At 64.9% G+C, this 57415-nt stretch carries 54 protein-coding genes and 3 tRNA genes (1 of these 57 cut by a window edge); 21 read left to right on the top strand and 36 right to left on the bottom strand.

What is annotated here, in order from left to right:
- The 4 genes in view from mycP to A5707_RS11400 are tightly spaced (at most 39 nt apart) and all read left to right on the top strand, a layout consistent with a single transcriptional unit that may run on beyond the window.
- Nucleotides 1-190 carry the end of a type VII secretion-associated serine protease mycosin gene (gene mycP, locus A5707_RS11415; protein ID WP_419866420.1) on the top strand. The gene continues 1139 nt to the left of window position 1, outside the view, so only the last 190 of its 1329 coding nucleotides appear in the window; its start codon lies off the left edge, out of view; it ends in the stop codon at nt 188-190.
- Entirely contained in the window at nt 187-1575 is a 1389-nt protein-coding gene (gene eccE / locus A5707_RS11410) for a type VII secretion protein EccE (protein WP_065014580.1), read from the top strand. Before mycP ends, eccE begins: the two co-directional genes overlap by 4 nt.
- Nucleotides 1576-1614: 39 nt before the next feature.
- On the top strand, nt 1615-3186 hold the full coding sequence (locus A5707_RS24760; RefSeq protein ID WP_065014579.1) for a PPE domain-containing protein: 1572 nt from the start codon (nt 1615-1617) through the stop codon (nt 3184-3186).
- The gene (locus A5707_RS11400) at nt 3183-3527 is read left to right on the top strand and encodes a YbaB/EbfC family nucleoid-associated protein (protein ID WP_269455149.1); all 345 of its coding nucleotides are present in this window, start codon (nt 3183-3185) and stop codon (nt 3525-3527) included. Before A5707_RS24760 ends, A5707_RS11400 begins: the two co-directional genes overlap by 4 nt.
- Nucleotides 3528-3545: 18 nt before the next feature.
- On the opposite strand, the gene A5707_RS23270 is transcribed toward A5707_RS11400, so the two are convergent.
- A complete protein-coding gene (locus A5707_RS23270) occupies nt 3546-4397 on the bottom strand; it encodes a secretion protein EccK (RefSeq protein ID WP_156657804.1) in 852 nt (283 codons plus the stop codon).
- Between the two features lie 31 nt (nt 4398-4428).
- Between A5707_RS23270 and A5707_RS23265 the strand changes: the two genes are divergently transcribed.
- Nucleotides 4429-5148 carry a hypothetical protein gene (locus A5707_RS23265; RefSeq protein ID WP_156657802.1) on the top strand — a complete coding sequence of 240 codons (720 nt, stop codon included), beginning with the start codon at nt 4429-4431 and terminating at the stop codon, nt 5146-5148.
- A 656-nt stretch (nt 5149-5804) separates the two neighbouring features.
- Here the strand turns inward: A5707_RS23265 and A5707_RS23260 are convergent.
- From A5707_RS23260 to A5707_RS11300, 19 genes are all read right to left on the bottom strand, one after another.
- Nucleotides 5805-6734: a hypothetical protein gene (locus A5707_RS23260; RefSeq protein WP_232000703.1), complete on the bottom strand. Its 930-nt coding sequence runs from the start codon at nt 6732-6734 to the stop codon at nt 5805-5807.
- A 1053-nt stretch (nt 6735-7787) separates the two neighbouring features.
- A complete protein-coding gene (locus tag A5707_RS11385) occupies nt 7788-8408 on the bottom strand; it encodes a hypothetical protein (RefSeq protein ID WP_065014578.1) in 621 nt (206 codons plus the stop codon).
- Entirely contained in the window at nt 8405-8587 is a 183-nt protein-coding gene (locus tag A5707_RS11380; RefSeq protein ID WP_065014577.1) for a hypothetical protein, read from the bottom strand. The genes A5707_RS11385 and A5707_RS11380 overlap by 4 nt, the downstream gene beginning before the upstream one ends.
- A gap of 119 nt (nt 8588-8706) precedes the next feature.
- Nucleotides 8707-9171 carry a hypothetical protein gene (locus tag A5707_RS11375; RefSeq protein ID WP_065014576.1) on the bottom strand — a complete coding sequence of 155 codons (465 nt, stop codon included), beginning with the start codon at nt 9169-9171 and terminating at the stop codon, nt 8707-8709.
- A gap of 97 nt (nt 9172-9268) precedes the next feature.
- Complete coding sequence (locus tag A5707_RS11370) at nt 9269-11152, bottom strand: alpha/beta hydrolase (protein WP_065014575.1); 1884 nt, start codon at nt 11150-11152, stop codon at nt 9269-9271.
- Between the two features lie 77 nt (nt 11153-11229).
- Entirely contained in the window at nt 11230-11541 is a 312-nt protein-coding gene (locus A5707_RS11365; protein ID WP_065014574.1) for a type VII secretion target, read from the bottom strand.
- A 46-nt stretch (nt 11542-11587) separates the two neighbouring features.
- Nucleotides 11588-13120, bottom strand: a complete 1533-nt coding sequence (eccD, locus tag A5707_RS11360; RefSeq protein ID WP_082969404.1) for a type VII secretion integral membrane protein EccD — start codon at nt 13118-13120, stop codon at nt 11588-11590.
- Nucleotides 13117-14505 carry a MinD/ParA family ATP-binding protein gene (locus tag A5707_RS11355; protein WP_065014572.1) on the bottom strand — a complete coding sequence of 463 codons (1389 nt, stop codon included), beginning with the start codon at nt 14503-14505 and terminating at the stop codon, nt 13117-13119. Before A5707_RS11355 ends, eccD begins: the two co-directional genes overlap by 4 nt.
- Nucleotides 14506-14592: 87 nt before the next feature.
- Nucleotides 14593-14883, bottom strand: a complete 291-nt coding sequence (locus A5707_RS11350) for a WXG100 family type VII secretion target (RefSeq protein WP_065014571.1) — start codon at nt 14881-14883, stop codon at nt 14593-14595.
- Between the two features lie 28 nt (nt 14884-14911).
- Nucleotides 14912-15217, bottom strand: coding sequence for a WXG100 family type VII secretion target (locus A5707_RS11345; RefSeq protein WP_065014570.1), 306 nt, complete (start codon nt 15215-15217; stop codon nt 14912-14914).
- Nucleotides 15218-15298: 81 nt separating this feature from the next.
- A complete protein-coding gene (locus A5707_RS11340) occupies nt 15299-16642 on the bottom strand; it encodes a PPE family protein (protein ID WP_065014569.1) in 1344 nt (447 codons plus the stop codon).
- 44 nt (nt 16643-16686) lie between these two features.
- Nucleotides 16687-16983: a PE domain-containing protein gene (locus tag A5707_RS11335; RefSeq protein WP_065014568.1), complete on the bottom strand. Its 297-nt coding sequence runs from the start codon at nt 16981-16983 to the stop codon at nt 16687-16689.
- A 132-nt stretch (nt 16984-17115) separates the two neighbouring features.
- Nucleotides 17116-18891 (bottom strand): type VII secretion protein EccCb, encoded by a 1776-nt coding sequence (eccCb, locus tag A5707_RS11330; RefSeq protein WP_065014567.1) that lies wholly within the window; start codon nt 18889-18891, stop codon nt 17116-17118.
- 43 nt (nt 18892-18934) lie between these two features.
- Nucleotides 18935-21169, bottom strand: coding sequence for a type VII secretion protein EccCa (gene eccCa / locus A5707_RS11325; RefSeq protein ID WP_065014566.1), 2235 nt, complete (start codon nt 21167-21169; stop codon nt 18935-18937).
- Nucleotides 21169-22611 carry a type VII secretion protein EccB gene (gene eccB / locus A5707_RS11320; RefSeq protein WP_065014565.1) on the bottom strand — a complete coding sequence of 481 codons (1443 nt, stop codon included), beginning with the start codon at nt 22609-22611 and terminating at the stop codon, nt 21169-21171. The genes eccCa and eccB overlap by 1 nt, the downstream gene beginning before the upstream one ends.
- Before the next feature lie 3 nt (nt 22612-22614).
- On the bottom strand, nt 22615-24336 hold the full coding sequence (gene eccA / locus A5707_RS11315; RefSeq protein ID WP_065014564.1) for a type VII secretion AAA-ATPase EccA: 1722 nt from the start codon (nt 24334-24336) through the stop codon (nt 22615-22617).
- Nucleotides 24329-24862, bottom strand: coding sequence for a secretion protein EspD (locus tag A5707_RS11310; RefSeq protein WP_065014563.1), 534 nt, complete (start codon nt 24860-24862; stop codon nt 24329-24331). The genes eccA and A5707_RS11310 overlap by 8 nt, the downstream gene beginning before the upstream one ends.
- A 22-nt stretch (nt 24863-24884) precedes the next feature.
- Entirely contained in the window at nt 24885-25727 is an 843-nt protein-coding gene (locus A5707_RS11305; protein WP_065014562.1) for an ESX secretion-associated protein EspG, read from the bottom strand.
- Nucleotides 25728-26079: 352 nt separating this feature from the next.
- The gene (locus A5707_RS11300) at nt 26080-27171 is read right to left on the bottom strand and encodes an FHA domain-containing protein (RefSeq protein ID WP_065014561.1); all 1092 of its coding nucleotides are present in this window, start codon (nt 27169-27171) and stop codon (nt 26080-26082) included.
- A 513-nt stretch (nt 27172-27684) separates the two neighbouring features.
- Here A5707_RS11300 and A5707_RS23255 point away from each other — a divergent pair.
- A complete protein-coding gene (locus A5707_RS23255) occupies nt 27685-27975 on the top strand; it encodes a WhiB family transcriptional regulator (protein WP_082969402.1) in 291 nt (96 codons plus the stop codon).
- A 125-nt stretch (nt 27976-28100) separates the two neighbouring features.
- Here A5707_RS23255 and A5707_RS23250 read toward each other — a convergent pair whose 3' ends face one another.
- Complete coding sequence (locus A5707_RS23250; protein ID WP_232000700.1) at nt 28101-28994, bottom strand: DUF1942 domain-containing protein; 894 nt, start codon at nt 28992-28994, stop codon at nt 28101-28103.
- On the opposite strand from A5707_RS23250, the gene A5707_RS24465 reads away from it, so the two are divergent.
- Complete coding sequence (locus tag A5707_RS24465; protein WP_232000699.1) at nt 28978-29241, top strand: hypothetical protein; 264 nt, start codon at nt 28978-28980, stop codon at nt 29239-29241. The two genes, A5707_RS23250 and A5707_RS24465, sit on opposite strands and share 17 nt — an antisense overlap.
- Before the next feature lie 104 nt (nt 29242-29345).
- Here the strand turns inward: A5707_RS24465 and A5707_RS11295 are convergent, their stop codons facing one another.
- A complete protein-coding gene (locus A5707_RS11295; RefSeq protein ID WP_065014560.1) occupies nt 29346-31235 on the bottom strand; it encodes a serine/threonine-protein kinase in 1890 nt (629 codons plus the stop codon).
- A 270-nt stretch (nt 31236-31505) separates the two neighbouring features.
- Nucleotides 31506-32372: a hypothetical protein gene (locus tag A5707_RS11290; RefSeq protein WP_082969412.1), complete on the bottom strand. Its 867-nt coding sequence runs from the start codon at nt 32370-32372 to the stop codon at nt 31506-31508.
- 895 nt (nt 32373-33267) lie between these two features.
- Here A5707_RS11290 and A5707_RS24125 point away from each other — a divergent pair.
- Nucleotides 33268-33849 (top strand): sensor domain-containing protein, encoded by a 582-nt coding sequence (locus tag A5707_RS24125; protein WP_065014559.1) that lies wholly within the window; start codon nt 33268-33270, stop codon nt 33847-33849.
- A gap of 15 nt (nt 33850-33864) precedes the next feature.
- On the opposite strand, the gene A5707_RS11280 is transcribed toward A5707_RS24125, so the two are convergent.
- The 4 genes from A5707_RS11280 to A5707_RS11265 all read right to left on the bottom strand — a co-directional run bounded on the left by A5707_RS11280 (nt 33865) and on the right by A5707_RS11265 (nt 38789).
- A complete protein-coding gene (locus tag A5707_RS11280) occupies nt 33865-35889 on the bottom strand; it encodes a serine/threonine-protein kinase (protein ID WP_065014558.1) in 2025 nt (674 codons plus the stop codon).
- Between the two features lie 9 nt (nt 35890-35898).
- Nucleotides 35899-37119, bottom strand: a complete 1221-nt coding sequence (locus A5707_RS11275; protein ID WP_065014557.1) for a DUF7373 family lipoprotein — start codon at nt 37117-37119, stop codon at nt 35899-35901.
- A 255-nt stretch (nt 37120-37374) separates the two neighbouring features.
- The gene (locus A5707_RS24950; RefSeq protein WP_419866419.1) at nt 37375-37779 is read right to left on the bottom strand and encodes a J domain-containing protein; all 405 of its coding nucleotides are present in this window, start codon (nt 37777-37779) and stop codon (nt 37375-37377) included.
- A gap of 587 nt (nt 37780-38366) precedes the next feature.
- On the bottom strand, nt 38367-38789 hold the full coding sequence (locus tag A5707_RS11265) for an Hsp20/alpha crystallin family protein (RefSeq protein WP_065014606.1): 423 nt from the start codon (nt 38787-38789) through the stop codon (nt 38367-38369).
- 113 nt (nt 38790-38902) lie between these two features.
- Between A5707_RS11265 and A5707_RS11260 the strand changes: the two genes are divergently transcribed.
- Both A5707_RS11260 and A5707_RS11255 read left to right on the top strand, forming a co-directional pair.
- Complete coding sequence (locus A5707_RS11260) at nt 38903-39349, top strand: MerR family transcriptional regulator (RefSeq protein WP_082969398.1); 447 nt, start codon at nt 38903-38905, stop codon at nt 39347-39349.
- On the top strand, nt 39339-39548 hold the full coding sequence (locus A5707_RS11255; RefSeq protein WP_065014554.1) for a hypothetical protein: 210 nt from the start codon (nt 39339-39341) through the stop codon (nt 39546-39548). The genes A5707_RS11260 and A5707_RS11255 overlap by 11 nt, the downstream gene beginning before the upstream one ends.
- A 152-nt stretch (nt 39549-39700) precedes the next feature.
- Here A5707_RS11255 and A5707_RS11250 read toward each other — a convergent pair.
- A tRNA-Leu gene (locus tag A5707_RS11250) sits at nt 39701-39783 on the bottom strand.
- Between the two features lie 258 nt (nt 39784-40041).
- Between A5707_RS11250 and A5707_RS11245 the strand changes: the two genes are divergently transcribed.
- The 7 genes from A5707_RS11245 to pknB all read left to right on the top strand — a co-directional run bounded on the left by A5707_RS11245 (nt 40042) and on the right by pknB (nt 49849).
- Nucleotides 40042-41652: a DUF3662 and FHA domain-containing protein gene (locus A5707_RS11245; protein WP_065014553.1), complete on the top strand. Its 1611-nt coding sequence runs from the start codon at nt 40042-40044 to the stop codon at nt 41650-41652.
- A gap of 126 nt (nt 41653-41778) precedes the next feature.
- Complete coding sequence (locus A5707_RS11240; protein ID WP_065014552.1) at nt 41779-42246, top strand: FHA domain-containing protein FhaB/FipA; 468 nt, start codon at nt 41779-41781, stop codon at nt 42244-42246.
- The gene (locus tag A5707_RS11235; protein ID WP_065014551.1) at nt 42243-43715 is read left to right on the top strand and encodes a protein phosphatase 2C domain-containing protein; all 1473 of its coding nucleotides are present in this window, start codon (nt 42243-42245) and stop codon (nt 43713-43715) included. Before A5707_RS11240 ends, A5707_RS11235 begins: the two co-directional genes overlap by 4 nt.
- 74 nt (nt 43716-43789) lie before the next feature.
- Complete coding sequence (locus tag A5707_RS11230) at nt 43790-45193, top strand: FtsW/RodA/SpoVE family cell cycle protein (protein WP_065014605.1); 1404 nt, start codon at nt 43790-43792, stop codon at nt 45191-45193.
- Nucleotides 45190-46665, top strand: a complete 1476-nt coding sequence (gene pbpA, locus A5707_RS11225) for a D,D-transpeptidase PbpA (protein WP_065014550.1) — start codon at nt 45190-45192, stop codon at nt 46663-46665. The genes A5707_RS11230 and pbpA overlap by 4 nt, the downstream gene beginning before the upstream one ends.
- Nucleotides 46662-47972: a serine/threonine-protein kinase gene (locus tag A5707_RS11220; RefSeq protein ID WP_082969397.1), complete on the top strand. Its 1311-nt coding sequence runs from the start codon at nt 46662-46664 to the stop codon at nt 47970-47972. Before pbpA ends, A5707_RS11220 begins: the two co-directional genes overlap by 4 nt.
- On the top strand, nt 47969-49849 hold the full coding sequence (gene pknB, locus A5707_RS11215; protein ID WP_065014549.1) for a Stk1 family PASTA domain-containing Ser/Thr kinase: 1881 nt from the start codon (nt 47969-47971) through the stop codon (nt 49847-49849). Before A5707_RS11220 ends, pknB begins: the two co-directional genes overlap by 4 nt.
- Here pknB and A5707_RS11210 read toward each other — a convergent pair.
- The gene (locus A5707_RS11210) at nt 49827-50498 is read right to left on the bottom strand and encodes an aminodeoxychorismate/anthranilate synthase component II (protein ID WP_065014548.1); all 672 of its coding nucleotides are present in this window, start codon (nt 50496-50498) and stop codon (nt 49827-49829) included. The two genes, pknB and A5707_RS11210, sit on opposite strands and share 23 nt — an antisense overlap.
- Before the next feature lie 33 nt (nt 50499-50531).
- Nucleotides 50532-51281, bottom strand: coding sequence for a DUF881 domain-containing protein (locus A5707_RS11205; RefSeq protein WP_065014547.1), 750 nt, complete (start codon nt 51279-51281; stop codon nt 50532-50534).
- Nucleotides 51282-51385: 104 nt separating this feature from the next.
- Between A5707_RS11205 and crgA the strand changes: the two genes are divergently transcribed.
- Nucleotides 51386-51667: a cell division protein CrgA gene (gene crgA, locus A5707_RS11200; protein WP_065014546.1), complete on the top strand. Its 282-nt coding sequence runs from the start codon at nt 51386-51388 to the stop codon at nt 51665-51667.
- A gap of 154 nt (nt 51668-51821) precedes the next feature.
- Complete coding sequence (locus A5707_RS11195; RefSeq protein WP_065014545.1) at nt 51822-52238, top strand: PH domain-containing protein; 417 nt, start codon at nt 51822-51824, stop codon at nt 52236-52238.
- A gap of 10 nt (nt 52239-52248) precedes the next feature.
- On the opposite strand, the gene A5707_RS11190 is transcribed toward A5707_RS11195, so the two are convergent.
- The gene (locus A5707_RS11190) at nt 52249-52797 is read right to left on the bottom strand and encodes a peptidylprolyl isomerase (protein WP_065014544.1); all 549 of its coding nucleotides are present in this window, start codon (nt 52795-52797) and stop codon (nt 52249-52251) included.
- A 129-nt stretch (nt 52798-52926) separates the two neighbouring features.
- On the opposite strand from A5707_RS11190, the gene cwsA reads away from it, so the two are divergent.
- Nucleotides 52927-53352 carry a cell wall synthesis protein CwsA gene (gene cwsA, locus A5707_RS11185; protein WP_065014543.1) on the top strand — a complete coding sequence of 142 codons (426 nt, stop codon included), beginning with the start codon at nt 52927-52929 and terminating at the stop codon, nt 53350-53352.
- 180 nt (nt 53353-53532) lie between these two features.
- Here the strand turns inward: cwsA and A5707_RS11180 are convergent, their stop codons facing one another.
- Complete coding sequence (locus A5707_RS11180) at nt 53533-54450, bottom strand: NAD-dependent epimerase/dehydratase family protein (RefSeq protein ID WP_065014542.1); 918 nt, start codon at nt 54448-54450, stop codon at nt 53533-53535.
- A 173-nt stretch (nt 54451-54623) separates the two neighbouring features.
- On the opposite strand from A5707_RS11180, the gene A5707_RS24945 reads away from it, so the two are divergent.
- A complete protein-coding gene (locus tag A5707_RS24945; RefSeq protein WP_419866418.1) occupies nt 54624-55043 on the top strand; it encodes an NAD(P)H-binding protein in 420 nt (139 codons plus the stop codon).
- Between the two features lie 77 nt (nt 55044-55120).
- On the opposite strand, the gene A5707_RS11170 is transcribed toward A5707_RS24945, so the two are convergent.
- The 4 genes from A5707_RS11170 to A5707_RS11155 all read right to left on the bottom strand — a co-directional run.
- Nucleotides 55121-55191: transfer RNA gene (locus tag A5707_RS11170), tRNA-Ala, on the bottom strand.
- A gap of 182 nt (nt 55192-55373) precedes the next feature.
- Nucleotides 55374-56855 carry an IS607 family element RNA-guided endonuclease TnpB gene (tnpB, locus tag A5707_RS11165; protein ID WP_232000697.1) on the bottom strand — a complete coding sequence of 494 codons (1482 nt, stop codon included), beginning with the start codon at nt 56853-56855 and terminating at the stop codon, nt 55374-55376.
- A 251-nt stretch (nt 56856-57106) separates the two neighbouring features.
- Nucleotides 57107-57180 (bottom strand) — tRNA-Ile (locus A5707_RS11160).
- Between the two features lie 51 nt (nt 57181-57231).
- The coding region (locus A5707_RS11155; protein WP_197495311.1) for a DUF3566 domain-containing protein at nt 57232-57415 on the bottom strand (184 nt) is incomplete at its 5' end.

Here is a 57415-nt window from a genome sequence, read left to right as displayed (position 1 = left end):
CGCCGCGCTGACGTGGGATGTACCGGCCGGTGCCAAGACAGCTCCCTACAACGTGAAGCCGATCCCGCCGCCGGTGTACATCCCGCCGCCGGACCGTGGCCCGATCACGATCGTGGTCGTGGGGGCTGCGGCGCTGGCGCTGATCATGGGGCTCGGCGCGCTGACCCGACGAGCGTTGAAGCGCCGATGAGCAGCGCAGTGTCTTTGCGGTTCACCAGCGGCCACGCCTTGGTGGCAGCGGCGCTGGCGCCGGCCTGCATTGCGGCATTCATGAGCCTGGGCTACCTGTGGGCCGGAGTAGCGCTGGCCGTGCTGGTGGTGCTCGCGGCGGTGGTCACGATCCGTGGCAGGCGCATAACCGGCTGGATCGCGGCGCTGAACTCATGGCGGCGCCGACACCGCAGCGCTCCGAATCCGCCGTCAGAGCCTGCGGTCGGTGCCACGGTGATGCCCGGAGATCACGTGGCTGTGCGGTGGCAGGATGACCACCTGGTATCGGTCATCGAGTTGATCCCGCGGCCATTCACGCCCACGGTCATCCTCAACGGCGAGGCCAAAACCGACGACGTGGTGGACACCGAGTTGGTGGAGCAACTGGTGGCCGCGCACTGCCCCGACCTGGAGGCCGACGTGGTCTCCGCGGGATACCGAGTCGGCAAGACCGCTCCGGCCAACGTGGTGGGTCTGTACCAGCAAGTGATCGGCCCCTATCCGGCTCCGGCAAACCGTCGGACCTGGATCGTGCTGCGCGCCGATCCCGAGACGACTCGCAGGTCCGCGCAGCGCCGCGCGGCCGGTCTCGCGGGCCTGGCCCGGTATCTGGTCGCATCGACGACGCGGATCGCCGATCAACTGGCGAGCCATGGCATCGACGCGCGATGCGCACGCAGTTTCGACAGCTTCGACCAAGCCACCGAGATCAGCTTCGAACGCGAAACGTGGTCGGCGATCAAGGGGCGCAGCGCGTTCACCGCGGCCTACACCGCGCCGGGTGGGCCAGATGTGTGGTGGTCGGCGCGCGCCGACCACACCATCACCCGGGTCCGTTTGGTTCCGGGCATGGCGCCGCAGTCGACCGTCTTGCTGACCACGTTGGCCAATCCCAAGACACCGCGCGGCTTTTCGTGCCTGTTCGGTGGGCAACGCGCCGCGATCCTGGGCCAGACCCCGGTTAGCGACAAGCACTACCAACTGCCGATCGGGTCGGCGGGTGTCCTAGTCGGCGAGACGACCGAGCGTTACCCGGTTTACATGCCGTTCGACGACGTCGACGTGAGCATCAACCTCGGCGATGCGCGACTTTTCACCCAATTCGTGGTGCGCTCGGCCGCGGCCGGGGCGGTCGTCACCCTCGAACCGCGGTTTCGCGAGTTCGCCGGCTACGTCAACGGACGGATCGGTTCGGTGAACAAGGTGGTGTGGCCCAACGCGACGACCTACCTTGGCCCGCAGCGGGGTTTGAGCAGGATCATTCTTCGCCACAACTTCATCGGGACACCGCGCCACCGCCAATTGCCGATCCGGTTGATTCACCCGCGCGAGGAAAGTCGCTTCCAGACCGCGCTGGAGAGTTAGCTACCGGGCGTGCTGGACGGCGCATTCTGAGGAGGAAGTATGGGAGAAGAACTCAGAGTCGATACGAATGACCTGCGGGGCAAAGCCAACGACATCAACGGAATCGACTGGGCCAACCCGTCAGGTCAGCCGCCGATCACGCCGCCATCTACGCTGAAAACCTCCTTGGACGCGACCGCCAATCTCGTCCATAGCGCACAGTCGTTGTGGGAATACCAGAACTGGGGCGTCATCGAAGGTAAGCGCCTCGCGGAGTCGCTGTATCACGTGGCGAAGGCCTACGACGAAACCGATCTACGGGCTACCAGTGAGATCAACGCGGGTAAGCCGATATCTAGCGGTGCGGTCAAGCCCGACGACTGCTCGATCCCGGCGCCGCCGCATCCGACCGCACCGGGAATGCCGACCAAAGCCGGCCACGCCCATGGTGATCCGGAAGAAATAGAGAACGACCTGGCAAACGGCGATCAAGGGGCTGCCCTCCGCGCGGTGGCCGCCCATTGGCGCACTATCGCGACAAATCTTCAAACGGCAGCTCAACATTTTCACGTCAAGATCCGCGATTGGGAGGGCGCCGCTGCCGAGGTCGCCTACGGGCGTTTCAACGAATTCGGCGGGTGGCTAAGCGGTCTCGCCGGCTCCTGGCAGGAACTGGCGGCGGAGGCCGACAAGATCGCCGACGCCCACACCACAGCGCGTGCCGCGCACACACCGATCGCCGAAGAGTGGAAGCAGCTCAAAAAGCAGATGGAATCGTCGGATACCCCCGACGAGCAGAAGAAGGCGATCGGAGCGAGACTCCTCAAGCTATACATGGATTCCGAACACGTGCGGGCGCAATACGAGAGCGCGGCGACCATCGATAAAGTTTCCCCGCCAGAACCTCGCGACGGAGCCCTTCCCTCCACCCCCGTCTACACCAACGGTGACCCGCGTCGACGGGCTGTGCCGGCTGGCGACGACGAGCAGCAGCCCGGCGCGGGTGGGTCGTCTCCCGGGGGTGGCGGAGGCGCGCCCGGCGGCGGAGGTGCCCCTGGCGGTGGTGCACCGTCGCCGATGGGTCAGCCGGTTGCTCCACAACAGCCGGCAGCCGCACGCACCGGAGGCGCACCCGGCGGTATGCCCGGCGGCGGCCAAGGTGCCGGCCAAGGTGGCGGGAAGCCTGGCGGCGGCATGCCGGGCGGCCTGCCCGGGGGCATGCCAGGCGGGATGCCGGCCGCGGCGAAGGCCACCCCGCACCTGCCGAAGGGTCCGGCTGTCAAACCGGCCGCCCATGGAGGCGGCGGCGCGGGAGGCGGCGGGGGCGGCGCACCGCGCTCGCCGCTGCAGCCTGCGGTAGGCGCTAACGCCGTGGCGCCCGCGAATGCTGCCGAAGCCGGGCCGGGAGCGCAAGCAGCCCAAGGCATGCCGGGCGGCGCCATGGGCGGCGGGATGGGGGGTATGCCGATGGGAGGCCATGGCCAGGGCCAAGGCAAGGAACGGCGCCGCACCCCGGGGCTTGCTCCCGACGAGGAGCTCTACAAAGAAGATCGGTCTTGGACTGAAGGCGTCATCGGGGCTCGTCGTCGTAAGGACGTGCCGGACGCCAAGGACGGCAAGGAGTCGAAGTGACCTCGGAAATGCATCCGCACGTGGCGGCGGTGCTGAAGCAGGCGCAACGGTTGCAGTCGGCGCTGGACGAGCAGCTGCACAAGATGGAGACCGAAAAGTTCACGGCCACAGATGAATCCGAGACTGTCGAAGTGACGCTCAACGGACATCACTGGCTCACCGATGTTTTCATCAAAGATGGGTCGCTGCGACTGGGGTCGAAAACCGTCGAGCAACGGGTGAACGAGGCGCTGCAAAACGCGACCACGCAAGCGGTCGCATCCATCGAAGCCGACCGGGAACGTCTTGACGCGGTGCTCATCGACATCACTGACGAGCTGAGCGACACTGCCGAAAACTGACCGATCGCTCTAAAGCGTTTAGGGCGCTGCGGATCCGGCGAGCGCGTCGGCGACCAGGATGCTCAGCTGTTGCCAGTACAGCCAGTCGGCGACGGCTTTGCGTTGCTCGATCGCGTGCACCGCGGTGTGGGCCTTATGCAGAGCCAGCTCCTGGGCATGGGCGGCGTAGGTGACGAACGCCTGCAAATGGTGCACCCCTCGATCGGGATCGCTGCTCATCAGATGCTTCATCACTTCAAACCACAGCGTGCCGCGCTGGTCGGCCGGCGGGTTGGTGTCCACCGGGGCAGGCGGCAGCATGTCGATCAACCCGAGGTCGCTGACGCCGGCGAGCTGCGCCGCCTGGCCGGGCGCGACCACCTCTAGCCGGGACCGGCCGGCCATCCTGCCGCTGGACGGGATGTCCTCCTCGCGCAGTACCTCCCGGTAGACGCCCGGGTCGAACTCGCGGAATTGCGCCTCGGTGGCGATCACGGCCCGCAGCGTGGTGTCGTGGGCCGCCGCCCAACCTTGGATGGCCAACATCGGGTAGGTGGCCCACCGGGCCCGTTCGGCGGCCGGGACGGCGGGGTCGACCGAGACCAACTGAACGCCGTCGGGCAGGGTCACCGGCTCGGGGATGTATCCCATTCCGTAGCTGTTGGCGACGACGATCTGGCCATCATTGGTCACCGCGGTGATCCAGAAGAATTGGAAATCGCCCTGGTTGAGCAAGTCTGGGGCGTTGAGTGCCGCGCCGAGGCGGCGGGCCGCCCGCAACGCATCACCGCCGCCACGGCGGTTCGTGGCATCGGCGATCGCGTCCTTTTGGGCGCGTGCCGAGGACACCGGGATCGGCGCCGGCGCCGCATCGGCGTGCGACGAGGTCATCGATCCACCGACGCCACCCTGGGAGGTGCTGGTGGTGGACGCCGGGTGCACACCTGGCCCGCCGGGTGCGCCGGGCGTGCCGCTACCGGGTGCGCCTGGGGTGCCGCCACCCGCAGACACGGGTGCTGCCGGCGACGGAGTGGCCGGCGGCAGCAACGGCATCGGTGCTGAACCGCTCCCCCCTGAGCCTGACGACATCGATGGCATGCTGACTCCACCACCACCGCCGGTGAACCCGCCGCCTCCGCCGCTGTCGACGGTGTGGCCGCGAGCACCCGACACCCCGCCCCCGGTGTGTTCCACCGGCGCCGAGGGGGCCACGGGTGTCGCACCGGCGGCGCTAGCTGCCGATGCCGCGGCGGCAGCCGTGGACGCCGCGCCTGCGGATGCGGGCAACACCGCCGGAGACGCCGACCCCGCCGCGGCAGCGGCCGCTGCAATCCCGGAGTCGGGCCTGCCTGCCGCGGGTTGGGTCGGCGGGCCGCCCGAACCCGCCTGCGACTGTGAAGTATCCGACATTCCCTGCGGAGCACCGGACGCCGTCGTCGGCGCCGCACTTTGCGCGCCTCCGGAACCAGGTGCCCCCATCCACTGCGAACCACCCGTCGACCCGGAGGAAGAACCGCTGGCGCTCGTACCGGGCGAAGTTAACATCGACGGCCGCGGCACTGCTGCTCCTGGCGAGATGCCGGACTGGCCCGGTGGCGGCGCAGGTGCGGCATTAGGACCGGTTGCGCCCACGGCGCCTTGATTGCTCACAAGTTGGCTTGCAGGAACCACAGCAGGAGTCTTACCCCCCGGGGGACCACCTACGGCGCCTTGATTGCTCACAAGTTGGCTTGCAGGAGCCAGAGCAGGAGTCTCGTCGACGGGCGTCCCGGCGCCCGGTTCCCCGGGAGCGGCTGTGGCCGGCATTTCGGGCATCACTAATTTGAAACCCAATTTAGAGCCTTGACTGGAGACGGTCTCCGAATTCTCCTTCCACGCTGCTGCGATTTCACTTTGTATTTTCGCGTCGCGGTCCTGGTCGTCGTCCGTAATCCGTCCGATTGCGTCTTGATGGTTATGGACAGTTTCGGCGATCTCGTTCTTAGCATCACGTATCGTGTCGTGCGCATCGTGATACCACTTCGCGACGGCATCAATCTTATTCCGCATCTCTTGCATTAGGTTAAGTCGTCGCTGCAGCACACTTTCGGCGGCGCTGGCTGCGCCGCCCGACCAGACACCGTCATGAAAAATCATGTGATGCTCGCGCGCCCAGTTATCAATAACCTTGCCTAGCTGCGCACTAGCCTGTTCGAATACCTCGGCACGGGCCTGTAACTGGTCTTCGTCAGCTTCCGGCCACAATCCCGAAATCATCTGTGAGGCATAATCGCCTGTGGGCGGAGCAATCGCCATAATCTAATCCTCAACAGCCTGGCATGCCTTCATGATTACCCACTCCGTAGCGTTAGCTGTAGCCGCTAGGTGGGCATCGGAAGGAACATAGGTGGGTATCCCTTTAACATAGGCGCGGGTGTACTGCGCGCTCAGTACCGCGAAGTCTTGAATAATGGGATTTTTGCTACGCTGGCCCAATTGCTCGATGTCGTCGGCGTAGGCGGACATTACTGGCGTTACCGCATCGTAGACGGCCTTTTGCTCGGGCGTCCATTCGCTCGCCGGTTTTTGCGGGTCCATGCTGCCCCACGCAGAAGCGTCAGTGCTATACCGCTGCCATCGAGCCTTCCAGTCGTTGCAGATCGGGTCGCGGGCGGTGAGGAAACGCTGCGGATCGGCGGGATCACTCGGCACGGCGATGTGAGCCGGCGGCGCCGCAGTTGGTACTGACGGACCCCACATGCTCGCCGAACCCTCTGAAATTGCGTTGCAGATGGAATATATAGCCGACGATGCATTCGTAGCGACAGTTGCTAACTGATCGTCAGACGGCGTGTACGTGGGAATACTGGCGGCGTAGGTCCGTGCGTAGACGATAAATTGTTCGTAGAGCTCACGCATCACTCGATGGGGGGTCTGCTTTGCAAGCGGGACGAACTGGTCTGCAGCGTTGCGCATCGCGGTGCCCATCGCGGTGTATTGCGCGCGCTGATCCGGCGTCCAGTCCGTCGCAGGAATCGAGGGATCGCGGTCATTCCACCCATTTTTGCCTTGATCAGCATAACCATTGTTGATCGGAGTGAATTTATCGCAGGTCGGTTCTTCGGTGATGACTGCAACTGGGTCTGTGTCATTTGCGCTAGCAATCGTCGATGTCTTACCTGAATTGCCCCCGTTGGCTGGGCCCCTGCCGTCTGACCCGCTGCGAGTGAGAGCCAGCGTCACTGCCACAGCGATTGCTACGACTGCAATCAGAGTGATCGCGCCCAATGCCCACTTCAAGGCATTGCTCTTTTTCGCTGGACCAGGAAGTGGCCAACCTGGATACTGGCCGGGCGGTGGACCATACGGCACGCCCTGCGGGGGCTGACCGGGCGGTTGGCCGGGTGCAGGCGGCCGTGGGTGCCAAGGACCCTGCGGGGGCGGGGGCATAGTCAATACACATACCTCCAGGTCACGTCCACTCACCCCTCAAGATTGAGGCGGCTTCGGCTGCAGTCTTGCACCTACCCGAACACTGTTCTCTACAAGGTTAAGCGACAAGTCGACCGGCCTCCTGCACCAAAGCTGTCACTCGCACCGCCACACGCTGAGTGGCATCATCCACGTCTCGATGCCGAAACTGCATAATCCGCGGGGTATGAAGGCGGCAACCGCTGGCGGCGCCAGACTAGCCGCGAACCCAGCAATCAACTGCGAAGCGTAATCCCGAAGGGTGGACCAAAAACACCCGTCAGCTGCTTTGCACGCCTCGACAACAACCGCCTCAACGGCGGTGTCCGCGGCAGCTAAAAGCTATTGGCCGGAGCATACGCATTCATCCGTAAAGACTGCGACCGGCCCGGCGCCATTAGCACTCGCGATCCCCGATGTCGGATGCGAACCGCTGCCAATGCTCTCCCCGCCGCCCGCTCCCCCATCACTGAAAATCAACGTCAGCACCACAGCCACCGCGACAATCGCAATCAGAGCCACCGCTGCCAATGCCCACTTCAGGGCATTGCTCTTCTTGGGCCGCCCATGCGGTGGCCAATTTGGATACGGCCCCGCCAGCGGACCATCAGGCTGGTTCTGGGGAAACTGCCAGGGCGGCGATGACGGCGGCTGACCGGGCCTGGGCGGCCCAGGTTGCCATGAATCCTGCGGTGGCGGGGGCACACTCACGACACACACCTCCAGGTCACGCCAACTCACGCCTATTCAGGCGGCCTCACAGACAGCCTTTCCTGCACTGAACTTAATGGCGACAGCCTTAAGCAAGTGAAAATTAACCAAGCCAAGCGATCAGAGATCGATCTCCGAACCGGGCCTGGCAGGCCGACCAGGCGCCGGAGTGACCGGAACAGTCGGACTTCCCGGCTGACCACCGGCTGCACCGCCGCCGAGAGAGTCGGGAATGGGCTCCAGCCGCTCTCGCTGCGGTCCGGCGGCTTGGTGCTTCGGCTCGGCCGGTTCGCTCGGCTTCTCCTCGGCCTTGTCGTCCTTGTCCTCCGGCTTGTCCGGTTGGGCCTGATCCGCAGGCACGTCGCCCGGCTGCCCATCCGGGCCGTGCTGGCCCAATTGGCCAGAGTGGCCCATCATGCCCTGCAGACCCTGCATGCTCTGCATAACGGTCTGCGGAAGCGCTCCGACCATGCCCAACATCTGCATCGGCATCTGCACGGCTTGGCCGGCCATCTCCATCGGCATGCCGAGCATCTGACCCATTTGACCCATCATCTGGCTCGCCGGGTCGCCCCCCGACCCCACGGCGCCACCCGACTGCCCCTGGCCGCCGTTCGCGTCGAACTGCTGCTGGTTGATTTTGTTTCCCAGCGCCTCATCGGTCTGCGCGTAGTGTTGGGCCGCTTGGGCGACGTTAGCGGCGTCCCGTTGCGCGTCGGCCTTGAGTTGGTCCAGAGTCATGGCCCGACTACCGGTGCTTCCAGCTTGGGCACGTGCGCGGCGATCGCCGCCGACAGCGGGTCACTGCCTGACACGGTGAAGCCCGGCGGAATCACCGGAATTTCGTCGGCATGGGCGCCTAACTTCGCCGCGGCCTGCGCCAGCCGCTCTGGATCTACTTTCAGCGTCTCTTGCGCCATCGCTACAACCCCCACGCTGCGTCTACGTAAAACAAAGCATAACCGCTCTGTTGGCACGTCGCGTGCACGAAGTTTGCCGCCGCCGACGATCTCGGATGGCGGCCGGTCAAGACGTGCCGTCAGCCCCCAGCCAGTTCGCTGGTGATGCGTTGGAAGCCGTTGTCAGTGTGGTGATCCTGCATGTTGCGGCACTCGCCGAAAAGCCGGATAGACCCGTGATGCCCCACTGTGCCGCTCTCCCCGATGATCACCATGACCCCGTCTTTGTGGACCGCAGCGCCGAACGGACGCATACCCGGTGGCGGGCCGGCGGTCCAGCCGGATTGTTTGGCCATGGTTGCGGCGATCTGCTGGAAGTAGGCCTGGCGGTCCACGCCGGTAGGCACGGTGAACAACATGTCCACCCTGCCGCGATAGGGCGGATCTCCTTGGTCGTTGCACGACTCCCACTGGAAAGTCCCGGACAGATCCGCCAAGTCGTTCACCGTGGCGATCTGTTTGGCCGGGTCGATCACCTGGGTCTTGGCCTGCTCATCGGATAACGGCTCGGGAGGTGGGGCTGCGCGGTGTTGCGACGGAAACATCAGCGAACAACCTCCTAGGACAAGAGCCACGACCGCGATAAGCGGGGCGACGGCCAGCAATGCCGATCGTCGCCGCAAGTGGCTATCTCTACGGTTATTAAAAGCCATGGTCATCAGTCACAGAGGCACCCGGGCGGTTCCATTCCGGGTCGGTCCACGGGAGATCGATGTGAGGCAGCGGAACGTTGCCGATGCCTGGAACATGCACCTCGGTCGGGGTGACGGGATAGGGGACGTCGACCCGCTGCCCGGCCAGCAGTCCATCGCTTGCCAGGTTGTCGGCATGGCCGCTGACGATGTCGGTCATGCTGCGCAGCGACTCGCTGCCCACGTGGTAGTAGTACGAATGGTCTTCTCTGCGGATGAATTCCGAGCCCGGAACCTCGGCACGAAATCGCGTTGCACCAAAGCCCTCGTGGGCCGGATCGGTGCCCAAGCCCGCTGCCGCCCCAACAGGATTGCCTAACGCATCATTGAGCGCATTGGGCACCCCGCCTGCTTCACCGAGCCAACCGACGAAGTCAGTGGAAGCGTCGCCGACGTAGACGTGTCCGCCATTGAGGTTGAAATCGGCAGCAGTGCGCGCCGCATCAGTCCCCGGACACCCCAGTAGCACAGCATCATTGGCGTGCATGCCGCTGCGGGCGAACGCGTCGGCCACCGTCGTCGAACCATACGAATGCCCGATGACGGTGACGTGCTCCCCTACCCCGTCTTGGTGGGTAACGCCCAGGCTGTTGACATCCCACGCGAGTAAATCCCCGCCGGTTTGGGCAAGGCCCGGGTTTCCGACGTTGAGATCGTTAAAGCTTGAGGGGGTGTCGTATCCCATCCATGCGATCACCGCCGTGGGGTGGTTTGGATCGGCCGGTGCTGATTGATCGTAAAGATTGATCGCATCATTGTGGCCGTCGGATAGCCATCCCGACTTCACGCTGGCGCCTGTACCCGGCACGATGACAGCGGTGTTCGGCGACTGGTCCGGGTTCCCAATCGCGATTGCTGCCTTGCCTTTACCGTTGAACGCCAGCGGGTCATAGGCCCACAGCATTGCCGGTCGCAGCGTGGACATGTCCAGGTTGTGGTCTTTGGCATATTGGGCAAGACCTTTGTAGTCGCCGTGGTAGTCGTCAATCCCCATGTCATGGTAAAGACCACGCTGCGTATTCTTGGCGTTTTGATACCGGGTAACGTCGTCGGCCGAAAGTCCGTATGCCCCTGGGTTTTTGACTACATCATCGGCCGAGACATGGTTTCGGGTAGCGATGTCCTCCACGCGATGAATGTCGTCGTCCATCACCTGCACGTTGACTTGGTCGCGGGCGTCGGCCGGGATGCCGCCGAGGTTGCCCAACAGCGGCGGGTGCTGCGCGATGAGTGCTTGCCGCTGCTCGTCGCTGAGCGAATCCCACCACCTCTTGACGTCTTCCGGACTGGTGTCGGGCGATGGAATCTGAATGTGTTTGCCCGCCACGTTGACCGGAGGATTAGGGATCGACGGGCCACACGCTTGCGCAATCGCGGCAGCAGTGGCTTGATCGACTTCGTCGAAGGTCTTCAGCAGTTGCTGGAGGACAGTCGTCAGCTTCTCCGCCACACCGTTCAGAAATCTTCCGACCAGCCACTGGTGTGGGGTGACCACGCCGTCATCGCTGACCGAGAAACCCAGCTTCGCCAACGTGTGGACCATTTCCACGATCGCTTTGCGCAGAGCGCCGAGTTGCTCTCCACCATTGTTCAGCGCGGATTTCAGTTCCTGCAGCCTGAGATGAAACCGCTCCTGTTTGCCCAGCTTTCGCAAGCCCGCGGCCAGCGCCGCGGTTGCGGCCTCGCCCTGCCAGGACTGCTGCAGGTATGCCAAGTCCTCGCGTTCGCCGGCCATGATCGTTTCCAAGGTGGTGATCTTGCCGGAAACCTGCTCGGCGGCGTCGGTGAGCTTCTCAGGGTGCGACCCCTCCACCGTCGAGACCGAAACACCCATGCAGCCATGCCTTTCGAACGGCCGATTTCAAAACCGTACCACCGCGATTAGCGGTGTCGGTGCATCAACTAGACCGGCTACTTGCCCAATTTGACTTTGTGAATCGCTTCGCCGGCCGTGCGGTCGGTGTTGCGGTATTCGGCCGCGGCGGTTTTCAGTTTTCCGCCGTATTCGTCGGTTTCCTTCGCCAACGCCGCGGTCTGAGCAGCGATGGCCGACTGCGCCTTCCGGCAAGCAGCCGCCGTAGCCAATTGCGATCCAACCCCGGCCGCATCGCCCAGGGGAGCGTCAGCTTGGAGTGCGGCCAGTTCGCCGCCGGCCTCAGTAAAAGTGCTGCCAACTTTTCCGAGTGCGTCGGCGTCGACGGCCAGGTCCTGTCCCCCGCTCACGGGCCGAATTCCGGTGTGGGAAGCACTTTTAGGGCGAACATCCGCGTTATCCCCGAATATTGCGGATCAGGTCGTAGACGCTGGCGATCCACAACAGCAACGGGATGACGGCGGCGATCGCAGCGCCATCGGCCAATTCGAGAAGCCGTTTGGTCACCGGCGAGACACGACGGCCACTTGCGGTTGCGCCGATCGAAATCACGGCGACGACCACTCCCGCCAGGTAGATGCTCAATACCAGCCATGCGCTGGCCGGATACCACAAACTCACCTTCACCATCACACCTGTGGGGATGGCGACGACGGCGGTCAGCAGCGCCCATGCGCACCAGCGTTCGGCGTACAGCCGTGACCGGAACCCGCAGATCACCGTGACCAATGCGGCCGCCACGATGCTGTGAATGAAGAAGTGTCCGCGCACCACTACCGCGATGGCACCGACCGCGAGCACCAGGGTGCCGGCCGACAGAAAGCCGATGAGCAGCTGCCTGGCCAGCCGGCTGCGTTCAGTCAGCCGCGCCGCGGAGTCGGGCACCGACGCCAGGATGGCCTGCCAGGTCGCCGACTCCTCGTCGGTGTCTTCGGGGGCCTCGACGGCGTCGAGCAGCTCTTCGTTGCCAACGGTCTCGCCGGGAGCAGGGATCGGCGGCAGCGCGATCCGCGCGACCGCGACCGTCAGCTTGGCCGCATTGGTCATCACGAACAGCCCGAAACCAATTGCGCCGGCCGGCACCCAGTACTGCCAGCCATAGCCGTACGCAATGGCCGCGGCCATCACCGCGATAGCCGAGACGGTGATAAACGAAGCCAGCTCGGCGCGCCGACGTGGGCCACCCCGCGTCGCCAACGTCAATAGCAGGATGGCCACCGCGCTGGCCGCCAGCTGCGGCGCGCCCAGCGAGTCGCTGCCGCGCGGCAGCGGGATCGCGAGCGCTACTGCTGCCGCGACTACCGGATACGCCGCGACGAGCAGGCTTTCCGACATCTTCAGGTTCTGATACCGGCTTCTGGCAACGACGCTGCCGACCAGCAGACCGACGGCCAAAACGCCCAGCGCCGGGGCCCACCACAGCAGATGCCCGGTGTTACTCCAGGCCAGCGCCGACGCCACCGACAATGCCAGTGCGACCACCGGAATAGCCACGACCACAAAGCGATTCAGGGCTCGCCGATCGAACTGTGGTGATTCGTCGAGGACCGCGATGGCGTCGATGACATCCTCGACCAGCGGTCGATACCGCTCCGTGCGGCTGACCGACACCAGCGTCAACAACGACCCATCGACGACTCCGGCGTCGTCGAGCGACTTGTCGAGCTTCAGCGGCGGAGCACCCGGACGAGCGAACGCCCACACACCGCCAGCCGAAAAATCGAAGCCGGCCAAGACATCAGCCGGCGTGTCTTCGAGCAGGTCGGCCAGCACCGAGACGGTCTCGTCGATATAGGTCTCTATCGGGGTCGACGAGGGCAGCACCAAGTCCGTCATCCGCTTACCGGTAAGGATCGTCACGCGGGTGGTCGACGGCCTGCTCGGCGTCGTGCCCGAAGTCGCCGACGCTGCGGCAGCGGGGGCGCTCAATGCCGTTCGAGCCGGTCGAAGTCGTCGGACAGCGCCGCGGCCAACTCCAAGATCCTGCGCTGGTAGGTAGAGCCCAGCAGATCGAGTTGAATCTCGGTTCCTGACGCGACGTGCTTATCCCACGGCAGCACGATGACCCGACCCGGCTGCAGATGGCGTTCGAACTGCTGCACCAGATCATCGACATCCAGATTCGGCTTGCCCGGCACGACGTGGTTGATCACCACACAGGCGCGGGACAGCAGATCCTGGTAACCGTTTTGGCGCAGCCAGTCCATGGCGATCGCAGCTTGCCGCGCGCCGTCGATTGATGCGCTCGCCACGATGACGATGCCGGAAACCGTCGACAGCACAGCTTTGGCCGACGAATCGAACAACCCGGGTCCGCAGTCGGCCAGCACCAGGTTGTAGTACCGCGACACGATCTCGGTGGCACCCTGCCAGTCCTCGTCGTTGAACGCGCGGCGCGCCACGCTGTACTCCTCGGACGAGAGCACTTCGAGGTTGGCGGCGTTCATGCTGGTGTGCGCGCGGATATCGTTGTATCGCGACAACGACTTGTCGGCGAGCAGGTCCGCAATGCTGGCCGCCGACTGCCGCCCCGCGCGATCGGCGAGGTTGCCGGCACCCGGATCGGCGTCGATGGCCAGGATTCGGTCCCCGCGCACTTTGGCCAGAGCCGAGCCCAACGCGACAGTCACAGCGGTCTTCCCGACGCCGCCCTTTAAGCCCAAGATGCCGATCTGATACGAGTCGCGGGCGTTGCGCCGAACCCGCATCTGCAGGTCCAATTCGTAAAGCTCGTCAGGAGACAGACCCAGGTTCATCCTGGTCAGCAAGTACAGCCAATGACGCCAGCCGTGTTGCGACGGCATCTTGACCGCGGACTTGACGCCGACGTGTGACAACGCGTCGATAGCGCGGTGATTGCCAATGGTGGCCGCGGACGTCTGCGGCTGGCTCGGCGGCGGGGGGGCTGCCCGCCAGCCGCCTGCCTCTTGTTGGGAATCGGCGAAATGTTGGCTTGGCGCCGGCGCTGGTTGCATCGGCGGCGGCTGCGGCGGTGGCGTACGCGGGCGTTCGTATTGCGCGCCGGTAGTTCCGGTGGTGGGCATGGGCGCCGCGGTGCTGCCATTCGGCGCCGGCGGCGCGGGGGTATCCGAGCGCGGTGCCGGTGGCGGCGCGGCCTGAGCTTGCCACGACGGAGGCGGCGGCTGCGGCCCACCGATCGGCATCGGCGGGGTAGGCGCGTCGTGGGATGCAGGTGGGCTCGCCGGCATCGGAGGCGGCTGGAACCGTCGGACGGCCTCCAGATCTACCTGCGCAGTCGCGTCCCCGGGCTCGTCCTCGGGGGCGTTGAAGAGCCGGTCATAGTCGGCCGACATGAGCACCTCTCAAGACTTCGTCGGTTGCGGCGGGACACGAGGTGGGCGAGATCAACAACTCGAACTCGCCCCCTCGTGCGCGCCGGGCTAGAAAAATCTAGCCGTGTTGGCGGCCTCGGTTTGACCCATTGTCGCACCGGCCTCGTGAATCGCCTGCGCCAGGTTCTGCAACGCCAGGTTCAGTTCACTGGCCGTCTGGTCCCAACGCATCATGAGGGTGTTGTAGGCGCCTTGGGCGTCGCCTTGCCACGCTCCGGCCAGCCTCGCAAGCGAGCCCTTGCCTTCGTCGAGCAAACCGGCTTGGATGCCAACCGCTCCGTGGATAGCGGTTGCGTGGCCCTCGATGCCGGCGAAGTTGTAAGTGATTGGCTGTCCCATGTGATACTCCGTTTCTCTCGAGTCGGGGTCAGAAGTTCATGGCAGCGGCAACGCCGGCGGCCTGATCCTCGTCAGTGCTGGTGTAGTGGATGTTCGACTGCTGCAGGTTCTCTGTGACATCGTCCAGTTCTTTCACCTGCGCGAGGGCGGCTTCGTTGTAACGCGCAAGCGCCGCCTGAGCAGCGTTGCCGGCACTGCCCTGCAACTGCGGCATCAACTCTTGTGCCGTTCCCTCGACCCGGGCCATCACACCCTTGATCTCTCCTGCGATCCGCTCGAAGTTGCTGGCCTCTGTGGCGAGGACAGCCGGATCGGCTTCCATTGGTGCACCCATGCTGATCTCTTTCTTTTCCCGTTGTCCTCGCCACAGGGCGAGTCTTCCGGCCCCGATGGCCGGGAAGTCTTTGGTGGACGGCTACCAGTCGTCGCCGTCGTCTTCGCCCAGGTCTTGGGCGAGCGGCGCGGGCGCCTTCAGCCCGCCTTTGGTGCCGCCCGATTTTCCGCGTTGCCCGGTCGGACCCATTGCGCCCGTCCCGCCGCTGCCGGCACCGACCGGCGCTGTTCCGCCGGTGGCCGATGCTCCCGCCGCTGCACCGACGGGCTCGACGGCGGCCGGCGACACCGGGCCGGTCTTGTCGATCAGACTCGCCATCAGGGGCGTACGCGGCGCCGAACCGCCCATGCCGGGCAGTGATGCCGCCCGCACCAGGCCGGCACCGGTGCTGGCCCCCGACCCGCCGGCCAGCGGATGGTTCGAGAACGGACTGGCCCCCATCAGACCGAGCTGCATGCCGTGGTCGCTGGATCCCATGCTGCTGCCGAGTTGACTGAACATCGATGTCACTTGCTGCATCGGTGACGCCATCTGCTGCATCGGGCTTTGAAGCAGCTGCCCGAGCTGCTGCGGGATCTGGGCGGCCTGCGACCCGATCTGGGTGACCATCTGCATGCCCGACTGCATGAACTGCTGCGGGCCTTGGGTCAACTCGTTCTGCTCGGACGGGCGCGTGTTCTGGGCGTGGCTGGCCTGGCCCTCCCCCAGCGTTGCCGCCTGGCTGCCGGCGCCCACTGCCTCGCCCGCCTTCAAACCGACCGATTCGGCCATACCCTGCGCGGTCGCCCGGGCGAACACCGCGTCGCGGTAGACGGCGCCCGGCGCATTTGCGGCCAACTGACCCAGCGCCGCGCCCGCCGCTACCTCGGCGACCCCGGGGATGACAATCGGCTTCGCCGGTAACACCGGCTCGAACATCACGTTGGTGGTGGTCTCCGCCAGATACGCGTACATCGTGGCGGCAGCCAGGTCCCACATGCGGATGTAGTCCGCCTCGTTGACCGCGATCGGCACGGTGTTGACGCCGAGGAAGTTGGTGGCGTTCAGAACGAAGTTGGTGATGTGGTTTTCCGCGATCTCGGGCAGCTGCGGGGTGGTTGTCGCCGCGGCGGTGTACGACGCTGCCTGGGCCGCTGCCTGCATAGCGCGCTTCTGCGCCTGCAACGCCAGCGTCTGCAGCCAAGCCACCATCGGCATCGTCGCAGCCACCGCACGTTCGCTGGCCATGCCGGACCACGCTCCACTGAGCGCGGACATGCTCGCAGCCAGCTCCAATGCTTGAGTCTCCAGAGAAATTGCCCACGCCTCCCAGCCGGCGGCGGCCTGCAGCATCGGCTCTGCGCCGGCTCCGGCCTGCAGCCGGAACGTGTTGATCTCCGGCAGCAGCGCGGCGAAATCGATGCCTAACGGCGGCAACCCAACCATGGCGGACTAACTCTGGTCTCGAGGTGACTGCTTCGCCCGACGCGCTAAATCAGCGTGCCTGCGGCGCCTTCGTCGACCGCGGCATAGATCGCGGCGGCTTCGGCGTAGGCTGCGCCGGCTCGTGCGAGCTCTTCCTGCGCAAAGCTGTTCAGAGCAAGGGTTTGCACGCCCTCTGACGCGAATGCCATCGCGGCCTGCGCCGAGACTTCGTCGATACCAGCGGGCATCAGGCTGGTCACCGCCGCTGAGGCTGTGGTGCCGGCGGCCACTCCGCGGGTGCCGTTCGCGACGACCTGGGTACCGATCGCGGCGATAGCGGGGTCGACTGCTAAGGGTTGCATTTCAAATCTCTCCTCATCTTGTAGCGGACATCCACATTCACCGTTATGGACGACCGCGCACCATTTCAGGCTGGGATTTGGCACCCCTCGCGCATCAGCACGTCCTCCGGCGATGAAGTTGTCGAATCGATCCTAACCGCCGTTAGAGGGTGGTGCAGACACTTCTTCTGGAGGATCGATATAGACCGCTTGGATGACTTCTTTGGCGTCCGGCGCAACCAAAAATGCCTGGCCAGGGGGCCTTTTTTTGACTTTAATCTCACTGGACGGGAACTCTTGTTTGTCACCGGAGAGAAATAGGGTGGGCGAACCCGCCCCGTATGCAACGCCGACAAACCTGTCCATCGTTGCTCGGGCGGCCTGGCTCATTTGACACGTGACAATTATGTGCAGGCCAATATCGGCGGCCGCTGGTAATAGCGGGCCCAGCGGCGTCATTGGCGGAACGCCACCGGCAGCTGCCACGATCATGTGCCAGTCGTCGACCAACAGCACAATGTCAGGTCCGCTCCACCACGACCGCGAACGCAGCTGCGCGGCAGTCAAGTCGACGGGCGGCAGTCGCTTCCGCAGATTGATCGCCATCGCTTTGATGTTCTCGTCAAGAGACGCGGCGTTGCGGTTGATGGCCCCCGCGTCGAGCAGATGAGAATCCGGTACCGCGTCCAGCAGTCCTGAGCGGTAGTCGGCCACCATGAAGCGCACCTGGTCAGGACTGTTGCGGGCACAGATGGCCCGCGCGACGGCGTGGGCGATGCGCGTCTTACCCGACTTCGCGGCACCGAAGATCAGCAAGTGCGGGGTGACCTGCATGTTGTTGTAGGCCACCGACAGGTCGGACTCGCGCAACCCCAGCGGAATCATCCACCGGGTGCGGTAATCCGCATCGGGCCCCGGTGGGTTGGGATCCAGCTGGTGCAGGTGGATGCGTTCGGGCAGCACCCTGACCTCGGGCGCCTGCTCGGTGTGAACGGTCGCGATTTGTTGGACCGCCGCCGACATCGCCTCGACCAGGTTCTCGGCGCTGTGCACGCCGTCGATCCGGGGCACCCCGATCATCAGGTGGTGCTTCTCCATCGAGATCGCCCGCCCGGGACGGTTAGCCGGGATCTCGCGCGTTATGCGGTCGATCTGGGTTTCGTTGGTGTCCCCTAGCCGGAACTCCACTTTGGTGCCGAGATAGTCGCGCACCCGGGCCTTCAGCTCAGTCCAACGTGGCGTGGAGATCACGGTGTGGATGCCGAAGGCCAACCCTTGACCGGCCAGATCTTGCACCATCGGCTCGAGGTCGGGAAATTCCCCGACGAAAGCCGGCCACCCGTCGATGACCAGGAACACGTCGCCGAAGGGATCCGCCGCGGCGGGATGGTTCGGGTCGTCGCGCATCTGGCGATACGCCGCAATCGAGCCCACCCGATATTGCTTGAAGATGGCTTCCCGTTGGCGCAGCACGGCTTTCATTTCGGCAACCATGCGGTTGACCCGGTCCGGCTCGGATCGGGTCGCCACCCCGCCGACATGCGGCAGGTCTTCAAGGTAGATCAGCCCACCGCCACCGAGGTCGATGCAATAGAACTGAACGTGGCGCGGAGAGTGGGTGGCCGCAGCCGACAAGATCAGAGTCTGCAGAAATGTCGACTTTCCTGTTTGCGGCGCGCCGCCGACGGCGATGTTGCCGCTCGCCGCGGAAACGTCGATGCCCCACACCTCCTGACGATGCCGGCGCGGCTCGTCCATGATTCCCAGACCGAATCGCAGCGGTTGCCGGATGTCACGCTCGACAAGCTCATTGACCGGAGTCGGATCCATCAACGGCGGCAACCACATTCGGTACGCAATGGCTTCGCCGGTGCCCAGCTGGTCCAGCACCACCTCGCGCAGTACCCGCGGCTCGTGTTCGATGCTCATCGGCGCCGCTCCTTATTGCTTCGCATTGCACCGCCAGCGCCGTTCATGACGTCATCACCGGATCGAAGATCGGTGCCGCGGTGAACCGGTGGATGCGCACATCTCGCTTGCGCTGCGGGACGCCGGGCGCTTCACCGTTTACTTCCCCATCAGTTTCCATGGTGGGGACGTAAGGCGTACCGGTGTAGACGCTCTTGAATTTCACCGGGTCCTCCATACCAACCCGAAGGAAGCCGACACCGCTTTCCTTGTTGGTGATGTACTGCGCTTCGGGAGTTCCGATCACCTGCTTGGATTCCGCAGAGCTGGTGGTACGCAACGCGATCCGGTAAGTCAGGTTGGGCTCCAGTTTGTCGATGCGCGCCCCGCCGGTGTTCAGGGACTGGGTCGCCAGTAGCAGGTGCACCCGCAGTGACCGACCGACGCGACAGATCCGGTCGAACAACGCGATGAAATCCGGGTGGTTGGCCAGCAGCTCGGCAAACTCGTCGACCACGACGAAAAGCGTTGGCAGAGGCCGTAAGTCAGCGCCACGCTCGCGGTGTTTTTCGTACTCGGCCACACCGGATAGCGCGCCCGCTGCCCCCACCTGCATGCCGGCCTGGCGCAGTATCGATTGCCGTCGGTCGAGTTCACCGGTCAGCACCTCACCCATGCGACTGACCAACTCGGCCTCTTCTTCCATGTTGGTGACAACCGCCGCAGTGTGCGGGAGCCGTTCCATACCCAGGAACGTCGAGCCACCCTTGAAGTCAGTCAACAGCAGGTTGACCTGGTCGGGATGATGCGTGGCGGCCAGCGACAGGATGAGGGTGCGCAAGAACTCCGACTTGCCCGACCCGGTAGTACCGATGAGCATGCCGTGCGGTCCGGCCCCGAATTCCGCGCCCTCTTTGATGTCGAGGTGCATGACGTCGCCGGTCCTGAGTTCGTGACCGAAGGGGATTCGTAGCCGGTCCTGGTCAGTGTCGGCGAACATCCGCCAACGGTTCGGCAGCACCTCCTCGACGGCCTGGGCGCCGACGAGCTGGTGCCATTCCGTCGACACCTTCTTTTGGACCCGGGTGGTCTTGTCGATGATGGTGCCGGTGATGGACCACCCGGCCAGCTTTCGGGCGACCCGGGTGGCTTGTGCCGGAGTCATCCGGTCAGTCACCGAGGTCACCTGACGGAACGTCTGGTTAGGGAGGCGGTCGTCGGCGGTGCCGTCCTTGTCGACCCGGATCCGGTAGGCCGACCGGTGATTACCCAGCGTGATGACCGTGACGCCGGCTCGGCCGTCCACCGGGAAGCCCGCGGTTCCTCCGGTCAAGTCGATGACGACGACGTAGGGTCCGCCCGGCCCCGCATCCGGTGTGTGCGGGCCCCGGGCGGTCAAATCGCTGAGACCGTCTGGCCGAGTGAAGATCAGCCGCGTGGTGCCGGCAGCGTCGGTGTCGGTCTGGTGCTGGAGATGTGGGAGCCATTTCACCCAGGACCACTCCGGATCCTCGGGGTCCTCGGTGAGCACCCGGATTTGCAGCAGGTCCGGCGGGTGGAATACCGCGAGGTGGCAGATGATCGCTCTCAGCAATCCGGCCGCGCCTTCTGGATCGCCGCCGATCGCGACGGTTGGAAATGTGCGCAGCTGCACCAGTTTCGGGCAATCGTGAACAAGCCCGTGAGTGCGCAGGAACTTCAGCACCCACATGTGGCTTACCGGTTCAAGGTGCGGCTGGGGCGCGGCGTCGGGGCCCGCCAGCTCACCGCCGAGAGCGGGTTTCAACAGCCGGTCCACCGCCGGTTCGGAGCCGAGTCCGATCCGGGTGGCCGCGTAGAAGTCGGCATTAGCCGGGCGTGACCACTGCCGGTGTGTGCCAACAAGCGACAGTAGGTCGTCGGGATGTGGTGCGTGGTAGCCGAAAAACGTCACCTGCGCGCTGGCCGATGAGGTCACGCGGGTTCGCAGTCCGGCCAGGTAACGCAGATACTCCCTACGGTCGGCGTTGATTTCAGGAACCTTCTTGCCGCCCGGGCCGCCGCCGGCCATGAATCCCACCGTCGTCATGATCATCATCAACGGCATCATCAACATGTACGGTGACAGCTGCCGGACACCGGTGAAGACCATGATCGCGATCATGCCCAGCATGCCGCCACCCATCACGTACGGCAGCATCTTCTGGATGCCCGATGCCGGAATCTCAATGCCAAGGTCTTCCGGTGGCGTGACGGTGATTTCGCCGGGCGTCAGGCGTGGTCCTCGCTTGACGGTCGGGGTGAACTTCTTGGTCGTCATCAGCCGCCTCGGCTTTCAATTTTCCGGGGTTTCGGGTCCGGGGGCAGGGTGTCGTGCTCCAGTAGCGCAGCCTGCTTGGACAGCACCGGTCCATCTACCAGCAGGCGCACGACGGCCCACGGCGCGTTCTTGGGCGACGTCAAGCCGAGATACTTGGCCGTTTCTTCGTCCGGCAAGCCATACCGCACCCCCTGTGGGTCGATGTAGTACAACGCCTCGCCATGCTTCGGGTCCGGCGACTGTAGGCGCACATATTTTCCGCCATCCGTGTAAACCGTCGTGGTTCCTTCGATTTGCTTGATACCGGTGCGCATCGCCGTAGGTGAGATCGGCAAGTGGCGGCCGGTGAGCACAGCAGTCTTGGCGGACTGGTCGCCGGGTTCACGCTCCCATGACCAGCACAGTACGGGCGCCTCCTGCCGGGGCAGAATCTTCAGCGGCTCGTCCGGCAGCGGCGAGCCGTACACCCGCTCAGGGATCCGCGCCACCAGGCTGGACTCGATCGACGGAGGCGCGATCAGCCCATAGGAATTGGTTGCCCGTAGCGCCGCCGACGTGGTCGCGTTCACTCGGGCAACACCATCGGGCAGCACCACGAATTTCTGCGGACCCGTCTCGCTCTGGGTTTGAAACACTGACCCGATCACCAGATTCTCCGGCAGCCCAAGAGAATTCGGTGCGCCCGCAGCGGGAATCGGTGGTACCTGCCAGGGTCCGGCATCGGGTATCGCGTTGTACACGCCTTCGGACATCGGGGTGGCCCTTGCGGTGACGGGTATCCCGACCGCCGAGGCGACCGCGCGGTCGGTCAAATCGATGACATGGCGGCCCGCTTTGGTCACCACCCATTCCCTGCCTTGATACGACGCGATTAACGCCTGATTCGGCCGCACCGGACCGATCGACGCATCGGTAACCAACGGCATCGCTATCACCGACGTCTGGACGGCAGGAGCAACACTCTCCGGGTTGGCGACGGTGTCACACAGCGTCCAGTCCGACGAGGCATCTGACGTAACCGGGGTGGCGTACGGGGCGCCCGGGATGCCGATGCGCTGGCCCTTCGGCATCTTGTCCAGTTCGCTGGACTTCACCGCGTGCGGGTTGCCCGAGCTGCCCAGCACCAGTCGCGCGGACGTCAGGTTGTAGACGGGGTGCAGCTCGCCGGTTCCGGACATCACCACATAAAGCTGGTTGGTGGTGCGGTCAACGAGCAGACTGTCGCCGCTTTGCCGGCCTAGCGGCTTGAAGTAAGCCAGCAATCCGGCCCCGACCCCGATCAGTACCGCGATCACGATGCCGAGGCCCACCGCCCGGCTGTAGAACTGCAGCGGGTCGTCGAACATGCGGGTGTCTCGCCGCACGATGGCGTGCTCGACGCGCCGCAGCAAAAACCGCCAACCGCTGACCTGAACCTTGGTGGTAAGCCGGAATCCCGCCATGTGTCACTCGCCGATGTTGAGCCGTCGGTGCACCGAGCCGATCGCCTCCGCCATATCCTGGCCGTTGATTTCACGCAGTCGGTCCACGTCCAGGGTTTCGAAGTCGACCGCTTGGGTCAGGCGCATATCCCGGTACTGCTCACCGGACTCCACGAGTTGGCGCGCGTAACGGCCGTTACCCGCGACGTCGAGCGCCGGCTTGTCGCCGACCGTCCGTTGACTGAGCAGTTTCGCCGCCTCGAGCAGATGGTCGGCGGCATCTGTGCTCAATGCTGAGTCATTGGCGCTGGCAATGACTTTCGCGATGTCGAGAATCTCCTCGGGCGAATACGAGTCAAATTCGATCCGGGTCGCGAAACGCGACCGCAAGCCGTCGTTGGCTTCCAGCAGCCGGTCGATGTCGGAGCTGTAACCGGCGATGATCACCACCAGCCGGTCGCGGTCGTTTTCCATCCGGGCCAACAGGGTGTCCAATGCCTCGGTGCCGAATGGATCGGCGCGGCCGTCGCGTTCCTGAACCAAGGTGTATGCCTCGTCGATGAACAGCACCCCGCCGACGGCGCGGTCGATGGTCTTGGCGGTCTTGACCGCGGACTGCCCCTCATACTCGGCGACGAAGTCCTTGCGGGAGGTCTCGACGAGCTTCGGCTCGGTGATGACGCCCAACCCGGCCAGGATGTTGGCCACCACCCGGGCGATTGTCGTCTTGCCGGTGCCGGGGGGTCCGGCGAAGATCATGTGCTTGCTCGCCTGTGCGACCTTCATGCCGCGAGCTGCGCGCACCTTCGCCATCTGCGTGGCGGCGCGGTATCTTTCGATCTGCTCTTTGACCCGGCCCAGCCCAATCTGACGGTCCAGTTCTGCTTGGGCTTCGGCGAGCAGCTTCTCCTGGCCCGACGTGTCGGCGACAACGCTGGAGGGATCCCACGGGTCCTTGCGGGCCGCGATCTTTTCGGCGCTGGTAGGCACCAGCCGATAGGACGGATCCTTCAGTGCGGCAGCAACTTTGGGCTCTGGATAATTGGCCTGCAACCATTCCAGCAGTGGCGTGGCCGACTCTTCGTTGCCTTGGCCACGCCGGATCATCGCCAGATGCCAGGCGATCACTCGCCCGCATGCTTGCCCCGCCGGCGAATCGTGCATCTCGGTGAGCCGACGCTCGGCTTCACTGAACAGTCCCAGGTTCGCCGCGGCAACTCCGTGGGCCACCCCGGCGGCGGCAGCCAAGAATTTATCCGTCCAATGCGGAGCACCCCTGACCTCATCGATCACATCGGTCCAGCGCTCCGCCGCACCGTAGACAACTGCCTTGGCCCACGACACCAGATACTCGGCGCCGCTGGACGGCGTGGCTTCCAACGCCTCCATGGCGTCGGCATAATTCCCGGCCGCGGCTTCGCTCGCGGCGAAGCCCAGCGTGATCGCCAGCGGCGAGTTGATCGGGTAGGTGATGTCGCCGTACAAGCCGCCGATCGGAATCCTGGCGTTGAGGGTGGTCATCGACGTCTCGCCTGCGCCCGCCAACCGCCCAAAGTTCATCCGCGAGTACCAGGCCCGGAACAACGTCACCCGATCGGTGTCGCCGCACCGGATGCGGCCGACCCATGCATCACAAGCGGACTCGTCGTAGCTGGTGATTTCGGTGAACAGCTCCAGGGACCGCGCCGGCGACATGGGCAACATGTTGACGGCGCTTGCAAACAGGTTGGCCAAGTGCTCAGTCATGATCGCTCGCGTATCGGGTGGCAAAAACCTTGGCGGCCGCTGCGGTCGCCTCTTCCGGTGAGGGCAACCGCAATTCGCGTGTCAGGAAGTCGCGCGTCGTCGCGTTGTCTTGCCCGAGTTCACGCATGGCCTCAGAAATGGACTCGTACTGGGCGGACCGGGCCTTCTGCCGGGCTAGATCCGCGATGACGAGTATCTCGTCAGCCAGATGTGCTTCGGTCATGTTGGTCACTTTCGCCGTCAGTTCAATCCCCTGGATGTGTCCATCCATGAACGCCGACACCGTCACCGTCCCCGCCGGGTTGGTCACCGTGAACAGCGGCGATTGAAGCTCTTCCTCTTCCATGTCGCGGGCAGCGATCGCAGGCCAATCGTCGTCCGCATCGGTCTCTTCGCTCGGCAGATAATCGTCGAACACGCCGAGCACGGACTCCTCACCGTCGTCGTAGCCAACGGAGAAGTCCAATGCGGCCAGATCGTCGCGATCGTCGTCGCCGTCTAGTGGGTATGGCGGAGTGCCATCCACCGCGTGTCCTTCCTGAGTCTTATTACGAGTACTCGGCCGGGGTGGGCTCGAACCAGCTTCCCGACGGCAGGAATTCGACCAAACCGTCGAGTGCTCGCTGCAGATTTTCTGGTGTTCCGGGAAGAAAGCTGCCGTACAGCTCGCCGTTGACCCGACGCGGGAGCGATACCACCCTGCCCTGCGGTGAGTCGGCGACTCCGGCCGCCAAGTCGGTTTGCGTCGACGTGCCGCCCGGGTGGCGTTCGCCGGCGGTGATCTCCACCCAGCTGCTGGGGTTGGCGATGATCTCCGCGTATATCCGCGCCGAGGAGGGCGCTACGCCGTACTGTGCGATTTGGCTTGCGGTCCTGCACTCGGCCAGCTTGCTTGCGACTCCGGTGAGCGGTTCGACATCGGCGGCCGAGGCGGGGCCCAATACGGTGGTCACCATCCCGGCCAAGCCGACCTGCGGAGCCACCAACTGCAAGACCAGCATGTCGCCGTCGCGAGCTGCCACCACGTGGCGTTCTCCCTTGCGGCACACGACAAACCGCACCATCGTGCCGTCGTTGACGTCTCGGCGCCACCACCGTGCTTCCAACGTGCGGTCTGCCCTGCTGAGGGTGTCGACCATGGCCGCGACGCTGGGGTGTGGCGCACCATAGATATCCAGCACGCCCTGATCGGTGAGGTCGCGCCGCACTTGATCCCAGACGAGCTCACGTAGATCCAGTTGGGGGATGTTGGGTCGGATGGCCAGCGACACCGGAAAGTCCACGAGGCCGAGCCGGTCGGCAATCACCAACATGCCGTCGATGGTCACCTCGACGCCGACGACGTCGCCGACGTCGCCGGAGGTGCGGTCCGTGGCATAGGGACTGGTCATCGTCTTCCTCGTTTACATCTGCCGGTCGACGCCGACTGAGAACAACGCGCCACGAGTCGCTGCCGTCGCGCGCGGTTCGCCGCCCATCGGCAACTCCTATCTGCTGGCAACGTCGTCCTAAACCTACTGTGTTGTGGCTGGGTCCACGCGCTGGATGGCGGAGATGCCGTTGTGCAGCCACACTGCCGCCCGTAGCGCCCCGCCGAGCGCGCTCACCCGCGTTGAAATCGCCGATGTCGCAGGTCGTCCAGCGCTATCTGTCGACCCATAGCCAAAATTTTAGTGGCCCATCCACATGCCGCCGCGCACAATTTCTGGAGCCCGACCAGCACTCCTGGCCGCCCAGCGAAGGTCAGCGCCAACTGATCTGGTCGACTAGCGATGCGATCGCCGCTGCCGTCGCCGCGGGCAGCGCTTCTTCCCGCTCCGCGGCAACGATCATGTCCTCCGCCACCCCCGCCGCCTGCGCGGTCTCTGTTATCGACAGGTTGGCACGACGCCGAGCGGCATATAACCGCTGGCCCAGTGTGGCGCCGGGCGCCGTAGCGCCCAGCATCATCAGCTGGTCATAGTGGTGGCGCACGGTGCTGAGCGCTTTGATCAACGGCGGCGTAACCCGGCCGATTTGGGTGGCGCGGACGGCAACCGCCTCGACCCGACGCAGGTCCGCCAGGATCGGTGCTGCCGCGCGGGTGAAGTCTGGGTGCTCGACCGGTGGCAGGGCGGCGATCGCGAGGTTGCAGCTGTCCACCGCTGCGATCACCGCATGTGCGATCAACGGCACCTGGTCGTCTCCGGAGAGAACTTCGGTGACTTCTTCGCCGGGGACGGACCCGCCCTCCCGGATCCGGGCGATGGCGCCCGGGGGCCAGCGCAATACCTCTTCGAGCTTGGCCCGGGTCCGCTCGCGCGGCCAGCTACGGCCCTTTTCAAAAGCGATGAGCGCGCCGGCATTGATGACCCCGTCGGCCGCGAGGCTGCGCTGACTGATGTCGAGTTCACGACGTCGAGCCGCGGCCGCCGCTCCCGCACGGACTACCCCTGGATCCAGGTCGTCGATCCGCCAGGTACCGGTGACGTCGAGGTCCTCGGGCTCATTTGGCGGCTGTTGCTGGCCGATGCCCTTTGACGGCACGACGACTTCGAAAACCAGCGTCTTGCCATCGCTGGCACCGCCCAGGCGGACCGTCGTCCTATCCGCGATCGTTACCGACCTGGTCTGCTGACCGTCGACGAACATTCCGTTAGGCCCGTTGTCGACTACTCGCCAATGTCCATCGGTTGACTCCACTTTCAAGGAGACCCGTTGATCATCGATACGCACGCTGTCCTGGGGGCTGCTGCCAATCGTCACCACGCCGCGTCCGGCTCCGATCGCATGAGACTTGTCGCCGTCGTGAACGATCAAAAGAGCTGGCCCCACAGTCGACTCGACGTTGGTCATCTCAGGCGTTTCCTTGGATTGAGTTGGCGGTGGCGTTGGCTCAACCGCCACCGTGATCTTAACCGTTGCGGGCTGACGTCCGCTATGGCTTAGCTACGTTTCTTAGTCACATCGACACGTTAGTGCCCGTCAGTTCTGGCGCTCGAACTGTGCCGGTGCTACAGCCCGGCGATGTGGAAACCGTCGCAAACAGCAGCGCTTCCGGTGCGCCTCGTCGGCCCGGATTCCCGGCCCGCCGGGCGCGGCAAGCGGCCGCGGTTGGATCGCCCGTGCCAGACCCTGCACCTGCAGTAATAGCACGGCGACCTGCGATCGGTCCGGCGGCCGACCATTGACCCACTCAGCTGCGATTGACGCCGGTGCGCGCCCGTGACGGTCCTGCCTTCGTCTGTAAAGCAGAGCACTAGCCGCAGCATTCCATGTAGCGCTTTCTGTTGCATCGCTACGGTTTGTGCTATACGCTTCCGAATCAGCGACCGCGAGACTGCGGCACTTACCGGAGGAACGAGACACATGACCGCAACCGCTCTCTACGAGCTTCCGCTGGGTGCATGCACACAGGACCCCGACCGTTGGACAACCGCCGCCGATGACGAGGCCAAGACAATTTGCCGGGGCTGCCCGCGTCGATGGCTGTGCGCCCGGGAAGCCTGCGAACTGCCTGGCATAGAAGGGCTTTGGGCAGGCGTCGTGGTTCCGGAAACCGGGCGCGCGCGGACCTTCGCGCTGCGCCAGCTGCGCTCCCTTGCCGAGCGCAACGGTTACCCCGTGCGAGAGCGGCGAGCCGCGCCAGTTCCCGCGTAATTCAGGCTGGCCCCCGCTGCAGGTTCGAGGGGTGGCTGCGGGGCGCCCACAATGACCGACCCCTGCGGAATTCGATCCGCAGGGGTCGGACTATTTATCGAGTCGCCAGAAAGAGAGGCGTGCCTTTAGCTCGCGCCCTGATCGGTCGCGGATGCAGAGGTCCCCTGGCTACCGGCCGGCGTTGCCTGGCTAGCGCCAGGCGTCGGGCTGGCCGGAGCTCCACCCGCTGTGTCAGGGCTGCCGCCGGTGGCAGGCGCCCCGGGGGTCTGTCCGGTAGCGGGCGTTCCCTGGCTGGTTCCCTGGCTCCCAGGGGCCTGGCCGGCCGCTGGCGCTTCAGGACTACCGGCGGCTGGCGCCTCTGGGCTGCCTGCTGTACCGGGTGCCGCCGGGCTGCCGGCCGTACCGGGCGCCGCCGGGCTACCTGCTGTACCGGGTGCGGCCGGGCTACCTGCTGTACCGGGTGCGGCCGGGCTGCCGGCGGGCGTCGCCGCGCCACCGGTGGCCGGGGGTGCCCCTTGACTTCCGGTTGGGATGGGGGTGCCTTGACTACCACTCGCGGGGGGCGTCGACGGGTTTCCGGCCGGGGTCGCCCCGGTGTTGCCAGCCTGAGCAGGCGCCGTCGAACTGCCGGCGGCCGAAGCCGTGCTGCCGCCACCCGTCCGGCCCTGCGGTTGCGATTGCACCCACGACGCTAACTCCTGGCCGCCACCGTCGGTGTACACCACGGAGTTCGGACTGTCGCCGGTGACGTCGAAATAGATTTTGCCGCTGGTCTTCTGGCCCTGCGCAAGCCCAGCGGGGTTGACACCCTGCGGCGTCGCGACCTGGTACAAGACCCGGTAGGTCTGACCACTTGCCGAACGGGCGTTGAAGTTCGACACGATGGGCGTCGCTCCGCCCTGGATGGCTTCGTCGGTGGCCGTGGCTTCCCACAAAGTACCGTTCACCGGATAAGAAATGGCGTCTGAGCTCGGCTTGAGGTCGCTGACGGTCCAGCCTTGAATGTTCGTGCCGTTCACGACTTTTGCCTGGCTACCCAGGCTTTGGGTGTTTGCGACGTTTGCGGCTTCATCAGCAGACGCAAACGATGCGCCGGCGACGCCGACGGCACCCGTGGCGGCAATGGCTGCTGCTGCAATTGCGGTGGTGGTAATGATCTTCAAGACGGTTCACTCCCCTATCATCTTCATCGCCTTCAGCGGCGGCGGCGCTGCGATGGATTGCTATCCAAGCACTGGCACATTATGCCCATTCTCTGGAGCCTAGGTGTCGCCCGCGCAAATTAACACCCCTGTGTCTACCACCCGATCGTTGGCAATGCACCGCGATTGCATTCCCCTTCGCCATTCGTTGAGAGGCTGCGACAAGCGTCAAGAATGGGATGTCCACCACGAATAGAGCTGATCGAGAGTCGGCCCTTGTGGTTCCGTCTGCACGACGCTGACCAGCAACGCATCATCATTGGTCCATACCACCGAGGGGAAGCCTTGGTGGGTCCCACATAACAACATGCCGCTGGGTTGGTCGGGGGTGGCGTTTCGGTGCCAGGGTCCCGGGGATTGGATTCGCCCGGGGCAGTCCACGGTGGCGGATGTCCGGACGATTCTGTCAAAAGCGGCGCGGACCGCGGCTCTATTCGGAAACAGCGCATAAGTTGCCGATGGCGGCCCATCGGGGTCGGCGTTCGGGCCGCACGAGACCTTGGCAAATGCTCCCTTTGGCGGAGGAATCGGGTTGCAGCTACCGGGCGCATAGCCCGGCGGTAGCAGGCTGAACAACTGCGCTTGGGTCTCGGCCGCGGGCGGTGTCGACACCGGCGGCGTCGAGGGCGTCGGGGGAGAGGATGTCGGTTCGGCGGTAGGAGGTGGCGGGGGAGTAGCTCCCGACGGCAGCAGCCACCAAAGGAGTAGGCCGCCGATGGCCACTACGACCACCGCGGCGATGACACCGCGACGCGGCCTGGGCTTCCGCTTACGCGGCATAGGGCGACGCGGCGACACGCCCGGCGGCGCTGCACCAAAATGTCCGGGCCAGCCGCCGCTCCCATGCGGCGTGAAAGTGGGCGCGTTCCGCGGCCCGTCCCCGGCAGGATGCGCGGGACCCGCGTGGCCGGCCCCGCCACCCCAGCCGGGACCGCCTGACGGCGGTGGTGGTGTGTGCCGCGGCGGTTCGGCGCCGCCGGGATGGTGGTAGGGCGGGCCGGCCGACGGATGCGGTGTGACCCCGGGTGGCGGCGTGGGAGATGGCGTGCGTCCAGGCGGCGGGGTAGGGGACGGTACCGGCCCAGGTGGGGGCGTGGGAGTGGGTGTACTGGCCGGCGGGTGTAGGCGCTGTGTCGGCAGCGTGGTTTGCTCGATTTGCTGTGTCGGCAACGTGGCTTCTTCGCTGCGCTCGACAATGTCACCGGCACGGTCTTGGTCTCGCGCACTCAGCGCGTCATTGGCTGCCTGCGCCAACTCGCCGGCACTTGTGTAGCGGTCCTTGGGGTCTTTGGCCATACCACGCGCAATTACCTCATCAAAGGCATTCGGAATCCCCGGCTGCAGTTGGCTTGGGTGCGGGATCGGTTCCATCAAATGCGCGGTGATCAGCATTCCCGCACTGTCGGCCCGATACGGCGGCGAGCCGGTTAGGCACTCGTGCAGCACGCAGGCCAACGCATACACGTCGACGCTGTGCGTCACCTCAGCGTTGGTAAAACGTTCCGGCGCAGCGTATTTCCACGTCCCCACCGCGCTACCCGCTTGGGTCAATTTCTCGTCGGTGGTGGCGCTGGCAATTCCGAAATCGACCAGGTAAGCGAAATCGTCGCGGGTGATCAAAATGTTTTCCGGCTTGATATCGCGATGTATTACCCCGGCGGCGTGGGCCGCATCTAACGCAGAAGCGGCCTGGCGCACAATAGCGACCGCCCGCGGCGGCGCCAATGCGCCCGACTCGTGCAACACTGCTGACAAGTCGGTGCCTTGAATCAGGCGCATGTCCAGATAGAGCAGCCCATCGATTTCGCCGTAGTCGTGTACCGGCACCACATGTGGTTCCTGCAGCCGCCCAGCAGTGCGTGCTTCTCGCTGCAGCCGCTCACGGAATACGGGGTCCTGGCACAGGGCGGGCGACAACAGCTTCAACGCCACTACCCGCTCTTTTACCGTGTCCTCGGCCTCGTAGACCTCGCCCATGCCGCCGCGGCCCAGCAGCCGCTTGAGGTAATAGCGCCCAAACTGTGACCCCACGCGCGAACCCTGCGCGGCGTCGCTCATCGCCGACTCCTTAAGCCAACCCGCGACCCCACCGGCAGCGGCGAGACCATCATCCGGCAGACCCACCGACTGCGCCGCCAGGGTGCGTCAACTATGACGGTAATTCCTCGCCACTTTGGTCACACGGTAACCGTAGCAGCCGTTCTTGGGTGACCCGCCATCCTTGGTTAGCACCATAAGTGCAGGCCGGTCAGACCGGAAATCGGTACGTGCATCCCCATCTGACGCCCACCCAGCATCGGCAAATGGACCGCGACGACGCGGTCTTGGCTATGTCAGCTCGTTGCGGTGGCGGCCCAACTCTAAGTCGGGCTCACCGTCGCGGCTCGCCTGACGCCCGGCGTCGACCCGCCGCATTCTGACGTCCGTGGGTTCTTCGAGCTGTCTGCTGCGCCACCGATTCCGGATGTCCTGCGTCGCGTGTTTGATCCGGTCGATCTCGTTGCGCACGTCGTCGGGTCTGGTCTCTTGACTGGCTACCTGGAAATAGGTCAGCACGCAGCGCAACAACTCGAGCTTTTGCTTCTCGCGCTTGGCCAGGTCGTGCGTCGTCATCAGGTCGATCCGCTGTACCGGCGGCAGCGTGCCCCAGTCCAGGACAATCTTCGTTTCGATCGGCTTGCGTCGCCGCGCTTTGAATTTGCGCCAGCGCCCGCTCGGCGCCGGGCTGTCGTAGTAAGTAGCGGTTCCAGCAAAGCGCGACGCTATCGCGCCGCCCAGTTGATGCCGGTCGAGCGCGGAATCCCAGACGGTGCGCCATTCCTGGCTCGGGGCCAGCTCCGGCAGTTCCTCCGGCAAGTGGAGTTCGGTGATGTCGACCATGCCCTCGTACGCGTTTTCATACTCGGCCACGGTGGGTGGGTTGCTGAAATGGAACTGCACGTCGTATGCCGTTCGCTGGCCGAAATTGCGGACTACCAACTCCACCAGGTGCCAGTCGGCCGCATGGGGTTCCATGAACATGGTGACTTGCGGCCGGTTGTCTTCGAAGCTCAACCTCCGCAGGCGCGACAGGTGGTATCGCACATAGATCAGCGCCAGAAGCGCAATCGCGGCCATGACCCAAAGCGCCAGGCCCAGCCAGGCAGTGGCTCCAAAGTTCGCCAGGTCATGCCATCGGTCGCTAAGCCACCCCACCGAACCCACCTTCCGCCGACATGCCGCTCGGCCCCAGCCCTGCTCGCTGGACGTATTGCCATCAGCGCGGTGCCAGCTGCCGACACGCTGCATCATAAGTGACTCGCGCGCACCGGTTGAATTCGCGTCTGCGCCGCGATTTGGCGGCTTAGCAAAAGGACTCCAGCCGACGCTGTCCCTTCGGATTCCGCGTTTGTCGTCCTGCATATCGGGTGCACACAATTGCCAAATAGCCGCAGGCCGCTTCGCGTCGCGTCGTGCCTCAATCGGCGGATAAAGGTCCGCCGGGTCTGAGTCGGCACACCTGGATCCGAGCGGTGAATTCTTTGATCATGTCCCCGGGGAATGAGGCAGGCTAAGCGTGATGAGCAGATACAACGAGCGCGGTGAGGGCGAGGAGACGATGCCCTGGGAGGCCGGCCAGCGGCCCCCGCAACCTGTTAACGACGATGGCGGATCAACGACGTTCATCCCGCGGGACCCGGGTGGCGGAGGGCCCAACGCGCCAAGCGGCTGGCCCGTGCCGCCGCCGCCAATGCCGCCACCCCCGCTGCCGCCGGCGGCGGGCGGCTGGCATGGTGCCGGCCCGATGCCGCCGCCCGGTGCACACTGGGGCAGTCCTCAGATGCCGCCGAGCGGCCCTCCACCCTGGTATCCGCCAGGTATACCGCCCCCGGGCGCAGCCGGACCCCCACGTGGGCGAACACATCTGCGGTGGTGGATCGTCGCGGCCGCGGCTGTTGTCGCGGCTGTTCTCGTTACTGCGGTGGTGGTCACCCGTAGCAGCGACGGTTCCAACTCTGCAGCCGCTCACTCTTCATCTGCCGCGCGCCCGACGCCTGCGAGAACGGCGCCATCAACAAGGCCGACGGCGCCGCCCTCGCCTTCGAAGGCCGTGCCGGCCGCCCCGGTTGACGTGGCGGCATTGCCGGGGCTGCTGTCGTCGCCAGAAGAGATCGGCGAATTACTCGGCAACATCACGATGGAGCCCAGCGCGATCGAGAAGGCACCGGCCGAGGGATTGTCAGTGACACCGGCCCACTGCGCCGATGCGGTCGCTCCGATGACGGAGGCGGCCTACTCAGGGTCGGGGTACTCGGGGCTAGCGGGGCAGGCGTTGAATGCCGCGCCGACAGCTCGGGTGATTCAGGGCGTCGCGTCATTCGTCGATGCAGAATTCGCGAAGTTCTTCTACGACATACAACTGACGTTATGGCGGGGCTGCCAGGACACCGACGTCACGGTGGCCTACTCCGGCGACGACAAGACCGATCATGTGCATCTTGGCGCTGTAGCGGAGTCGGCGGGTATAGCGAACATTCTGATCCTTCCGTCGGCAGCAACCACGAATCGCCAGTGTCAGCACGCTTTGACCGTCCGCAACAACGTGGTCGTCGACGTTCGGGTCTGCAAACCAAATCTTGACGACGCCGGAGTGGAGTTGGCCCGCAGCATCGCCGAGCGCGTCCCGGGATAGCTCCGATAGATTCCCTTAACTGCTACTGAGGGTCGGAACGAACTTGCCGTCGAGGTACTGGGTGGCCAGATAGCCACCCGGATCGGCCAAGGCGGCGACTGTGTCGGGGTCGTCGGCAATGACCATCCGTCCTCGGTAGGCGGCCAATTCGCGAGGTAGTCCGGCGGCTCCGCCGCCGCCGGCTGCGCGGTCGGTGCGCACCACGACCAGGTAGTCGGTGTTGATCAGGTAGAGCTTGTTGGTGTCGGTGACGGGCCGCTCCGAGCTGGTGTCATTGGGTTGGCGGCGCAGTGTGTCGCTGTAACGCAATCCCAGTGAGTCCAGATAGTCGGCGGCGTTGGACGGAGTGAGTGTTTGGGTGACGCCGGAGTCTGAAATATTCACGATGGACACGGTTTTCCCGACTAGGTTCGCGTGCTGGTTTTTCAAATCGGTTTGTTGGGCGCCGACGCTGTTGATCAGCTGGGTGGCCCGCGCGTCGTGACCAAGGATGCGGCCTACCCATTGCAGTTGGGTCTGCCAGTTCCACAGTTGACCGCCTTGTGGCCGCGTGATCGTCGGCGCTATGGCACTCAATCGTTGATAGGTGGCCTCGTCGATGTCACCGGTGGCGATGACGACATCGGGTTTCGCGGACTTGATCGCGTTGGTGTCGATGAAACCGAGCACCGGTGGTGAGCCGGTGATCTTGTCCTGTTCCCAGGACGGCAGCGCGCCCTTGGGTGTGACGATAGCGACGGGTTGCTCGCCCAACGCCAACACGGCATCCGCATCGCCGAACCCCACGGCGGCAACAGCTTTGGGTTGCTTGCTGATTTCGGTGCTGCCATGCGCGTGGGTGAAGGTCTGTGCCTGGTAGCCCGGTTTGTGGTCGGCGCGTGGCCAGAGCATCAGCGCGGCCACCGCGATTACGGCGATCAGCGCTGCCAGTGCCGCCGGAAAGGCGAGCTGACGCAGCCGTTCTCGCCCTTTGCCTCGCGGTGGCGAGCCAATCATGGGACCGCCCGGTGGTGGCGGGCCGGGAGGCATGTGGGCAGGCCCGCTGCCCGCGGGGCCTTGAGGACCGCTGAAGAAGCCGGTGGGATAGCTCGCCTCGCGGTGAAACGCCGGCGGCGGTGGCGATGCCGGACGTGGGTGTGGGCGAGTCGGGCCGGTTTGCGAAGTAGCCGGCCGAGGCTGCGGGGATCGCGGGATAACAGCCGTGCTGTCTTCGAGGGCCTGGGCCGCCGCCGCAGCCAGCTCGCTAGCCTTCTGGTACCGCGCAGCTGGCTCTTTGGCCATCGCTTTGGCGATGACGTCGTCGAGGGCTGCGGGCAACTCTGGTCTGAGATCGGTGACCTTCGGCGGTGGCTCCGAAAGGTGCGCAGCTGCCATTGCGGCTAGCCCACCGGAGCGGCCGGCGTAGGGGTTGTTGTTGGCGAGTAGTCGAAACAGGCTGCAACCCAACGAGTAGATATCGGCGCGGTGGTCAATGTCCATGCCGGTCAAGGCTTCTGGTGAGGCGTAAGCGATCGACGCCATCACCATCCCGGTTGCGGTGAGGTGCGCGGACTCGTCGAAGGCTCTCGCGATGCCGAAATCAGCGAGGAAGATTCGTTCATCGTCCGGGGCAAGCAAGAAGTTGGCCGGTTTGACGTCGCGGTGAATGATGCCGCGACGGTGCGCGTAGTCCAGCGCTTTGGCAACTTCGGCGATGATGTGGACTGCCCGCTTGGGCGTCATGGCGCCGGCGCGTAGTTCACGGTCGGCGTCGGTACCGGCCACGTATTGCATGGAAATCCAGAGCTGGCCAGCCTCGGTTTCACCGCGGGAATAGACGGTCACGATGTTGGGGTGATCGAGGGTGGCGGCCAGATCAGCTTCGCGGAGAAATCGTGCGCGGAATTGCGGGTCGCGGGAGTACTCAACGCTGAGCACTTTCAGGGCGTCGCTGCGCGGCAGCACGGAGTTGGCGGCCTTGTAGACCGTGCCCATCCCACCTGACCCCAATTCGGTTTCGATCGTGTAGCCGGCGATAACCAGTCCGTCGCTAAATCCCATTGGCAGCCTTTATTTTCCGACCAGGAGGATGTACTGGGCCGCCATCTGTTGGTGCGCGTCCCGAAGTTGAGCAGAGGTCACTTCGACCGCGTAGCGACCGGCGGCCGCCGCGCAGTAGTAGGACTGGTTGCCACCGAATTGCAGGCAGCGGCTGGCTTTGAGGTTGGGCACCGGCTCGGCAGGCTTGCCCATAGGCTGAGCTTCGGTGTAGAGCGCATCGGCCAGCGCGGTGGCTGCCGCGGGGTCGCGGGTTTGATAGACCCAATCCAGCGGGCTGACGGCGGCGTCCATCCCGGCATCGGCGAACGCTTTGGCCGACCCCAGCGGGTCGTACTGTAGGTGCGCGGCCGCGCGCGGACCCCATGTGCCGTTGGACAACACCGTGGCGTCTTTGTCGGCTATGGGTAGCGCCTTCGCCAGCACGCCGCTGGGATCCTTTGGCAGGTCAGCAAATTCGGCTGGGTCGCTCGGCCTGAATCCGTCGATCAACGGCCCTTGTAAGTCCAGGGCCGTGCCCACCAGCGCGGCGGCGGCTTCGGGGGCGTCCGTGGTTTCGACCCGCTGGTAGAGGATGTAGGGGCCGCGCGCGGTGAAAGATTTGACGGTGCTCCACTGCTGGCCATCCGAGCGAGGCGCGGTGTAGCTGTTGGCGGTGGCGTCGGGATGGTCGGGGATCGGCAGCACCGTGGTCGATGTCGGTGTCGGAAGCGCAAGCGCGGCAGCACCCATGTCACTGGTCGCGGCGCCGGCCGAGTCGGGGTCGGCCATTCGGATGACGGCGTTGTAGAGGACGGTGCGGTTAGTGTCCTCGCGAGCCACGACAAAACCGTTGATGTAGTGGTGTCGGCCGCAAGCCTGGGCGATCTCACCGGGCATGATCTCGGCGAGCGATCCTGGATCGGACTTGAGCACCATGGCACCGGGCGAAAACCCGAATGCGTGGCCAGTGACGATGGCCGCGTTGACGTCGGAAGGGTCGATCACGAATTCGGCCATCCGCTGCGCTTCAAGGATCGCTCCGGCTGACGGGCTACCGGCTACACCCAATGGGGGGCGCGGCGTAGTGGGGTAGTTGCCGGGGTCGAGCAGAGAAACATCGGTTGCACCGGCTGGAGGGCCACCGGGAGCGCGTATAGCCGCCCCGTCCACGACGGTGGTGCAGGCCCCCACCGACAGGCAGACCGCTACCGCGACTAGGGCGCCGGCCCGGCGGATGGTGTCGTTCAGCATGGGGCAGACCTCACGTCCCGCGGCAACCTGGCTAAAAGTCGCTGCAGGGCGGCGGTGCGAAACTGAGGTAGCGCAGCGCCGGATTCGGCTGTTCGGATGTCATTGGGAACAGGGTCAACAAGGCCGCCGGCATCCTCGACCATCAATTCCGTCGGCAGTCATCGCCACATCCTAAACCGTGGTGAGGCCACGGCTGGCGAGTCGATCGAAGCCGGCTGAAACTGCGTTCCGGGCGCCATATAGCTGTCCAGGCCGTCAACGATGCCACTGCACTGGTCCAGCCCACAGTGTGAAACCTTCAGGTCGCGTCGCGGAGCATGTGCGATAGTCGGCGATCGGAATCGTCAGTGGCGGTTTGCGTTTCGGCGTCGCATGCACCGGTACCGAATCCGTAGAGTGCGGTTGCTGCGTTGCCGCTGCACTTGGGCTTCCGATCAGGTTGCTGCCTGAGCGTTGCGGCTCCGAACGCAGTAGGTGGTAAGCGGCCAGTACTTGCTGCAGCTGTGTCTGGACACCGGCGGTGTATGTACCGGCGTGGCGGGTATCGGGGTGAAGCGTCCGCAGCTTTACCCGAAACGCATGGGCGATCTCGGCTGGGCTGGCCGTGGGCGCCACGCCCAGTACTGCATAGGGATCTAAGTCCGAAGGGATACGTACCATCATGTGCAGGGCAGTAATCGGGCATTACGCAGGGCAGTAATCGGGCATTACGTTGTCTTGGACGAGGCATGAACATCGCCAATGTCCGGAGCGGGACCCGCTGCCAGGGAGAGCGAAGGTTGGGCAGCGGGCCCGACCGGAATATGCGGTAGCTCGCGTAGCGGCCCACTCGCCTCGGGAATGCGCCACGTCGGGTGGCAGTGCGCGCGAGAGGTTATAGCTGCGTCGGGCGCGGTGAGTTAGTGATCATTCGGCTGGGGGCGCCGCGCGAGCCGTTCCGCTCATGAGTGTTGCCCCGCATCACCTCCTACTGGTCGAATTGCGACGATAGTTCCGGCGGTTACGGAGGCGACCGGTGCATGGGCCGCTCTCGTCGGTGAGCAGATCGAGCCGCGGCGGGCGGGGCCGGGCAGCGGGCATTTGGGCACGATCTGTAGTGAAGTACTTGCTCAGTGCGGCTTCGAGCACTCGCAGCCATTCAGCGCGCACGATCCTCTGCGCCTCGTCCAGCACAACCTCGATCAATGTGTCGGTGGTCGTCGTTCTCATCTCCGTCACGTGAGGCAACCGCCGCCCGGCCCCTGCGGTTAAGCGTTGATGGCCCGCTCGTCGTGGCTACTCGCGACCTTGATGCGGCGAGGCTTGGCCTTCTCGGCAACGGGGATCGTCAGCCGCAGCACGCCGTCTTGGTAGCTGGCCTCAATCTGGTCGGCATCGAGGTTGTCGCCCAAGAACAGCTGCCGGCTAAATACGCCGCGCGGTCGCTCCGCCGACACCATTTCGCGGTTCTGATCCAGTCCGGTGCGTTCGGCGTGCACGGTCAGCACATTGCGTTCGACGTCGAGATTCAGGGAGTCTTCCTTAACTCCTGGCAGATCGAACTCGACGATGAATTTATCTCCCTCACGCCAGGCGTCCATGGGCATAACCGCTGGCCGTGCCGCGGTGCCCAATACCTGCTGGGTCCAGCGGTCGAGATCACGGAACGGATCAGTACGCATCAACATCATCTCCACCTCCCAAATTGTGAGCAGATCACCTGTGTGATCTGGTATATATTTCTATATAGCACCGGTGATAGGTTTGTGCAAGAGTGGGTTGCTAAACGATTTGGAGCACCGCGTTGACCGAGGAGACGGCCGCCCGATCCGGGCGGGGGGTGTACAGCATCTCGGTAGCCGCCGAGTTGTCTGGTATCGGCGAGCAGACCCTGCGAATGTATGAAAAGCGAGGGCTGCTTACTCCTGCGCGTACCGCGGGCGGGACACGTCGCTACAGCGATGACGACCTCGCGCGGCTCCAGCGGATCAGCGAGTTGGTCGCAATCGGCGTCAACGTAACCGGCATCGGAGAGATCCTCGGGCTTGAAGCAAGCAATGCTCGGTTGGAATCGGACAACGCGCAGTTGGTCTCCAACAACGCGCAGCTGGTCTCCGACAATGCCCGCCTGGAATCCAATAACGCCCAGCTGGAGTCCGACAACGCTCGGCTCGCTTCGGGCCACCGCATCGAGGTGGCGCCTCGACATCGACCGCAAACACGGGAAAGGGAGGGACGTGATGAAGACTGACGGATACACACTGACTCTCGAAGTGCCCGAGGCAGACCATGCTGAGCAGCAGCTTCCCGTCGATGGAGCAGATGACGCCGCGGGGTTGGATCCGGACTATTTGAAGGATGCGCTCGGCACGGAGGCCGACCCAGCTGATCTCTTCGATCAGGCAGTCAGCGTTCCACTCCCAATGGACGACTACGAAATCGATTTGTGAGTAGCTGGCTTAGGTCGAGCAGAAAGCGTATGTGTCGATCGCGGCGGCCGTCAGTTCGAACCGGTTCTTCGAACACCGCGCGTTGGCTGCTTAGCCTGGCGCAACCAACAGAAAACCCCGACCGATAGCCGGGGTGACCTGTGGTTTTGTTGTGGGCGAAGGGGGACTTGAACCCCCACGTCCCGAAGGACACTGGCACCTGAAGCCAGCGCGTCTGCCATTCCGCCACTCGCCCTGAACGACCGGTGGAGCCTACCACTCTAATAGTGAGCCGCCCCAGCCGTCCTGATGCCCCGACGCGGTCTACCGCCATCCGACAGCGACACGGCAGCCATGGCTGACCTGCGTCGACGCAATTCTCAGAGATCTGGCGGTGCCGCGACGTGGCGGTGGACCGATACCATTAGGTGAATCGAGGCGGTGATGCGACACGCGGGACGGTCATCGTCCCTGCGGCGGCGATACTTAAGGACAAGCGAGGCAGGCGCTGGACATGGACGGCCAAAAGGGGCTAGTTCAACGCATCGAGCGCAAACTCGAATCGACCGTCGGAGATGCGTTTGCCCGGGTATTCGGCGGGTCGATCGTCCCGCAAGAGGTTGAAGCGATGTTGCGCCGTGAAGCAGCCGACGGTATTCGCTCGCTTCAGGGCAATCGCCTTTTGGCTCCGAACGAATACATCATTACCCTCGGTATGCACGACTACGAGAAAGTGGGCGCCGACCCGGATCTCACGTCGGACACCTTCGCTAAGCATTTGGCGGGATACATCGGCGAACAGGGATGGCAAACGTATGGTGATGTGGTTGTCCGGTTCGAGAAATCAGCGAACCTCCACACCGGCCAGTTCCGCGCCCGCGGTGCTGTCAACCCCGATGTGGAACCCCGCTCGACTGTTAGTGATTTCGCCCCGTCACAATCAGATCATGCGTTTAGCGCAGAACCAGGAGTACCAATGACTGAGAATTCGAGCTATCGCGGCGGCCAGGGGCAGGGGCGGCCTGACGACTACTACGACGATCGCTACGGCCAGCCGCAGGATGACGCGCGCGGCAGCCAGGATCCCCGTGGCCCGTATCCGCCGGAATCTGGGGGTTACCCAGATCAGCGGGGTTATCCGCCCCGCCAGCCCGACCAGGGCGGCTACCCCGAGCAAGGCGGTCCCCAAGACCAAGGCGGCTACCAAGATCAGCGCGGCTACCCCGACCAAGGCGGCTACCAAGGCCAAGGCGGCTACCAAGGCCAAGGCGGCTACCCCGAGCAAGGCGGTTACCCCGACCAGGGCGGCTACCAAGGGCAGGGTTACCAAGGTCAGGGTGGCTATCAAGACCAGCGCGGCTACTCCGACCAAGGCGGCTACCAAGGGCAGGGCGGCTACCAGGACCAGGGCGGTTATCAGGGCCAAGGTGGCTACCCACCGTCTTACGAACAGCGTCCGTCCGGCGGCTATGGCGGCGGACAGGGCTATGACGCCGGCTACCGCCAGGGCGGTGGCTATGGGCAGCCTGGCAGCCAAGATTACGGCGACTACGGGCGGGGGCCCGCTCGTCACGACGAAGGCGGCTACGGTCAGCCCGACCAGCGGGCGGCCTACCCCGATCAGGGCGGCGGGTATGAGCAGGGCTACCAGGGCAGCCCTGGATATGGGCGGCAAGACTATGGCCAGCCCGATTACGGGAGCTATGGCGACGCCGGTCCCGGCGGCGGAGGCTATTCGCCATCCGGAGGCGGATACGGCGAACCCGCGGGCCGGGACTACGACTACGGTCAGGCCGGCGGTTATGGCGGCTACGGGCAGGGCGGCTATGCGTCGTCCGGCACCGCGGTCACACTGCAGCTAGACGACGGCAGCGGCCGCACCTACCAGCTGCGTGAGGGCGCCAACATCGTGGGCCGTGGCCAGGACGCGCAATTCCGCCTGCCCGACACCGGCGTGTCACGTCGGCATCTGGAAATCCGCTGGGATGGCCAGGTCGCGCTGCTTTCCGATCTCAACTCCACCAACGGCACCACGGTCAACAACGCGCCGGTCCAAGAGTGGCAGTTGGCCGATGGCGATGTAATTCGCCTGGGTCATTCCGAGATCGTCGTCCATATCCACTGAGCCCATAGCCGAGGCGAAGCTATCCAGCTTCACCCCGCGTCCAGCGCGGTCCAAGTATCGTGACGTTGCTGATGTGCTCGGCATCGCGGCGCGGAGAGCGCGGCGCCAGGACGGAGAGGACGCCAGATGCAGGGTCTAGTACTGCAGCTGACGCGCGCCGGGTTCTTGATGCTGCTATGGCTGTTCATCTGGTCGGTGCTGAGGATCCTGCGGACGGACATCTATGCACCGACCGGCGCTGTCATGGTGCGACGGGGTCTGGCGCTACGCGGCACCCTGTTGCCCTCGCGGCAGCGTCGGCACGCCGCCCGCTATCTGGTGGTGACCGAAGGGGCGCTGGTGGGGGCTCGCATCACGCTGAGTGGACAGCCGGTGTTGATCGGACGCGCGGACGACTCCACCCTGGTGCTCACTGATGACTACGCTTCGACGCGGCACGCGCGGCTATCGCAGCGAGGCGCGGAATGGTACGTCGAGGATTTAGGATCGACCAATGGTACTTACCTTGACAGGGTGAAGGTGACGACGGCGGTACGGGTTCCCATTGGCACGCCGGTTCGAATCGGCAAAACGGTGATCGAGTTGCGCCCGTGACCCTGTTCTTCCGCTATGCGGCTCGCAGCGATGTCGGCCTGGTGCGCTCCAACAACGAAGATTCGGTCTATGCCGGCGCGCGGTTGCTGGCTCTGGCCGACGGCATGGGCGGCCATGCCGCCGGTGAGGTGGCATCCCAGTTGGTGATCGCCGCGTTGGCGCACCTGGACGACGACGAGCCCGGCGGCGATCTGCTGGCCAAACTCGACGCGGCGGTGCGGTCCGGTAACTCGGCCATCGCTGCGCAAGTCGAAATGGAGCCCGATCTCGAGGGGATGGGCACCACGCTGACGGCAATCCTGTTCGCGGGCAACCGCCTTGGGCTGGTGCACATCGGCGACTCGCGCGGGTACATGCTGCGCGACGGGGAGCTGACCCAGATCACCAAAGACGACACCTTTGTCCAGACTTTGGTCGACGAGGGGCGGATCACCAGAGAAGAGGCACACAGCCATCCGCAGCGGTCGCTGATCATGCGCGCATTGACCGGTCACGAGGTTGAACCCACGCTAACCATGCGCGAGGCGCGGGCAGGCGACCGTTACCTACTGTGTTCGGACGGACTCTCCGACCCCGTCAGCGAGGAGACCATCCTCGAGGCGCTGAAGATCTCCGACGTCACCGACAGCGCTGATCGCCTCATCGAACTCGCCCTGCGCGGCGGCGGGCCGGACAACGTGACTGTGGTGGTCGCCGATGTTGTCGACTCCGATTACGGGCCGACCCAGCCGATTATCGCCGGCGCAGTATCGGGAGAAGAGGACCAGCTGACTCGGCCCAACACCGCAGCCGGCCGGGCATCGGCCATCAATCCCCGCAAGAACGTCGTCAAACGTGTTCTGCCGCAAGCGGATGCATTCATTCGGCCGCGACGCTCACGACGACGGATGGCGATCGGCGTCACGTTGGTGGTACTGCTGATCCTCTCGGCGCTAGCCATCGGCCGCCAAGTTGTCTACAGCAACTACTACGTCGCCGCCTACAACGGGGACGTATCGATCATGCAGGGCGTCCAGGGGTCGATACTCGGCTTTCCGCTGCACAAGCCATATCTGGTCGGTTGCCTCAACAGCCGTAACGAACTCTCGCAAATCAACTACGGGCAATCCAAAAGCGCTCTCAACTGCCATCCCATAAAGCTCTCGGATCTGCGGCCATCCGAACGCGCGCAGGTTGCGGCGGGGCTGCCGGCCGGCACCTTGGATAACGCCATCAAGCAACTTCACCAGTTAGCCGCGGGCTCTTTGCTGCCGCCGTGCCCGCCGACGCGCGCCACATCGCCGTCCTCGCCGACGCCGCACACTCCGTCGACCACCAGTCGGACGACGGCACCGAGCACGCCACAGCACAGCACGTCGAGTCCCGAAGAACCGGCGGAGGGTTCGTCGCCGACGACGACCGCATCCACCGTGACGGCGCTTCCCCCACCTCCCCTCGAGCCAGGCAGCGATTGCCGAGCGGCGGCATGACCCGCGTCGACGACGATGCAGAGCGCCCGGGGGACCACAGCTCGCGAGGGGACGACGAGGAGGCGCGGCGCAAATTGAGCACCGCGCCGCAGCCGGCGGTTGCAGTGACCCCTCCGCTGCCCACTCGGCGCAATGCCGAATTGGCGCTGTTGTGCTTCGCCACCGTCATCACGGCGGCGGCACTGGCCATCGTGGAAGCCAACCAGGACCGCGGATTGCGTTGGGATTTGATCACTTACGCCGCCGCCTTCCTGGCGCTCTTCGTAGGCGCGCACGCCGCCATCCGACGCTATGCGCCCTACGCGGATCCGCTGCTGCTGCCGGTGGTGGCACTGCTCAACGGGCTGGGTTTGGTGATGATTCATCGACTGGACCTGTCCCACGCGGGCCGCGGTGCCAGCCCCAGCGCCAACCAGCAGATGTTGTGGACGCTGGTGGGGGTCGTCGCGTTCGCGGTTGTGATGGGCTGGCTGAAAGATCACCGACAGCTCGCCCGCTACGGCTACATCTGCGGCCTGAGTGGCCTGGTGCTGTTGGCGATTCCCGCCCTGCTGCCAGCGTCGTTCTCCGAACAAAACGGCGCCAAAATCTGGATCCGGTTGCCGGGCTTTTCAATTCAGCCGGCCGAGTTCTCGAAAATCCTGCTGCTGGTCTTTTTCTCGGCGGTGCTGGTAGCCAAGCGCGGATTGTTCACCAGCGCTGGCAAGCACGTCGCAGGCCTGGACTTGCCGCGGCCGCGTGACCTGGCGCCGCTGTTGGCGGCGTGGGTGATCTCGGTCGGTGTGATGATCTTCGAAAAGGACCTGGGCACTTCGCTACTGCTGTATGCATCGTTTCTGGTGGTGGTCTACCTCGCCACCCAGCGATTCAGTTGGGTGGTCATCGGGTTGGCTTTGTTTGCGCTCGGAAGCGTTGCGGCGTATTTCGTTTTCGATCACGTCCGAGTACGCGTGCAGACGTGGCTGGACCCGTTCGCCGACCCCGAAGGCAGCGGCTACCAGATGGTGCAGTCGCTGTTCAGCTTTGCCACCGGTGGCATCTTCGGCACCGGACTGGGCAATGGGCAGCCCGACACCGTGCCCGCCGCGTCGACCGATTTCATTGTCGCGGCCTTCGGCGAAGAACTCGGATTGGTCGGGCTGGCAGGCATTTTGATGCTCTACACCATCGTCATCATCCGCGGAATGCGCACGGCGATCGCGGTGCGTGACAGCTTCGGGAAACTGCTGGCCGCGGGTCTGTCCTCGACATTGGCCATCCAGTTGTTCATCGTCGTCGGCGGCGTCACCAAGCTCATCCCGCTGACGGGGCTGACCACACCATGGATGTCCTACGGCGGCTCGTCGCTGTTGGCCAACTACATGCTGCTGGCCATTCTGGCCCGTACGTCGCATGCGGCGCGGCGGCCATTCCGCACCAGCGCGCGCAACACGTCGCCGATCGCGGCGGCCAACACCGAGGTGATCGAGCGGGTATGAACGCCTCTCTGCGGCGAATCTCGGTGACCGTGATGGCGTTGATCGTGCTGCTGCTGTTCAACGCCACGCTCACGCAGGTGTTCACCGCCGACGGGCTGCGCGCCGACCCCCGCAATCAGCGGGTGCTTCTAGACGAGTACTCCCGCCAGCGCGGCCAGATCACTGCTGGGGGCCAACTGCTGGCTTACTCGGTGGCCACCGACAACCGCTTCCGCTTCCTGCGCGTATATCCCGATCCCGCGGTATACGCGCCGGTGACGGGCTTCTATTCGCTGCGCTATTCCAGCACTGGACTCGAACGCGCCGAAGACCCGCTGCTCAATGGGTCCGACCAGCGGCTGTTCGGTCGCCGGCTGGCCGACTTCTTCACCGGCCGCGATCCGCGCGGCGGCAACGTCGACACCACGATCAACCCGCGCGTGCAACAGGCCGCGTGGGACGCCATGCAGCAGGGCTGCAGCGGGCCGTGTAAGGGCGCGGTCGTCGCCCTCGAACCCTCGACCGGCAAGATCTTGGCGCTGGTGTCGTCGCCGTCCTACGATCCAAACCTGCTGGCGTCGCACAATGCCGAGGAGCAATTGCAGGCCTGGCAGCGGTTGCGCGATAACCCCGACTCCCCGCTGACCAACCGCGCCATCGCGGAGACTTATCCGCCGGGCTCCACGTTCAAAGTGATCACCACCGCGGCCGCGCTGCAGGCCGGCACCACCGAGGACGACCAGCTGACCGCGGCAGCCAAGATTCCGCTGCCCGACAGCACTGCGACCCTCGAGAACTACGGCGGCGCCCCCTGCGGCGACGAACCCACAGTCTCGCTGCGCGAGGCTTTCGCTCGGTCCTGCAACACCGCGTTCGTCCAACTGGGCATGCTCACCGGGGCCGACACGTTGCGCAGCACCGCGCAGTCGTTCGGTTTGGACACTGTCCCCGATCCCATCCCCTTGCAGGTCGCACAATCTACGCTCGGCCCGATTCCAGATACCGCCGCGCTGGGGATGTCGAGCATCGGTCAGAAGGACGTTGCGCTGACACCGTTGGAAAACGCACTGGTGGCCGCGACCATCGCCAACGCCGGGGTCACGATGGCGCCGTACCTGGTCGACAGCCTCAAGGGACCCGACTTGGCTAACATCAGCAGCACCGTTCCCCGCGAGCAACGCCGTGCGGTGTCGCCGCAGGTCGCGGCTAAGCTAACAGAGTTGATGGTCGGCGCCGAGAAGTTCACACAGCAGAAAGGGGCCATCCCCGGCGTGCAGATCGCATCCAAGACCGGTACCGCAGAGCACGGCACCGACCCGCGCAACACTCCGCCGCACGCGTGGTACATCGCTTTCGCGCCCGCGCAGGCACCGAAGGTGGCTGTTGCGGTGCTGGTGGAGGATAGCGCCGACCGGCTGTCCGCGACCGGCGGTGCGCTTGCTGCGCCGATCGGGCGGGCCGTGATCGAGGCCGCGCTGCAGGGAGGACCATGAGCCCGCGAGTAGGTGTGACGCTGTCTGGCCGCTACCGGCTGCAGCGCCTCATCGCCACTGGCGGTATGGGGCAGGTCTGGGAGGCGGTGGACAGCCGGCTGGGCCGGCGTGTCGCGGTCAAGGTACTCAAGAGCGAGTTTTCGTCCGACCCTGAGTTCATCGAGCGGTTCCGCGCCGAAGCGCGCACGACGGCGATGCTCAACCATCCCGGAATCGCCAGCGTCCACGACTACGGCGAAACCCAGATGAACGGCGAGGGCCGCACCGCCTACCTGGTGATGGAGCTGGTCAACGGTGAACCGCTCAACTCGGTTCTCAAACGGATGGGCAAACTGTCGTTGCGCCACGCGCTGGATCTGCTCGAGCAGACCGGTCGCGCGCTTCAGGTAGCGCACGCCGCCGGGCTGGTGCACCGCGACGTCAAGCCCGGCAATATTCTGATCACCCCGACGGGGCAGGTGAAGATCACCGACTTCGGCATCGCCAAGGCCGTCGACGCGGCGCCGGTGACCCAGACCGGCATGGTGATGGGCACCGCTCAATACATCGCCCCGGAGCAGGCCCTCGGTCACGACGCCACACCCGCCAGCGACGTCTATTCGCTGGGAGTTGTTGGCTACGAATCGGTTTCGGGTAAGCGGCCGTTTACCGGTGACGGTGCGCTGACGGTGGCGATGAAGCACATCAAAGAACCGCCGCCGCCGCTGCCCACCGATGTGCCGCCTAACGTCCGGGAGCTCATCGAGATCACGCTGGTCAAAAATCCCGGGATGCGCTACCGCAGCGGCGGGCCGTTCGCCGACGCCGTCGCCGCTGTGCGTGCCGGCCGCCGGCCGCCACGGCCCAACCAGGCCGCGTCCTCCGGCCGCGCCACCCCCGCCGCGATACCGTCGGGAGCCCAGGCCAGAGCCGCCGCGAATCCGACCGGGCGCGCGCCAGCGGCTCGCCGATCGCGGCCCGCCACGGGCGGTCATCGCCCGCCGCCGCCGCGGCGCACCTTCTCGTCCGGCCAGCGTGCGCTGCTGTGGGCGGCCGGAGTGCTGGGAGCCTTGGCGATCATCATCGCGGTACTGATCGTCATCAACTCGCATGACGACACCCAGCCGCAACCGTCAGCACCGACCGTGACGGACACCGGCACGCCCAGCAACACCTCGACAAACGCGGGCATGGCTGCTGTACAGCCGTCCAATTGGACGGATCATAGGGGAGCGGGTCATGCTAAACGTCAGAACAAGCAGCCCTGGGCTATCGTGCTGGCGCATCTCCAGCAGGCGCCGCCGGCCCGACACGAGACAACGGTATGACCACTCCGCAGCATTTGTCCGACCGCTACGAGCTTGGCGAAATCCTCGGCTTCGGTGGCATGTCCGAGGTGCACCATGCCCACGACACCCGGTTGCACCGTGACGTGGCGGTCAAAGTGCTGCGCGCCGACCTTGCCCGCGATCCCAGCTTCTATCTGCGTTTTCGGCGCGAAGCGCAGAACGCAGCCGCGCTGAATCACCCCGCCATCGTCGCGGTGTACGACACCGGTGAGGCCGAGACGCCTGCCGGGCCGCTGCCCTACATCGTGATGGAGTACGTCAACGGGGTCACGCTGCGCGACATCGTGCATACCGACGGGCCGATGCCACCCCAGCGGGCCATCGAGGTCATCGCCGACGCCTGCCAGGCGCTGAACTTTTCTCACCAGCACGGCATCATTCATCGTGACGTCAAGCCGGCCAACATCATGATCAGCACCACGAATGCGGTCAAGGTGATGGATTTCGGGATCGCTCGGGCGATCGCCGACAGCGGCAACAGCGTCACCCAGACCGCGGCGGTGATCGGCACCGCACAGTACCTGTCGCCGGAACAGGCCCGGGGCGATTCGGTCGATGCTCGGTCCGACGTTTATTCGTTGGGCTGCGTGCTCTACGAAATCCTTACCGGCGAGCCACCTTTCGTCGGTGACTCACCCGTCGCGGTCGCCTACCAGCATGTCCGCGAGGATCCTGTTCCGCCGTCGCAACGGCACGAGGGTGTCTCCGCCGAACTGGACGCCGTCGTGCTCAAGGCGCTGGCCAAAAACCCCGACAACCGCTACCAGACCGCCGCGGAGATGCGCGCCGACCTGGTTCGGGTGCATAACGGTGAGCAGCCCGAGGCGCCCAAGGTGCTCACCGACGCCGAGCGGAACTCGTTGTTGGCATCGCCGCATCCCAGCGACCCGATGGGCCCGCACACCGATCCGCTGCCCCGCCAGCAACTCGACTTCGGCCGCGACCGCGGCAGCGGGTCGGTGGGCCGCTGGCTCATCGCCGTTGCGGTCTTGGCGGTATTGACCGTCCTCGTCACGATCGCGATCAACACGTTCGGCAACAGCACACGCAGCGTGCAGGTGCCCGACGTGCGGGGGCAGGTGTCAGCCGATGCGATCGCCGCATTGCAAAACAAGGGCTTCAAGACGCGCACGCAGCAGAAACCTGACTCGACCGTGCCGCCTGACCACGTGATCGGCACCGACCCGGGGGCCGACTCCTCGGTGGGCGCCGGCGACGAGATCACCATCAGCGTCTCCACCGGGCCCGAGCAGCGTGAGGTTCCCGACGTGTCGTCGCTGAGCTACGCGTCGGCGGTGAAGAAGCTGAAGGCCGCCGGGTTCGGCCGCTTCAAGCAGGTCCAGTCGCCCTCGCCACCGGACATGAAGGACCGGGTCATCGGGACGATTCCGTCGGCCAACCAGACCTCGGCGATCACCAACGAGATCTCCATCATCATCGGGTCCGGGCCGGCCACCAAGCAGATCCCCGCCGTCGCCGGCCAGACCGTCGAACTCGCCCAGAAGAACCTCAACGTCTACGGCTTCACCAAGTTCACCGAGGCCTCGGTGGACAGCCCCCGCCCGGCCGGTGAGGTAGTCGCGACCAATCCGCCGGCGGATGCGACCGTGCCGGTGGACTCGGTGATCGAACTGCAAGTGTCGAAGGGCAATCAGTTCGTGATGCCCGACGTGTCCGGGATGTTCTGGACCGACGCCGAACCGCAGCTGCGGGCACTGGGGTGGACGGGCGTGCTCGTCAAGGGCGCCGACGTCGACGCCGGCGGCTCCTCGCACAACCGGGTGGTGTCCCAAAGCCCGGCACCGGGTCAGGGCGTCAATAAGGACGGCAACATCACGCTGAAGTTCGGACAGTAGCCGCACCGCGACCGAAGCTGTCCAAGACTTCGCTTTCCAACCGGCGCACCAGCGCGTCGTCGCGGGTCTGCCCGCAGTAGGCCAGCCAGTTGGCCAGCATGCGATGCCCGCCCTCGGTGAGGATCGACTCCGGGTGGAACTGGACTCCGTGGATGGGTAGCGCCGTGTGCCGCACCCCCATGATCACGCCGCTGCGGGTGCGGGCTGTCACCTCGAGCTCGGCGGGCAAGGTCTCCGGCAGGATTGTCAACGAGTGGTAGCGCGTGGCCGTGAACGGGTCTGGAAGGCCCTGCAGCACACCGGTATTCGTGTGAAAGACGCTGCTGGTCTTGCCGTGCAGCAATTCGGGTGCCCGATCGACGGTGGCGCCGAACGCCACCCCGATCGCCTGGTGGCCCAGACATACGCCCAGCAGGGTGGTGTGCGCTGCGGCGCATGCGCGGACCAGGTCGATCGACGCCCCGGCCCGTTCGGGTGTGCCCGGACCGGGGCTGAGCAGTACGCCGTCGAACTGGTCGGCGATCGCGGTCGGGTCGGACAGCCGGGCATCGTCGTTGCGCCACACTGCAGCCTCGACGCCGAGTTGCCCGAGGTACTGCACCAGGTTGAACACGAAGCTGTCGTAATTGTCGACGACCAAGATCCGCATCGCATCAGGCTACCGCCCGCCCGATTGCCCAGCTCAGTAGCTCACCGGACCGGTCGGCTGGGCAACGCGCATCCGGACCGGCTCGCTGTGGCCGGCGATGCGCACGTCGGGCATGACCGCTTCGGTATAGCCGAGGCCGAACCGCACCACGTACTGCTTGTAAAGAGTCACCAGGGGAGCGGCCGCCAGCGCGGCCTGCATGGCCGCGGCATCGCCGATCGCAGTGATCGTGTAGGGCGGGCTGTAGGTACGCCCGTTGAGCAGCAAGGTGTTTCCGACGCACCGCGGCGCCGACGTCGCGATGATGCGCTGGTCTTGCATCTGGATCGCTTCCGCACCCGCGCTCCACAACGCGTTGAGGACGGCCTGGATGTCCTGCTGGTGCACGACGAGATCGTCGGGGGAGGCGTCGCGCGGGAACCGGCCATTGGCGTCGCGCTGGGCATCGGTGAGCGTCACCACCAGTCCTGGCCCGTGCACGGGGTCTAGACCGGCGTCACCAGCCAACTCGGCCGAGCGTCGCAGCATTGCCGCCAGTGCGCTATCCGAAGACCGCCCGTGGGTGGAGTCGATCGTGGTGGCCAACCGGTCACGTTCGCTGCTGAGCGCATCGACTCCGGCCTGCGCATCGCGCACCATGTCGACCAGCCGCGGTGCGTCGCTGCGCCGGATCTCGCTGCCGTTGGACACCCCGTGGGTGGCCCCGAGCAGCAATCCGGCGAGCAGGCAGACCAGCGGGACGCCGACACGCCACGGCGAGCGGCGGGCGGTCTTGTTGACCATCGGCTCTCCGTTCGCGGTGCTGACGTGGGTTAGTCTCGTAGCCGAACAATGCTTGCAGCGGCCCGCCCTTATCGTTGCACCGTCCCTACTGTCCTGAGGTACCGATGCCCAAGTCCAAGGTCCGCAAGAAGAACGACTTCGCGGTCAGCGCGGTCAGCCGCACGCCGGTCAAGGTCAAGGCTGGGCCGTCCAGCGTGTGGTTCGTCGCATTGTTCGTCGGGTTGATGCTGATCGGGTTGATCTGGCTGATGGTTTTTCAACTGGCAGCAACCGGTCCCAGTGCGCCGGCGATGCTCGACTGGATGGCAGAGCTGGGCCCGTGGAACTACGCGGTCGCCTTTGCTTTCATGATCACCGGATTGTTACTGACCATGCGGTGGCGGTAGAGATCCTGGCTCTCGTAATGAATTCAACTGCGCGATGGGTCGTTACTGGGCTAGCGACCTCACGCTTACTCAATCACACGGATGTGATTCATCCCCATTGTTGATAGCGCTTGTGGATAACCGCATCGGCAGTGGTAGGAGTGTTGGGAACCCCATGCAGCAAACTCAATGGGCGCCACCTGTGAACGGAATTGCTGGTTGCGGGCTTGCCGGCGTAGTGATGGCTACCATCTGTGTGACTCTGGTCACAGACCTCCCGGGTCGGATACTGACCGGTGCGGCAGCCGCCGGTTTGATCTTGTTTGCGTGGCTGTCGTGGCGGGCGCGGCCGAAGCTGGCGATTACCGGCGACGGTCTCCTGGTTCGCGGATGGTGGCGAACGCAACTATTGCGGCGCCCCGATATCAAGATCGTCCGGATCACCGAATTCCGTCGGATCGGCCGCAAGATGCGGCTACTCGAGATCGATGGCGTTGACGACCAGCTGCTGATTTTCTCGCGCTGGGACCTGGGCACCGACCCGCTGGAGGTGCTCGACGCGCTTACCGCCGCCGGCTACGCCGGCTCCTGATTCGGCCCGATCAGGAAATCGTGACCGACTCGATGACGACAGGTTCGGTGGGCCGGTCGCTGTGGTCGGTGGGGGTGGTGGCGATCGTGTCGACGACCTTCTGCGACTCGGGGTCGACCACCTCGCCGAAGATGGTGTGGCGGCGGTTCAGGTGCGGGGTCTTGCCGACGGTGATGAAAAACTGTGACCCGTTGGTGCCGGGGCCCGCGTTGGCCATGGCCAGTAGATACGGCTTGTCGAACTGCAATTCTGGGTGGAATTCATCGGCGAACTTGTAGCCGGGTCCGCCGCGGCCGGTGCCGCTCGGGTCCCCGCCCTGGATCATGAATCCGCTGATCACCCGGTGGAAGACAGCGCCGTCGTAAAACGGGCCGGAACTACCGCCTGAGGCGTTCTCGGTCGAATAGTCCTTGGTGCCCTGCGCCAGGCCCACGAAGTTGGCAACGGTCTTGGGAGCGTGGTTTCCGAACAACGCGATCTTGATGTCGCCGCGGTTGGTGTGCAGCGTGGCAGTGGCGGTCTGAATTGGGCTGGTAGTCACGGCATCACAGTCTGCCATCACCGGTATTGGTGTCCGTCATCCGGTCTCGCTATCGCGGAGGCCTGCGCCCATCGCGCCCGCTGCGCTCTCGATAGTGGCAGGGTGGGAGGTCAGTGCGTTCGGAAACGGTCGGCGGAAAGGTGGCAGATGAGCGCGAAGACGAAGACCCGGTTGACCCCGCGGCAGCGACTGAACCGGGGTTTGACGTACTCGGCGGTGGGTCCCGTGGACGTTACGCGTGGTCTCGTCGAGCTGGGTGTTCACTCGGCGCAGGCAGGCGCGTCCAGCTTGCGCCGCCGGTATCAGGAGGGCCGGCTGGCCCAGGATCTGCAATCGGCTCAGGAGACGCTCGCGCAAGAACTGGCCGCCGCCCAGGAGGTCGTCAGCGGGTTGCCCCAGGCGCTGCAAGACGCCCGCCGAGCCCAGCGTCGCAGCAAGCGGCCGTGGGTGGTTGCCGGAGTCGCGGTGCTAGCCCTCGCGGGCGGTGCGGTCGCCTTTTCGGTCGTGCGCCGTTCGTCGCGTCCGGAACCATCGCCGCGGCCCCCGAGCGTCGACGTACAACCGCGGCCGTAACAGCAGTGGAGCCTAGGGGATTCGTTATCTATAGGTGATAGCCACGCGCGGTTCACGTGCACGACGGCGCATGTGGAGCGGTATGCCGTCCTGTCGTGGTCCGTTTATTTTCAGTAATTCCGTGGCGGCGTAGGGGCAGGCGCTGTGGCCAACGCCCAACTATCAACGCCGCAACGAACCTCATCCGCCCTGTGACCTGACGGTGACCACCACCGCTCGGTAGCCTTCACGCACGCTTGGATATCGGGGTCGCCAGTCTGTGCCCGCGCGGAAGCGGGCGTTGGCGACCCGTAGTGATCTGGTCATCGACGTGGTGCGGTCACCGAGTAGTAGGGCCAAACGCCCCGGCCCGGTGATCCACGTCTTGGCGCCGACGGCGTCTGCCATCGCCTGGGTGTTCTGTTTCTTGGTGACGGGGTCGTCATCGACGATGTTGTAGGTGCCGGCGGGGCACTGCAGTGCGGCGACGACCGCGCCCGCCGCGTCGGCGAGGTGGATCGCGGATATGTAGGTCTCGGCGCGGCCGGCCTGGAATGCGATGTGGCGGCGGGCCAGGTCTATGATTTGTTCGCTATGTGCCGCACCCGGCCCATAGAACAGCCCGAACCGCAAAATTACTGCGTCGCTTCCGGTTTCGGCGAATCGCCGGGCGCTGGTTTCCGCGCCGTGATTGCCTGAGGCAATCGGATAGTGGTCGACAGGCCATTCCTCGTCGATCCAGCGGTCTCCGCCGTCGCGGTAGATCATCGCCACGGACTCTTGCACCAGTCTCGGTACCCCTGCTGCCAGCGCTGCGTCAACGACGGCCGCCGAGCCTTCGATGCGGATGCGCTGGCATTCGGTCCAGGCGGATTTCAGGATGAAGCGCTGCGGCGAGGGTAGCGCCGACGCCATATTCACCACCGCATCGTGACCGGTGAAAGCTTTGGCGAGCCCGTCACGGTCGAACAACGACACCTGAAGCGGAGTGGCTCCTTGGCTGGCCAAAACCGAGGCTTTCCTATCGCTGCGGGCTAGCGCGGTGACTTCATGGCCGGCAGCGACCAGCGCGGGCACCGTGTGGCCACCGATCGCGCCGGTACCGCCTGTGACAAACACACCAGGCGCTCGAAGGCGGTCACCGTGTGACGCCGTAGTGCGGGACGGCTCCCGCCTTTCGGCCGATCATCCCTCACTCACTGTGGTCGAGCTATCCGCATTCACACTCGACGAGATTCGGCCGGTCGTTACGCGAAGCGACGCCGTGCTGTCTGGCTGGGTTCGGGCAGGCTGTGCGACGCGCAGGCCGGTGTGACGGCCGCTCTGACCAGCAACATAACAGCCGCCATGACGACAGACGGGTGGCGCGGTTCCTGACCTTCACCTCCGGGGTCATCGCCCCACAGCCATACGACCAACTCTGGTGGCACAAGCACATTCTCGGTCCGGCTCTGGCGACTATCCTCAGGCCCGTTGACGCCGAGCATCAAGCGATCGAGAAGCTATGCACCACAAGCGGACTGGACTGGACGATCTTTCGTCCTGCCCGACTCACCGACGGCAAGCTCACCGGTTCCTACCCCACCGCCGCCGATATCGGCTTGCGCGGTGGGACCTCAATCTCGCGCGCCGACTCGCGCAGACCATGCTCGCAGCTATCGCTGACCCGTTGGCGATCGAGCGAGCTATCTGCATCGCATACTGAGCACTAAACTAAAACTCTTCACGGATATCGAGGCGCTCAATCCTGCTGCGCACCTTGAAGCCGCGCAGCATCGCGAATATCACGTGGAGCCACGGGGAATCGAACCCCGATTTGAGCCTTGCAAAGGCCCTGTTCTACCGTTGAACTATGGCCCCGTCGTGGACATGACCAGGCAAAATGCCGTCAGCCAAGGTCCCTCTCGTCGCCCGATCCTTTCATATCAACTCCCGACTGCTGTTATGCGAACGGCAACCCGCTTCGCTCGCTCGCTCTCTTTTTTACCAACTGAGCTAAGGCCGTTACCTGAAATGTAGATGCTTCTGCGACAGTGCGCATTTCAAGCAGCTTCTCCTTGCGGAGCAGCGGTCCCCGCCTTAGTGGTGCGCGGGGTTGACGTGTCATCGCCTCGTGCCGTCCCCACCGGGACTGTGGGGCTGGTCTTCTGGTTGGCTCGACGTCCTTCTCCAGCCGTGACGCTGGCGGCCGGGCTACTCCCGGTACCGGTCCTCATTCTGCCACCGGCTGTGGTGGTTTCGCTGAGGCGGGCGAGGTTGATCGCCGCATTGAGATCCCGATCCATCGCCGGGCATCCGTTGCGGCAGCGGTAGCGCCGATCACGCAGGCGGAGTTTGGTTTTCGCTCCGCAACGAGAACAGAGTTGAGTGGATTCAAACAGGCGCGAGGCTACCACCAAAGTGGTGCCATACCACAAGGTTTTGTACGCAAGTTGGGCACGCACGCGCCCGAGCGCTGCATCCGCCAAAGCCCGATTGAGCCCGCGCTTGCGCACGCCGCCGCGCCGCCTCATCGCCGCAGCGTTGAGGTGTTCGCATACCACGACATCATGGCGGGCGGCCAACGTTGTGGTCACGAGGTGCATCTCATGTGCGCGAACACTGGCCGCTCGGGCATGAGCCTTGGCGATTCGGCGCTGAGTACGTTGCCACCGATTCGACGGCTCACGTCGAATCCGGTTGGTGGCATCGTACGGTCCCTGCTGACGAGCTGCCCGGCGCTGCAGCGCATGCAACCGAGCTTGCGCGGCTTGCAGCGGCTTGGGTGCTGGGATGCGATCTACTTCCACGCCCTCGGGCGTAGCAACCACCAATAGGTCGCGCACACCAACATCGATACCGACCACAGCATGCGGTGATTTGGCGATGTTGGCGGGTCGGCCCTTGTTGGCGACGATCACCTGGAAGGAGCAGAACCAGCGTCCCGCCTGACGCGACACCGTGGCCGATAGAATCCGGGCGGCCCCAGCCTCCAATCGTCGCGCAAGCTTACGGGTCGACTCATGGGTGCGGATACAGCCGAGCCGAGGCAACACCACATGATGGCGGTCCGATGCGACACGAATCGCGCCCGTGGTGAACCGCACCGAACGACCCGCTGCATGCTTGGCCTTGAAGCGCGGGAACCCCACACGTGCACCGGCCCGCTCACCGGCGCGCGATTTGTCCCACGCCTCCAAAGCCCGCGCCAACGCGTCAAGACCCGTGTTGTAGGCCTCCTTACTGTTGGCTGGCCACCACGGCGCTACGCCTTCTTTGCGCTGATTCCAAGCCTTGCGCAGCTTCGCCAACGACCACCCCTGTGCCGGCGTGAGCTCAAGCTCGGCGATCCCGTAGCTGCGTTCAGCCGACCGCTGATCCAGGTTGGCCTTAACCATGCCAAGCATGTGGTTGAACGCAAACCGGGCGGCACCGCAATGCGACTCCAACATAGGGAGCTGGGCTGGCGACGGATCCAGTGCGAACCGGTATGCCTGTGCTGTCCAGCCGGTGGGGATCTCAAACCGCGGCGTCAAGAGCTCCACCCGGCCACGGGCCAACCCTGGTCAACGTCCACGTCACCACCTTGGCACACCACTCCGACAGACCCACACATACACAGCCGCGCGGACGCGTTGTCGAAACATTCACAACTACTCGCCGCGACCCGCGGTCTGGTCAGCGGCCACATGCCAGACCTCGACGCCCCGTCGCGACCGAATCACTACCGCCAGCACAGCGATCATGGCCAGCGGCAGTATCAGTCGCGCGGAGCGTCTTGGCGAACACATGGTTGTGGGCCTAGGAGGACTCGAACCTCCGACCTCTTCGTTATCAGCGAAGCGCTCTAACCGCCTGAGCTATAGGCCCGCACTCGCGTACGGCCGAGCGACGAGATTACCGCACCGGATGCCTTCGGCACTAATCCCGGTCGGCGAGGGTGACTTCCACGCCGCCGATGAGGTCGGTCGTCAGGTTGTAGACGAACGCCCCGATCGTGGCCATCGCGGTGAGCAGCACGATGTTCACCAGGCCGATCAGCACCGCGCCACCGAAGATCGTGCCGCTGGCCATGATCGCTGTGCTGGCGGTAGTGATTCGGTCG

This window comes from Mycobacterium kyorinense, assembly GCF_001672775.1.
Classification (GTDB): domain Bacteria; phylum Actinomycetota; class Actinomycetes; order Mycobacteriales; family Mycobacteriaceae; genus Mycobacterium; species Mycobacterium kyorinense_A.
Note: the sequence above shows the minus strand (reverse complement) of the source record. Positions and strands in the feature narration are given on the sequence as shown.

Excerpts from the sequence above, each read along its gene's own strand:
- eccE (WP_065014580.1), top strand. The coding sequence starts at position 187 with ATGAGCAGCGCAGTGTCTTTGCGGTTCACCAGCGGCCACGCCTTGGTG.
- A5707_RS24760 (WP_065014579.1), top strand. The coding sequence starts at position 1,615 with ATGGGAGAAGAACTCAGAGTCGATACGAATGACCTGCGGGGCAAAGCC.
- A5707_RS23270 (WP_156657804.1), bottom strand. The coding sequence starts at position 4,397 with ATGACCTCGTCGCACGCCGATGCGGCGCCGGCGCCGATCCCGGTGTCC.
- A5707_RS11385 (WP_065014578.1), bottom strand. The coding sequence starts at position 8,408 with ATGACTCTGGACCAACTCAAGGCCGACGCGCAACGGGACGCCGCTAAC.
- A5707_RS11380 (WP_065014577.1), bottom strand. The coding sequence starts at position 8,587 with ATGGCGCAAGAGACGCTGAAAGTAGATCCAGAGCGGCTGGCGCAGGCC.
- A5707_RS11375 (WP_065014576.1), bottom strand. The coding sequence starts at position 9,171 with ATGTTTCCGTCGCAACACCGCGCAGCCCCACCTCCCGAGCCGTTATCC.
- A5707_RS11370 (WP_065014575.1), bottom strand. The coding sequence starts at position 11,152 with ATGGGTGTTTCGGTCTCGACGGTGGAGGGGTCGCACCCTGAGAAGCTC.
- A5707_RS11355 (WP_065014572.1), bottom strand. The coding sequence starts at position 14,505 with ATGTCGGCCGACTATGACCGGCTCTTCAACGCCCCCGAGGACGAGCCC.
- A5707_RS11350 (WP_065014571.1), bottom strand. The coding sequence starts at position 14,883 with ATGGGACAGCCAATCACTTACAACTTCGCCGGCATCGAGGGCCACGCA.
- A5707_RS11345 (WP_065014570.1), bottom strand. The coding sequence starts at position 15,217 with ATGGGTGCACCAATGGAAGCCGATCCGGCTGTCCTCGCCACAGAGGCC.
- A5707_RS11340 (WP_065014569.1), bottom strand. The coding sequence starts at position 16,642 with ATGGTTGGGTTGCCGCCGTTAGGCATCGATTTCGCCGCGCTGCTGCCG.
- A5707_RS11335 (WP_065014568.1), bottom strand. The coding sequence starts at position 16,983 with ATGCAACCCTTAGCAGTCGACCCCGCTATCGCCGCGATCGGTACCCAG.
- eccCb (WP_065014567.1), bottom strand. The coding sequence starts at position 18,891 with ATGAGCATCGAACACGAGCCGCGGGTACTGCGCGAGGTGGTGCTGGAC.
- eccCa (WP_065014566.1), bottom strand. The coding sequence starts at position 21,169 with ATGACGACCAAGAAGTTCACCCCGACCGTCAAGCGAGGACCACGCCTG.
- eccB (WP_065014565.1), bottom strand. The coding sequence starts at position 22,611 with ATGGCGGGATTCCGGCTTACCACCAAGGTTCAGGTCAGCGGTTGGCGG.
- eccA (WP_065014564.1), bottom strand. The coding sequence starts at position 24,336 with ATGACTGAGCACTTGGCCAACCTGTTTGCAAGCGCCGTCAACATGTTG.
- A5707_RS11305 (WP_065014562.1), bottom strand. The coding sequence starts at position 25,727 with ATGACCAGTCCCTATGCCACGGACCGCACCTCCGGCGACGTCGGCGAC.
- A5707_RS11300 (WP_065014561.1), bottom strand. The coding sequence starts at position 27,171 with ATGACCAACGTCGAGTCGACTGTGGGGCCAGCTCTTTTGATCGTTCAC.
- A5707_RS23255 (WP_082969402.1), top strand. The coding sequence starts at position 27,685 with ATGACCGCAACCGCTCTCTACGAGCTTCCGCTGGGTGCATGCACACAG.
- A5707_RS24465 (WP_232000699.1), top strand. The coding sequence starts at position 28,978 with ATGTTCGTGCCGTTCACGACTTTTGCCTGGCTACCCAGGCTTTGGGTG.
- A5707_RS11295 (WP_065014560.1), bottom strand. The coding sequence starts at position 31,235 with ATGAGCGACGCCGCGCAGGGTTCGCGCGTGGGGTCACAGTTTGGGCGC.
- A5707_RS11280 (WP_065014558.1), bottom strand. The coding sequence starts at position 35,889 with ATGGGATTTAGCGACGGACTGGTTATCGCCGGCTACACGATCGAAACC.
- A5707_RS11275 (WP_065014557.1), bottom strand. The coding sequence starts at position 37,119 with ATGCTGAACGACACCATCCGCCGGGCCGGCGCCCTAGTCGCGGTAGCG.
- A5707_RS24950 (WP_419866419.1), bottom strand. The coding sequence starts at position 37,779 with ATGGTACGTATCCCTTCGGACTTAGATCCCTATGCAGTACTGGGCGTG.
- A5707_RS11265 (WP_065014606.1), bottom strand. The coding sequence starts at position 38,789 with ATGATGTTGATGCGTACTGATCCGTTCCGTGATCTCGACCGCTGGACC.
- A5707_RS11255 (WP_065014554.1), top strand. The coding sequence starts at position 39,339 with ATGAAGACTGACGGATACACACTGACTCTCGAAGTGCCCGAGGCAGAC.
- A5707_RS11245 (WP_065014553.1), top strand. The coding sequence starts at position 40,042 with ATGGACGGCCAAAAGGGGCTAGTTCAACGCATCGAGCGCAAACTCGAA.
- A5707_RS11240 (WP_065014552.1), top strand. The coding sequence starts at position 41,779 with ATGCAGGGTCTAGTACTGCAGCTGACGCGCGCCGGGTTCTTGATGCTG.
- pbpA (WP_065014550.1), top strand. The coding sequence starts at position 45,190 with ATGAACGCCTCTCTGCGGCGAATCTCGGTGACCGTGATGGCGTTGATC.
- A5707_RS11220 (WP_082969397.1), top strand. The coding sequence starts at position 46,662 with ATGAGCCCGCGAGTAGGTGTGACGCTGTCTGGCCGCTACCGGCTGCAG.
- pknB (WP_065014549.1), top strand. The coding sequence starts at position 47,969 with ATGACCACTCCGCAGCATTTGTCCGACCGCTACGAGCTTGGCGAAATC.
- A5707_RS11210 (WP_065014548.1), bottom strand. The coding sequence starts at position 50,498 with ATGCGGATCTTGGTCGTCGACAATTACGACAGCTTCGTGTTCAACCTG.
- A5707_RS11205 (WP_065014547.1), bottom strand. The coding sequence starts at position 51,281 with ATGGTCAACAAGACCGCCCGCCGCTCGCCGTGGCGTGTCGGCGTCCCG.
- crgA (WP_065014546.1), top strand. The coding sequence starts at position 51,386 with ATGCCCAAGTCCAAGGTCCGCAAGAAGAACGACTTCGCGGTCAGCGCG.
- A5707_RS11195 (WP_065014545.1), top strand. The coding sequence starts at position 51,822 with ATGCAGCAAACTCAATGGGCGCCACCTGTGAACGGAATTGCTGGTTGC.
- A5707_RS11190 (WP_065014544.1), bottom strand. The coding sequence starts at position 52,797 with ATGGCAGACTGTGATGCCGTGACTACCAGCCCAATTCAGACCGCCACT.
- cwsA (WP_065014543.1), top strand. The coding sequence starts at position 52,927 with ATGAGCGCGAAGACGAAGACCCGGTTGACCCCGCGGCAGCGACTGAAC.